Raw genomic sequence first — 56573 nt, 5'->3', positions numbered from 1 at the left:
CATGGCAATGCCGTCATCCACGGCAATGGTGTTGAACTCGCGGCCAATGCCACCGGCCTCGGCTATGGCCTCGCACACAAGCTGGCCCATGTCCTTGAGGTGGACATGGCCGGGTACGAACTGGGTAAAGGAGTTGGCGACGGCAATAATGGGTTTGCCAAAGTCGGAGTCTTTTACACCGGTTGCACGCCACAGGCTGCGGGCGCCTGCCATGTTGCGCCCGTGGGTGGTGGTGCGTGATCGGTAGCCGGCCATTATGGGGTCTCTTTGCTGTCATGCTTGGGGTCAAGCAGTATGTCATGGGGCATGTGCGGTGGTTCAACCGCCATGGAGCGGGGCCATATTACGCCACATTGTGCTGGCTGTCAGGGCTGGATTATGCAGAAATGCACAGGCAGGTACCCGCTTGCCGGGGGGCAAACATGCGCAGCGCCGGTCCGTTATTGGGCAATGTCCCTGATAACACTACAGTTTTGTGACAAAACTCCGTTTAAGGGGACTTTCATGGGGTCTCCGTGTTGCAGGAGCGGACGGCGTTCAGTATTTCTCGCCCCATCCGGCTGATAGTTCGGAACGGAGAGCAGATGGAAATTCCCGCACGGCAGTCCCTGCCCGCGATGAAAAAGGCCCCTTCCCAGCAGGGAGGGCAAAAGGGTGACCCCGCCTTCAGGCTTCTGGTTACGGCAACAGGTGTTGGCGTGCTGGTTGTGCTTGGCGCCATTATTGCCGTTATGGTGAGTGGTGGCTGGAAGGCGTTTTCAACCTTTGGTCCGGGCTTTCTGGTTTCCGCAGTGTGGAATCCGGTCACGCAACACTTTGGGGCGGCAGCCCCGGTTTTTGGCACCGTTATCAGCAGTGCGCTCGCATTGCTTGTTGCCGTGCCGCTGGCTTTTGGCACCGCCTTCTGGCTGACCGCCCTTGCACCGCCTTCGGCGGCGGCAGTCATTGGTATGGCCGTGCAGCTTCTGGCTGCCGTGCCATCCATTATTTTTGGCATGTGGGGCTTTTTTGTGGTGGTGCCGGTGGTGGCGCATTATGTGCAGCCCGCTGCCCGCCAGCTACTGGGCCACGTGCCCGGCCTGTCCGCCCTTGTGGCGGGGGCGCCCTTTGGTACGGGGCTGTTTACGGCCGCCCTTATTCTGGCGGTCATGATTACCCCCTCCATTACCGCAGTCATGCGCGATGTGTTCCTGTCCATGCCCACGGTGCTGCGTGAGAGCGGGTACGGCCTTGGCGCCACCCGGTGGGAGGTCATGCGCCATGTGGTGCTGCCGTGGTCACGTCAGGGGGTTGTGGGCGGCATTGTGCTGGGCATGGGCCGCGCTATGGGTGAGACCATGGCCGTGACCTTTGTCATCGGGGATAGCAACCACATTGGCTGGTCCTTGTTTGCACCGGCCAACACCATTGCCTCGCTGATCGCCCTTGAATTCCCCGAAAGCCCGGCAGGGAGCCTCAAGCTGGCGGCCCTTATGGCTCTGGGGGCCATTCTTATGGCCATATCCTTTGTAACACTCTGGTTCTCCCGCTGGCTGCTGGCCCGTGGCGAACAGGCAGCAGGACGTTAAGGATGAAGGCGAACAATACCCTCATGCGGGCGGACCGCTCCGCATCGCTCCTGTGGCGGCGGCATATCTGCGACAAGCTTGCCACCGGCCTGAGCTGGCTTGGTATGCTGATTGTGGTGTTCATGCTCGGCTCCATCCTGTGGACCCTGTTCAAAAACGGGCTGGCAGGCATGAGCGTGCACCTGTTCACCATGTCCATGGCTGCACCGGGGCAGCCCGGTGGTCTGGCCAACGCCATTGTGGGCAGCCTGATCCAGACCGGGCTTGCCATTCTCATTGGTGCGCCAGCAGGGCTGATGACCGGCATCTATCTGGCTGAATACGGCACCACCAGCCGCATGGCGCGCATTGTGCGCTTTGTGTCGGACATGCTGCTCTCGGCCCCGTCCATTCTGATCGGCCTGTTCATTTACATGATGCTGGTTGTCCCGTTCGGGCATTTTTCCGGTCTGTCGGGCGCTGTGGCGCTGGCCATTCTGGCCATGCCCATTGTGGTCCGCACGACCGAGGACATGCTGCGTCTGGTGCCGGTTGCCATGCGTGAGGCAGGCATTGCACTGGGTGCGCCCAAATGGCGGGTTATCCTGTTTATCTGCGTGCGTGCAGTGCGGGCCGGTATTATGACCGGCGTGCTGCTGGCCGTGGCCCGCGTAGCGGGTGAGACCGCACCGCTGCTGTTTACCTCGCTCGGCAACTCCGAATGGTCGCTGGACCTTGGCCGCCCCATGGCCAGCCTGCCCGTGGCCATCTACCAGTACGCAGGGTCTGCTTATCAGGACTGGATGCAGCAGGCATGGACCGGCGCGCTGCTGGTCACACTGGGTGTGCTTATCATTAATATTGTAGTGCGGGTCGGAACCCGCGGAGGACGGTCATGAGCATAGAGGTTCCCGTAAAGACGGCAGGCATGACCCAACCGGATAGTGCAGCCGCCCCCAAGGAGGCTCCACACCCCGTAGCCATGCAGGTCAAGGGGCTGAACTTCTATTACGGCACGTCCCATGCCCTGCATGACATCTCGCTCGATTTCCCCGAGCGTAGTGTTACAGGCATGATCGGCCCGTCAGGCTGTGGCAAATCCACGTTGCTGCGCGTGCTCAACCGGATGTATGACCTGTACCCCGGCCAGCGCGCCACGGGTGAGGTGATCTTTGACAAACAGAACATCCTCAACTCCGGGGTGGACCTGAACGTCCTGCGCTCGCGCATTGGCATGGTGTTCCAAAAGCCAACGCCTTTCCCCATGTCCATCTACGACAACATCGCCTTTGGCATCCGTTTGCATGAGCGTGTCTCCCGCTCCGAAATGGACGGACGGGTGGAAGACGCCCTGCGCCGTGTGGCCCTGTGGCCAGAGGTACAGGACCGGCTGAGTGCTTCTGCCACCGCTCTGTCGGGTGGTCAGCAGCAGCGCCTGTGCATTGCCCGTACCATTGCCGTGCGCCCGGAAGTGATTTTGCTCGACGAGCCGACAAGTGCGCTCGACCCGGTCTCCACCGCCCGGATCGAGGAGTTGCTCGACGAGCTTAAAACCGAGTTCACCATCGCCATTGTCACGCATAACATGCAGCAGGCGGCACGCTGTGCGGATCAGGTGGCGTTCTTCTACATGGGGCGGCTGATCGAGGTGGACAGCACCGCCCGCATGTTCACCACCCCGCGTGAACAGCAGACGCAGGATTACATCACAGGCCGGTTTGGCTGAGGCCAGCAGGGTAAGGCACGGAGGAAAGCGTTATGGGTAACGAACCCGCACATACCATTACCCGCTACGATCAGGAGCTTGATCGGCTGCGTGGCATTGTGGCGCGCATGGGTGGTCTGGTGGAGCGGCAGACCGCTCAGGCCATTACTGCCGTGGTGAACCAGAATGAAGAAGCGGCTCTGGAACCCCCCGAGCTGGACCCGGAAGTGGATGCGCTCGAGCGCGAGGCCGAAATGCTGGCCATCCGCATTCTGGCCCTGCGCGCACCCATGGCTGTGGACCTGCGCGTGATTGTGGCTGTGCTCAAAATGAGCGGCGACCTTGAGCGGATCGGGGATTACGCCTCCTCCATCGCACGGCGTGCCGGCAAGGTGGAGGTGCTCGATGGGGCCATCTCCTTCAGCGCACTGCGGGCCATGGCCCGTCTGGTGCAGGAAAACCTGCACATGGCCGTGGAATCCATGGTCGAGAACGACGCCGAGCGCGCGCAGGAAGTGTGGAAAGCCGACACGGCGGTGGACGAACTCTACACCACCATGTTCCGCGAACTGGTTACATACATGATGGAAGACCCCCGCAAGATCGGGCCGTGCATCCATCTGCTGTTCGTAGCCAAGAACCTTGAGCGGATCGGGGACCACGCAACCAACATTGCCGAGCGCGTATATTACGCGGTTACGGGGGAAATGCTGCCATCCGTGCGTCCGCGCGGTGGGGCTGCACGCACCAATATCGAACAGCCCGAATAAGCGTTTGCTTTCAGGCTGACCCGTGCGCCCTTTTGGGGGCACGGGCAAGAATAAGGCGGGCATTCTGGCGTAACAGCGCCGGGGTGCCCGTTTTTTGTTGGCCCGTGCGTGGGGCCGCGCCATTTCTGCCCGGTTGCGTGAGCACCTTGGTGATGAGCCCGGTGATTGGTTGCGGGGGCGCGGGTGCGGTGATGTGGTGGCCGTCAGCCGATGGTGCGCTCAGCCGGGGCTTACGCGCTGTGCGGGGGCTGGCCTGCGGCAAAAAACGTGTGGTGCAGCCCCTCTGCCAGCCCAATGGGCGCAACCCCCAGCATTGTGCGCATGGGGGTAATATCAAAATTCTTGTTTTCCAGCAGGCGGCGTATTTCGTCCGGGCCAATGCGGGGCAGGCCCGGTATGTGTGCCGCCACACGGGCTGCCAGCATCAGCAGCGCTGCGGGTACGGGCAGTGCCGGACGTGGCGCAAGCCCCGCCGCCTGCGCCACCATGGCAATAAACTGCCGGTAAGGTACGGCATCGGCTCCGGTAATAACCATGCTGTGCGGCCCGTCCCACGCACGGTTGAGTGCTGCCAGAATACTGGCGGTGACGTCGCCCTGCCAGATCGGCTGGACCAGTGCGCGCCCACCGCCGGGCAGGGGTGTAAAGGGGAGGTAACGCAGCAGGGCGGCCAGCCGCTGCACGTTGTTTTCGCCCTGTGCGCCATAAATCATGGTGGGGTGCAGAATAACGCCAGAACGCCCCGAGGCGAGCAGAGCCCGCTCCCCGAGCAGCACACCATTGCCGTGGGCATCTGGCCAGCGGGTAAACTTGCGGGTGCTGCCAAGGCAGACAAGCCGCGCCGTAGGGGGGGCTGCGGCCAGCAGGGCAGGAATGGTGCGGGCATGGGCTGTGCAGACAATCCGCGTGGCGTCGGCCAGTGCCGCACGCAGGGGGGCTGCCGGGCCGTTCAGGTCCGCCACACGCAGGTCTTTTAGGCCCTTGGCTTTGGCAGGGTTGCGGGCAATGGGCACGACCGGTGTGCCCAGCATGGCCAGTGCGCGGCACACAGCCTGCCCCGACCGGCCCGTAGCCCCAATAACATGCACAGGGTGTGCGTTGGTGGAGGAAGAACGCATGGTGCCTGCCTGCTGCCAGAGTGTCTGGTGCAAAAACTTAGTGCGCCTGCACTGAAAGCCCGATTTGCTTTGCCAGTTCCGGCATGGAGGCAAGGTTACCCAGTGTGGCCACCACCTGCATGAGCGGCATGGGCTGGTCGGGCTTTATGCCAATGCTCAGCGTCTGTTTGCCCGGATTGCCCAGCCACCGGAAGAATCCGGCATAGGCGGGGTTCTGCGCCGTGGCGGACTGGGACTGGACAAAGGCCACAAAAGCCTGCGGCGGCAGGCCACGGGCGGCGGCTATGGCCCCCAGCGCTCTGGGTACCAGACCGTGGTCAATGTAGGTCATGGTCATGGAGGTGACCTGCATATCCGCGTTATTGCCATTGAGCATGGAGGCAGAGGCCGCCTGCGTGAACTCCCCGTTAATGTGCAGCCGCCCCATGTTGGCGGAGTCGATGCTCAGGGTCTCCACGTGCAATGTGCCGGTTTTGGGGGTGTAGGTGTCATTGAGCACCACATTGCCCACAAAATGGTCATACCCGAGCGAGGGCAGCCAGCCCATGTTGGGCACGTCCGGCCGCAGCTCCAGCTCCTGTATGCTGGAGACTTCCTGCTCCGTGGCATCGGTGTGGGTGGCGTGGGAGAGCACACGCTTGGCCCGCATGAGCGGTGTGGCGCCGTCCATGCTCAGCCGGTCAATGGTAATGTCACGCGTCGTGCTGCTGATGTGGGCGCTGTAGGGCGCACCCGTGGTCAGGCTTGTATAAAGGTCGGCCAGTGCCACGCCGTCCACTACAATGGAGTCGGCATGGACATGCCGGGGCGGCGCTACATCGGTGGAGAGGCTCACGTTGCGGGCCTGAAGGTGTGAGGCCTCGTTGGCGCCAAAATTGTCCATGGCGGCGGTATCGGCCGCAATGTCCGATTGCAGGGCGCTGGCAAACCCGTGCAGCCCGGTGGCCTGCACGTGGCCAATGCTCAGGCTCTGCATGGTGGGGGCAGCGGGGTCCTCCGTGCGGGTGGGCAGGGCCAGATCGTCCATTTCGACCGTGGCAAGGTGCAGGCTGCCCGCAGGGTCGGCAAGCTGGAAGTTGCGGAAGCTCAGGTGGTGGATCCGCGTTACATCGGAATCCTGCGTGTCAGGCTTGCTCAGTTCCGCCTCGTCTGCGGTCATGGTTTCCGGCCCCTGGCGGAAGACCAGCCCGTAAAAGCGCACGCTGCGGCCCAGCAGGCCGGGTTTTGCCCGCGTATAGGTAAAGGAGACATCCGGCCCGAGCGCCTGCTTGAACCGCTCGATCCCTTTATCCACCATGACACGCTCCGCGTGGTGGGCGCCAAACCATGCGATCCCGCCAAGAATGGCAATGCCCGAGACCGTGACAAGAACGTTCTTCTTCACGCGTTGGAAATCCTGCTGTTTGCACCACAATCTTCTGCTTTAGTGCATGCGGGGGAGGCGGGCAAGCGGCGGCACGGTAACATGTTACCTAGAGAAAACTGCCTGAAAATACGGTCATTAAGTGCAAAAGCACTTGACGGTTGGATGCGCGCACATCATAAGGCGCCATCAATACGTAACTGTTCTCATATGGAATCAGTGTCATGAAGACCACCCTCTCGCTGAAGCCCGCGGAGGTGACGAAGAACTGGATCCTGATCGATGCCGAAGGTCTCGCTCTTGGTCGTCTCGCCGTCATCATCGCCACGCGCCTGCGCGGCAAGCACAAGCCTCAGTTCACCCCGCATGTAGATTGCGGCGACCACGTTGTTGTCATCAACGCCGAAAAAGTGGCGCTGACCGGCAACAAGGCGAGCCAGAAGCTTTTCCACTACCACACCGGCTATGCTGGCGGCATCAAGACCCGTACGGTCACGCAGCGCCTGACCGGCAAGCACCCCGGCCACCTGGTTGAAAAAGCCGTTGAACGCATGATTACGCGTGGTCCGCTCCAGCGTGAGCAGATGCGCAACCTGCATGTGTATGCTGGCGCTGAACACCCCCACGGTGGTCAGACCCCCCAGGTGCTTGACGTTGCGGGCATGAACCGCAAGAACGTCGTTAACGCTCAGAAGGGCTGAGACAATGTCTGAAACTCAGGAACGCACAGGCACGCTGGCCGATCTGAAGACCGTTGCACCGGTTCTGGCCGATTCCGCTCCGGTTTACGAAGCAAAGCGTGACGCACAGGGCCGCTCCTACGCCACTGGCCGTCGTAAGGACGCCGTGGCCCGCGTATGGATCAAGCCGGGTAAAGGTGAAGTCACCGTTAACGGCCGTCCGGTTGTTCAGTATTTCGCACGCCCCGTGCTGCGCATGCTGCTCAGCCAGCCCTTCCTCGTATCCGACCGTTACAACCAGTTTGACGTGGTCTGCACCGTAACCGGTGGTGGTCTGTCCGGTCAGGCTGGTGCGGTCCGTCACGGCATCAGCCGTGCGCTGACCCACTACGAACCCGAACTGCGCAGCATCCTTAAGGCTGCTGGCTTCCTGACCCGCGATTCGCGTCAGGTTGAACGTAAAAAGTACGGTCGCGCCAAAGCCCGTCGTTCCTTCCAGTTCAGCAAGCGCTGATCCGGTACGGACTTCGGTTTTTCGTTCGGCAGGCGGGCGGGGGGATTTTGGTCCCCCCGCCCGTTTTGCGTTTGGGGCGCGCCGCCTGAGCGGCGCATGTGGCGCTCAGGGGGCGAGAAAGGTGCGGACATCGCGCGCAAGGGCTGCGCGGCTGTCCGGGCGGGTGTAGAGCATGTGCCCGCCGGGGTATACATGCAGCCCAATCCGCCCATGCCCTACGGGAATATGCTCCGCCACCCAGCGGGATGAGGCATAGGGGCACACAAGGTCATACGCCCCGTTGGCAATGAACACCCGCAAGGTGGGGTTAATGGCCAGCAGGCGGCGTAGGGTGGGGATGGGCCGCACGATTGGGGCGTTGGTGTCGCGGTAGTCCCATGCCTGACTGATGGCGTAGTTGAGCAGGTTGTAGCTCAGCTCTGTCTGGTAGCGCAGTTCGGTTGCGGCATACTGCTCAAAGGCGGTGCCATAGGCGTGGCCAAACCCGTCCAGCGTGGGTTCGGGGCTTTGGGCGTTGTCCACCCCTTCGGGGAAGGGGTCGGCAATGGAGAGTGTGGCATCATACAGCGAGTACAGTCGCCCATCGCGGCTGCGAATGTCGTGTGCTTCGGGTCGGGGCATGCCGCGCTGTTTGGCAATAATGTCCTGCTCAATGCCGGTGTGGGTGGCTACGGCCTCGTAAAAATCATCTGCGGCATCGCCCGTAGGGGGTGTGCCTGCCAGCGTGCTCAGGTACGGCCCCACGGCGTACTGGTAGGCCTTGTCCAGATGCTGGCTCAGGTTCTCGGGGGTGAGCTTGTGCTGGAGTGCCAGATTGGCGGCCTCAAGCGAGGGCAGGACAAAGGCTTCGGCCAGAATGTCATTTTCCGTATCCAGCAGGGTCATATCCAGTGCCGGGGAGATCATGACAAGGCCGTTGAGCAGAAAGTTCTGGTCCTCGGCCAGTGCGTTGGCCACCTCTATGGCGCGCAGGCCGCCATAGCTTTCCCCCGCAAGGTAGCGGGGGGAGGTCAGGCGTTTGTTGGTGCTGGCCCAGAGCTGAATGGCCTTGGCAAAGGTTTTGGCATCCTGACGTACGCCATAAAACTGCTTGTCTGCCTGTTTGGGGTCGGTGGGGACTGACCAGCCTGTGCCCGGTGCATCCAAAAAGACTAGATCAGCCGCACCCAGCCAGCTTTCGGGGTTGGGTTTGATCTGGGCATTGGCCCCATCGGCAGGGTTACCGGTGGGGAAGTCGAGCATGACCGGCCCTGCCGCCCCAAGGTGCAGATAGGCGGTGGCAGCCCCCGGTCCCCCGTTAAAAAAATAGACGACCGGCCTGTGCGCAGGGTCCGCCCCGTCCCGCGTGTAGGCGGTGTAGAACATGCGCGCCGTGGGCTTGCCCGCATCATCACGCAGGGTCAGCGTGCCTGCGGTTGCGGTGTAGGTCATTTTTTGCCCACCAAAGGTGCCGTTGTGGTGGGTGATGGAATCCTTGGGCAGCAGGGCGGCGGCATCGTGGAACGTGTCCGTGCCATCGGGCGTCTGGCTGGCCTGTGCGGCTTCGGTTTTGGCGGGTGTGGTTGGGGGGGCGGCAAGGGCGGAGGTGGACAGGCACAAAGCCACGCAAAGGGGCAGACCGGCCCACAGGCCAGCGCGTATGGGGGTGCGGTGGTGGGGTCTTGGGTGTGTGGTCAAGATTTGGGTCTTCCTTTGTGGGCTTGCGGTCTGTAGCCATGCTGCGTGTGCAAACGTGTTCCTGCAAGGGTGGGGTGGACTATTTTTTGCCTCAATCGCATGTCTTACACATAACCGCATGTTCGCGCTGTGAGGGCGTGGAACACAGGAAAGGAATATTGATGTTCTCTATTCGGAAAATTGCGCTTCTGGGCCTGCCTCTGGTTGCCTTTGCGGGTGCCGCGTCTGTAGCGCATGCCGATCCGTGCCTGTCGCTGAGCGGGTGCATCCAGCAGGATGTCTCCAATCAGGTGAGTTCTGCCAAGGATTCCGCCAAGAACTCGGGCAACCAGCTGGTGAATGGCGTGCGCGATCAGGCCAAACAGCGCTGGAACAATGCGACCGAAGCCGAGCGTGAAAAACTGCTCGCCAAAGGGGGCGCGCTGACCAGCACGGGTGCAAACGCGACAGAAAAGCTGAACAATGCGGAAAAAACCGTAAAGGAACGCTGGAACAACGCGAGCACGGCTGAACGCCAGAAAATTCTGGCGCAGCGTGACAAGCTGACCAACGCAGGCAACAGCGTGAACAATGCTGAAAAAAATGTGCAGGACCGCGTGAAAAAAGCAACGACCCTGCCGTCCATTCCGTCCTTGCCCTCCCTGTAAGGTCGGGTAAGGCTGCGGGTTTAGGCCCGGAGCATAAAAAAAGGCTGCCCCCTTACCGGGAGCAGCCTTTTTTGTATCCCCACCCCTGACGGGTGGGGGGCGTGTTACTTGCGCTTGCGTGAGGATGCGCCGGTCTTGCCTGCAGGCGGGCCTTTGCGGTCAAAATTGGCGCGGCCTTTGGGCGGGCCACGGCGTTCGCCAAAGGGGCGGCCACCGCCACCTGCGCCGGGCGGGCCTTTGCGGGGGGCTGCTGCGGGTTCCACGGTCATTTCATCCGCATCGGCGGCAGCGGCGCAGGCGGCAAAGCGTTCAGCCTTGTCCTGTGCAATTTCCACCAGCGTATGGTCATTCACAATGCGGATTGCCCCGATGTCCTGCTTTTTAATGCCTCCAAGGCGGCACAGCACGGGCACCAGCCATTTGGGGTCTGCCCGGTCTGCCCGGCCAACGGACAGGCGGAACCAGCTCCCGTTCATCTCCGGTGCGCGTTCACGCGGCTCGCGCGGGGGGGCGTTTTCGTCGCGTGGGCCACGGGTGCGGGTGGCGTCTGGTGTAATCACGCGCAGCTGTGCGGGTTCGGGCAGGCTTTTGCGCCACATGCCCACAAGGGCGGTTGCAAGCTGCTCGGGTGTGTGCTCGGCCACAAGGCGGGCGGTCAGCGCCTGAATGTTCTCGTTCTCTGATGGGGGGAGCGAGAGGAAGTGCGCACCCAGCAGACGCTCTGCATCGGCCTCGGCAATGGCCTGTGGTGTGGGAGCACCACTCCATTCTGCCGTGACCTTGGCAGCCTGCAACAGGCGCTCGGCCAGACGACGGCGTGAGGGCGGGACCAGCAGGACGCAGGTACCCTTTTTGCCCGCGCGGCCCGTACGGCCCGAGCGGTGCAGCAGGGTAGCGGGGTTGGACGGTAGGCTTGCGTGGATAACCAGCCCAAGGTCGGGAATATCAATCCCGCGTGCGGCCACGTCGGTGGCCACGCACACACGGGCCTGCCCGTGGCGCAGGCTCTCAATGGCGCGGGTGCGCTCGTTCTGCCCCAGATCGCCCGAAATGGCGACAGAGGCAAAGCCACGTTCGGTCAGGATGCTCTGGAGCTGACGCACAGCCTCACGCGTGTGGCAGAACACAATGGCGGAGGGGGATTCGACCAGACGCAGCACGTTGACGACGGCGCGGGCCATATCGCCCTGGTCCACCAGCACGCCACGGTAGGTGATGTCGGTATGGGCGGCGTTGGGGCCAACCGTATCCACGCGCAGGGCGTCATGCTGGTAGCGCTTGGCAAGGCCTGCGATCTCACGCGCAATGGTGGCGGAGAACAGCAGCGTGCGGCGGTCCTTGGGGGTGGCGTCCAGCAGGGTTTCCAGCTCGTCACGGAACCCGAGGTCGAGCATTTCGTCCGCTTCGTCCAGCACGGCGGCCTTGAGCTGCGACAGGTCGAGGTTGCCGCGCTTGAGGTGGTCGCACAGGCGGCCGGGGGTGCCGACAACAATGTGGCAGCCAGCAGACAGGTGGCGGGCTTCCGTCCGGGGTTCCATGCCGCCAACGCAGGAGACAATGCGTGCGCCGGTCTTGGCGTACAGCCATTCCAGTTCGCTGCGGACCTGTAGGGCGAGTTCACGCGTGGGGGCAATGACCAGTGCGAGCGGTGCGCCGGAGGGGCCGCAGCGGTCTGCGCCGTTGAGCAGCGTGTCAGCAAGGGAAAGGCCGAAGGCTACCGTTTTGCCCGAACCCGTGCGGGCGGAAACAAGCAGGTCGCGGCCTTTTGCGTCATCGGCCAGAATGGCGGCCTGAACGGAGGTCGGGGCTTCAAACCCGCGCGCGGCCAGAGCCTGAGCGAGCGGGGCGGGAGCATTTTGAAAAGGCATATAAATGAGGTCCAGACAATGCAGGCAAGAGAGAGGGGAATAAAGCGTCCTGTCCGGAAAGACCTCTCTCTTGTGTCGGGGCTGTGTGCTGCGGACCCGCTGCACCCCGGCAACCTGTAAAAGACATCCTTACTGGAAGGGTAGGTAACGGAAATCCATAAAGACTTCGCTCAGGCTGGTGTCTGGCGCGCCGCCGTTGCCCTCCCACGCATGAATACGCGAGTAGGCAAGCTGCACACCACCTTCTACCGTGCCGTAACGACCTTTAAGGAAACGATACCACGCTCCGACTGTGGCTTCCATAACACTATGGATGTTACTGCCAGCGTCACAACTGCCCAATTCGGTATAGCACCCGGCGCTGTTATAGCCAGGATTGCCATAACCATAGGGGGTGCCACCTTCAGAGAAGTAGCTGCGACCGGCCTGTTGGTAGCCAAAATAGCCATACACGTCAATGAGCGGGTTGGGGTGGGCGATAATTCCTGCCGTTCCCTGCATGGAAAACAGCGGGGAGGGCGCACCGTTGGACTTGAGTGTTGCATCGGGCAGCAGCACGGAGCCGTAGCGGCCAATACCGTAGCCCGCAAGGCCCGCCAGCCGGACTTCCACCTTGTGCGGGACTACCGGCAGAATCATGGACCCGCCACCCCCGCCACCCACGGCGGTGTGGTTTTTGCCTGCCCCAAGGGTGGACACGCGGTCATGCGGGAAGTGGAGAATACCCTCCACCTCGTAATGGCCCCAGTGCGGGTCCCATGCGATCTTGCCAATCACATCGGGGGCGATCTCGTTGGGGAAGAGGGCGTTGTTGGTCAGGCCCGTACCAGCGGAGCCAACGGTGACCGTCTGCCCGCCGGGCATAATGACCTGCCCGTCCGTGGAGCCAGCGGCAAACCCGTTTGTGCTGTACAGCGTTGCCGAGTTTTCAATCGACAGGCCGGTCCACAGGCGGTGGTTGAGGAAGTCTTTTACAAAGCGGAACTGCAACTGCCGCGCCCATGTCTGCCCGACCAGCATGGAGGATTCTATGGTTTCGGGCAGGCTTTCCTGTCGGGGGATAATCCCTACACGTCCGGGGGTAAGCATGCTCCACGCCTGACCGGCAAGGAAGTGGAAGTTCTCCTTGCTGTTGTCATACGCAAGATAGGCCTGCCGCATACGAAAAGCGTAGCTGTTGCTCTCATACGCATCGGTGGTGGCGGCCCCTGCGCCAAAGTCCATTTCAAACACGCCGGAGATGGTGGAGTATTTGTCCACATTCCCGCGCGCCATGAGCGAGAGGCGGCTGTAGCGCGCGCTGCCGTCAAAATTGTCGGTGTGGTAGCGCGGTTCGTTCTTGAACGGGGTCGCCTGCCAGAAGTTGAAGGTGCCGCTGGCGGTGTGGCGGTTGCTCTCCACCGCTGATGCGTCAATGAACCCACCCAGAATAAGGGTGACGGGGCCAAGGTGGAACACCCCGTGGTCGCCCAGCGCACCGGCGGCCTGCGCGCCCGCTGTTTCGCGCGAGTGGGGGCCAACGCCGTTTTCCGCCACGCGGGAGATAATGTCTTCTGCGCGGTGGCCCACTACGGATTCCACAGTCGGGGTGTCTTCCGCCCCACCAAACACGGGCTGGGCGTCCGGCCCGCTGGCATGGAAGTGCCCGTTAGCGCCAAGGTGGTGGGGGGCGGGTTCTTCCTCATGCTCGGTGGAGGCTACGGCAATCCCTGCCTCGTGGTCGGCGGCGTCCACGCTGGCAAGCTGGTGGGCCGCCATGCCGTGGTGTGCGGCCGCATTGCCTGCGTGGGCCACGGTGCGGTGGGCGGCAATCTGCTTTTGCACACTGACAAGGGCTTTTTGCAGCGCGCGCTGTTCGGACTGAATGCGCGAGATCTGCTGTTCCAGCGCATCGAGCGATGCATCGTCCCCCGCTGCCATGGCGGGTGCGCCAAGGCAGAGCAGCAGCGGGCCGGAGGCCAGCACCGTGCCCATACACAGGCGTTTTTTCATGCAATGCGCCCAAGAGGCGTGCAGGGACTGAAAGATGCGCATGCTCTCTTCATTTTCTGGCAAGTGTTACGCGGGAACCTGCTCTGATCTGAACCATTTTTGTCTCCCCTTAGTAAAGAGCCGTCTGTTTAAAAAATAATTTCAGAACAAACGCGGCTGGCGCTAAAGAAGGCGCAATAGAGTTTGAAAAAACTGAGCATCGGGGAAAAGGAAGTCTAGCATGGCCAGAATGATCCACAGCATGTTGCGCGTACTGGATGAGCACAGGTCCACTGCGTTTTATGCCAATACGCTGGGACTTGCTCCTGTGGGGCGGTTTGAGTTTGATAGTTTTACACTGCTTTATCTGGCCAATGCCGAGCAGAGCTTTGAGCTGGAGCTGACCATCAACCACGGGCGGACCCAACCCTATGCGCTGGGGGATGGCTACGGCCATCTTGCGGTTTCGGTGGAGGATGTGCAGGCCGAGCATGCGCGGATCAGTGCGCTGGGGTATACGGTGACGGATGTTAAGACCCTGCAGCACAACGGCACGGTGGTCGGGCAGTTTTTCTTCCTGACCGACCCGGATGGGTATAAGATTGAAGTGCTGCAACGCGGCGCACCCGGCCGCTTTATCTGACCTGCCCGCCCATATGGGCCGGGACAGGGGCAGGCCCGCCATGGTATTGGCATAAGGGCCTGCCGTGCGCTCAGGCGTGTGGGTGGGGCATGGCATCCCGGTCCGAATTGGCATATAAGGCGCGCAATGCTGACCTCTTTTTACAAAATGCACGGTCTGGGGAATGACTTTGTCATCCTGGACGAGCGGACGGGTGACCTCTCGCTCACCCCGGCCCGTATTGCAGCCCTTGCGCACCGCCGCCGGGGTATTGGCTGTGACCAGCTTGTCACCCTGCGCGCGCCTGCTGCGGAGGGGGCGGACGTGTTTGTCCGCTTTTTCAACCCCGACGGGTCGGAGGCCGGGGCCTGCGGCAATGCCTCGCGCTGCGTGGCCGACCTTGTGTGGCGGCTCAGTGGTAACGCAACTCCCGTGCTGCAAACCCTTGCGGGCCTGCTGCCCACCCACCGCACACCCGACGGGCTGGTAACGGTGGACATGGGGGCACCCCGCACCGGGTGGGAGGACGTGCCGCTGGCCCGCGCCGTGGACACCCTGCACCTGCCCCTGCCGGGGGACCCGGCTGCGGCCTCCATGGGTAATCCGCATGCCACGTTCTTTGTGTCCGATTTTGCCATGCTGGCGCAGGGGCATGCGCTGGAGCATGACCCGCTTTTTCCCCAGCGTGCCAACATCGGCTTTGCCCGTATGGATACGCCAGAGCACATGCGCCTGAAGGTGCATGAGCGTGGCGCAGGCGTGACCGAGGCCTGTGGCTCCGGTGCCTGTGCCGCCGTGGTCAATGCCGTGCGGCGCGGGCTTGCTGCGCGCACCTGCACGGTGGAACTGGATGGCGGCACCCTGCACATTACATGGTCGGAGCAGACCAACCATGTGCTCATGACCGGCTCCGCCACCATGGCGTTTGAAGGGACGGTCGATCTGGCCGCCTATCCATCATGACCACCCGGCCAGAAATCCTGACCTTCGGCTGCCGCCTGAACACGTGGGAGAGCGAGGTCATGCGTGACCACGCGCAGGGCCTTGGCAACGTGATTATCGTCAACACCTGCGCGGTTACGGGCGAGGCGGAGCGGCAGGCGCGGCAGGCCATCCGCCGCGCACACCGCGAAAACCCCGATGCCCGCATTGTGGTGACCGGCTGTGCCGCCCAGATCCACCCGGAAAACTGGTCGTCCCTGCCCGGTGTGACCCGCGTGTTGGGGAATGAGGAAAAACTGAAGGCCGAGAGCTGGTCCCCCGCCGCTCTGGCCCAGCCGCTGGCTGTGTCCGACATTATGGCGGCAAGGGAGACCGCAGCCCATCTGGTTACCGATTTTGCAGGCCGCACCCGTGCGTTTGTGCAGGTGCAGCAGGGGTGTGACCACCGCTGCACCTTCTGCATCATCCCCTTCGGGCGCGGGCCTTCGCGCTCCGTGCCGGTGGGGGCGGTGGTGGAGCAGGTGCGCGCACTGGTGGGGGCTGGCTACCGCGAGGTGGTGCTGACCGGCGTGGACATGACATCATGGGGCGCAGACCTGCCGGGTAAGCCTGTGCTGGGTCAGTTGTGCCGCCGCGTGCTGCGGCTGGTGCCTGAGCTGGAGCGTTTGCGCCTGTCCTCGGTCGATCCGGTGGAAATAGACGAGGACATCTGGCAACTGCTGGAGGCCGAGCCCCGGTTCATGCCCTATCTGCATCTGTCCTTGCAGGCGGGGTCGGACCTTATTCTCAAACGCATGAAGCGCCGCCACCTTGTGGAGGACGCGGCCCATGTTGTGGCGCGCGCGCGCAGCCTGCGCCCCGATATTGGCATTGGCGCGGATATTATTGCGGGCTTCCCCACGGAAGATGACGCCCTGTTCGAGCAGACGCGCAGCTTTCTGGCGGATATGGGGCTGCCCTACCTGCATGTCTTCCCTTACAGCGAGCGGGAGGGCACGCCGGCGGCCCGTATGCGTGCGGTGCCTGTGCCCGAGCGCAAGGCGCGTGCAGCCAGCCTGCGGGCAGTGGGGGCCGCATCTGCCGCGCGCTATTACGCAAGCCTGCTGGGCCAGCCCCAGCGCGTGCTGATGGAAACCCCCACAACAGGACATAGCGAGCAGTTTGCACCAGTCCGCCTGAGTGGCGCCGAGGCTGCGGTGGGGGAAATTCTCTCCCTCCTGCCGGTCGCGGTGGAAGAGGGCGGTCTGGTGGCGGAAAGGATCTAGAATGGCGCTTGGTTTTTTCTCCCGTCTCAAGGAGGGGCTGTCGCGCTCCACCCAGAAGCTGGGTGGGGGGCTGACGGGTATTTTCACCCGCCGCAAGCTCGATGACGAGGCGCTCGAAGAGCTGGAAGACCTGCTGATTACCGCAGACCTAGGCCCCGGTGTGGCCCAGAAGGTGATCGAGTCCTTCCGCTCCTCCCGCTTTGGCACCGAGGTCACGGATGAGGAGATCCGGCAGGCTTTGGCGGAGGAAATTGCCAGTATTCTGGAGCCGGTTGCCGTACCATTTGCGCCCGACCCCACGCACAGCCCGCATGTGGTGCTGGTGGTGGGGGTCAACGGTGTGGGCAAGACCACGACCATTGGCAAGATGGCCCGCTTTTTTTCCGCACAGGGCAGCAAGGTCATGATGGTGGCGGGGGATACGTTCCGCGCCGCCGCCGTGGAGCAGCTCCAGATATGGGGCGAGCGCACGGGCTGCCCGGTTATTGCAGGCCCACCGGGGGCAGATGCCGCGGGCCTTGCGTACGAAGCGCTCAAGCGCGGCAAGGCCGAAGGGGCCGATCTGCTGTTTGTGGATACCGCAGGGCGGCTGCACAACAAGTCGGCCCTGATGGAGGAGCTGGCAAAAATTATTCGCGTCATGCGCAAGTTTGACGAGAGCGCGCCACACTCGGTCCTGCTGGTGCTGGATGCGACTACGGGGCAGAACGCGGTGGAGCAGGTCCGTGTTTTTCGCGAACTTGTGAATGTGAGCGGGCTGGTGGTGACCAAACTGGACGGCTCGGCCCGTGGCGGCATTGTGGTGGCGCTGGCCGATGGGTTCGGCCTGCCGGTGCATGCTGTGGGCGTGGGCGAACAGGTAGAAGATCTGCGGCCTTTTTCGGCTGTAGACTACGCGCGCGGGCTGGTTGGCCTGCCCGCAACGGAGTAACTGGCGGGGTGGCGCATATGCCGCGGGGCAATATTTTGGACCACAAGCCTGCTAAGGTTTCTTGACAGGATATGGTAGCCCCGTTAGCAAGCGCCTGCACCCCCTGTGGAGGTGCGAAGTATGGGCGAGGGAAAAGACGATTCCTTTAACGCCAGATTGCAGTCGGCAGAGCGCCGCTACGGTCTGGTCAAGGAGGAAAAACCACCGCTAGACGCCAGTGTGGAGGCCGACAGGTCGCTCGCGGCGATAGCGTTCAGAGCCGGGACAGAAATGCTCGCGGGGCTGATTGTGGGAGTTGCCATCGGGTGGGGGCTGGATCACTGGCTCCATACACGGGCGTTATTCCTTGTCATCTTTGCACTTTTGGGTGGTAGCGCCGGAATGCTGAATGTTTGGCGTCTGGTCAGGACGATGGACGTAAAGTAAGAAGCTGAGGCCCGACACGCGATTCGGGCAGGTCTAGGAGAGCGGTTGTGGCGGGCGGTTCCAGCATTAACGTACTTGAACAGTTTGAGCTCCACCCCGTTCTTGGCGGGCTGGGCGAGGCTCTGCGCTTCAGCCAGTCACCGCTGTACATGATCGCGGCTGTCTGCCTTGTTCTTGCGTTCCTGTACTTTGGCATGCGCCCCGCAGCGGTTGTGCCCGGTCGGCTTCAGGCCGCAGCCGAGGTCTGCTACGAATTCATTCACAACATGGCCGTGGATACGATCGGGCCGGAAGGTGCAGCCTTCTTCCCGTTCATTTTCACCCTGTTCTTCTTCATTCTGGCGGGGAACTACATCGGGCTTCTGCCGTTCTCCTTCACTTTCACCAGCCATATTGCTGTCACCTTCGCCATGGCGTTCATGGTGTTCCTGCTGACGGTTGTGGTCTCGCTCAAGGTGCAGGGTCTGCGGTTTTTCGCACACTTCATGCCAGATGGCGCCAGCCCCTTTCTGGCGCCGCTGCTGATCCCGATCGAGATTCTCTCGTTCCTCTCCCGCCCCGTGAGCCTGTCTATCCGACTGTTCGCCAACATGGTGGCCGGGCACGTCATGTTCGATATTTTCGCAAGCTTCGTTATCATGCTCGCCGGTTTTGGCGTGGTGGGTGACGTGTTTGCGATCGGGCCCATCGCCATTAACGTGGCGCTTATGGCTCTTGAGTTGCTTGTTGGGGTATTGCAGGCCTATGTGTTTGCCATCCTGACGTGCATCTACCTGCGGGAGGCCGTGGCTCACTGAGCTGCTTTGCCCGTTTCGTTTGAAACTGTCTTGAAACAAGGAAGTGACTGATATGGACATCGCTGCAGCCCGGGAAATCGGTGCAGGTATCGCCGTTATCGCCCTCGCCGGCGTTGGTATCGGCCTCGGCAACATCTTCTCCACGCTGGTCAGCAGCATTGCCCGTAACCCGGCGGCTCGCCCGCACGTGTTCGGTCTGGGCATGCTCGGCTTCGCACTGACAGAAGCTATCGCCCTGTTCGCGCTGCTGATCGCATTCCTGATCCTCTTCGTCTGAGATCGGGAAAAACAAGAGGAGACATTCCTGTGGGTGTGATTACGAAGACAGTTCGTGCCGGACTGCTTGCAACGGTCTGCGGCGTTTCTTTGCTGGCCGTTTCGGCACCTGGTGCATACGCCACGGGAATGCCTCAGCTTGACTTTGCCAACCCGCTGGTGACCGGTCAGGTCATGTGGGGGGCAATTATTTTCTTCGTCTTCTATCTTGTTCTCAGCAAGGCTATGCTGCCGGGTGTTGCCCGCGTTCTGCATGACCGTAGCCAGCGTATTACAGGTGACCTTGAGGTCGCCCGGTCCGCTAAACAGGATGCTGACAAGGCCGTAGCCGAACTCCAGCAGGCCCGCAAAGATGCCATGGCAGAAGCCCAGGCGCATCTTCAGAAGGTTCTGGACGAGGAACATCGTGCGGCTGACCAGCAGATGCAGGAAATTAACGCACGTCTGGCTTCCGAAATTGCGGATGCCGAAAAGAACGTTGCGGCAGAAAAAGCGCGGGCCTTGAGCGCGCTTAAAGAAATTGCGGCCGATACCACGCAGGCGCTGGTCCAGCGGCTGACGGGTGTTGTGCCAGACGCCCAGCTTGTTGCCCGGAATGTTGAAAGCGCATCAGCGCACCGCAGCATTATCTGATCCGTTCTCAGGGGAATTTTGGTCATGACTGACATTTTTCATGTGGCGGGTTTTTGGGTCGCTGTCTCGTTTGTCCTGTTCTTTGTGCTGGCAGGTAAAAAGCTGTGGGCGCCTATTGCGACCCTGCTGGACAACCGCGCCAACCTGATCCGTGAGGAACTGGACGAGGCAGCCCGCCTGCGCCGCGAAGCCGAGCAGATGCTCGAGGACGCAACGCGTGAGCGCGAACAGGCTCTGGCGGAAGCCAAGTCCCTTATCGAGCAGTCCCGCGTCAAGGCGGATGAGATGGCCAAACAGGCCCGTGCCGAAGCAGAGGCCGCCGTGCGCCGCCACGAGCAGATGGCGCGTGACCGGATTGCCGCTGTTGAGCGCGCTGCGGTCAAGGAAGTGCGCCAGCTTGCCATTGATGTGGCTGTTAACGCTGCGCACAGCATTATCCCCCAGACCATTGATGCACAAAAAGCCTCTGCTCTGGTTGATCAGGCTCTGGTTGACCTGCCTGCCGCTTTCTCCCGTCAGGCAGCCTAGTCTCATCTCCCTTCAGGGATCATATGTATGACACACACGGTGCAAACCTCTGTGTCGCAGGCAAACGATGTTCAGCCCGTGCTGAGCATCGTTATTGCTGTTCTGGACGAGCAGGATAACCTGCCACAGGTCTGCCGCGAACTGGCAGAAGCCTGCGCAAGCCTCCCTCCCTCCGAGGTGGTGTTTGTCAATGATGGTAGCCGGGACAACACGGTGGCCGTGCTGCGCCAGCTTAGGCAGGACTGCCTGCCCAACCTGCGTATTCTCTCCCATGATCGGTGCCTGGGTAAATCCGCAGGACTGCGGACCGGCATTACAGCCGCCAGAGGCCAGTGGGTCGCCACCATAGATGGTGATGGGCAGGATGACCCGCGTGAGCTGGTTGGCCTGCTTGCACTGGCGCGCTCGGCCAACGGTACGCCCCCGCTGGTGGTTGGGGTGCGCGCCAGACGCAAGGATGGCTGGTCGCGCCGTTTTGCCACGCGCTTTGCCAATGGCCTGCGCCAGCGGCTCCTGCAGGACCACTGCCCGGATACGGGTGCTCCGATCAAGATTTTCCGGCGTGAGGATTTTTTGCGCCTGCCGCAGTTTGAGGGGCTGCACCGGTTCCTGCCCGCCCTGTTTGCCTCTTATGGCGTGCCCTTGCTGTGCCACCCGGTTTCGCACCGTGCGCGGCTGCATGGGCAGTCCAAATACACCAACTTTAACCGCGCCGTGGTTGGGGTGCGGGACCTGCTGGGGGTCATGTGGCTGCGCAACCGCACCCGCCTGCCCAGAACGGTTGATGAATGCTAGGGACCAGTCGCGGCACCCGCACGCTGCCATGGCGTGTGCTGCTGCTGATTGCTCTGGCGGCTTTTGTGCTGTTCCTGCCCGGCCGTATGAGCACCCCCCCGTTTGACCGGGACGAACCGCGTTATATGGAAGCATCGGCCCAGATGCTGGAGACGCATAATTACATAGACGTGCGTTTTCAGGACAAGCCGCGCTACCTTCAGCCTGCGGGTATTTACTGGCTGGAGTCTCTGGCCGTTAAGGCCGTGGGCATGGAGCATGCCCGCACCGTGTGGCCGTACCGCATTCCCTCCCTGCTGGCCATGACAGCGGCCGTTGTGCTGACAGCCGTTATGGGGGCCAGCCTGTTTGGCCCCATGGCGGGGGTTGGGGCAGCGGTGCTGCTGATGGCCTCGGTGCTGGTGGCGGCGGAAAGCCGTATGGCCACCATAGATTCGTGCCTGCTGCTGAGCGTGCTGGTAGCCCAGTTTGCCCTCGTACGGGCGCTGACTGACCGCGAGGCGGGGCGGGTAACGCCTGCCAGCACGGCGCTCCTGTTCTGGGGGGCTGTGGGTTGCGGGCTTATGCTCAAAGGCCCGGTGGTGCTCATCCCCTCCCTCGCCACGCCGTTGGTGTTGGGCTGGGTGGAGCGCAACCTTGACCTGTGGCGCAGGCTGCGCCCGTCCTGGGGCTGGCTGGTGGCGGCCGCTGTGGTGCTGCCGTGGTGCATTGTCATTGGGGTGGTCAGCCACGGGGAGTTTTTTCGTCGCTCGGTGGGGGTGAATTTTCTGGGCAAGGTGGCATCCGGGCAGGAGGCGCACGGCCTGCCGCCGGGCTACCATCTGGTGGTGTTTGTGCTGGCCTTCTGGCCCGGCTCTTACTTTGCCGCCAGCGTGCTGCCACAGGTCTGGCGCGAGCGGCGCACCCTGCCGGTGCGCTACCTGCTGTGCTGGATTGTGCCGCACTGGGTGGTGTTTGAAAGCATTGCCACCAAGCTGCCCCATTACGTGCTGCCGACCTACCCGGCCATAGCCATGCTCACCGCAGGTCTGCTCGCGCAGAGTGGGGTGTTGTGGCGCAATGGCCCCCGGGTGCGCTGGGGGCGGGTGCTGCTGGGTGTGTATGCCATGCTGTGGGGTCTTGTAGGCTGTGCGCTGGCGGTTGCGGGGCCGGTGCTGTTGTGGCGGCTGGAGCACCAGTTCAGTATTCCTGCCGTGGTGCTGGCGGGCGGTGTGCTGCCGCTGGTTGGCCTTGCCATGTGGCAGATATGGCGGGCGGAGCTGTGTTACGCCGCCCTGAGCAGCGCTGTTGCGGCGGCATTGTTATATGTGGGGCTGTTTACGGTTGTGGTGCCGCGTTTGCAGAGCATATGGCTCGCACCCCGGCTGGTGGAACTGGTGCAGGCACACAAGCCCTGCGCACAGACACAGGTGTATTCCGTCTCTTTTTCCGAGCCTAGTCTGGTGTTCCTGATCGGGGGCAAGGTGGTGCTGCAAGGTGTGGCACAGGCGGCCCAAGCCATGCGCGAACACCCGGCCTGCACAGCCGCTCTGGTGGATGTGCGCGAGCGTAAGGCATTCATGGAGGCATTGGGGGCGGATGCGTCAAAGGCGCGCAGCCGTGGCACGGTCGCCGGGCTGAACTATTCCAACGGCCATGCCATGGCGATCAGCCTTTATACGCTCGACAGCCCGGTGGCGGATTCCGCACACTAAGGGCAGTGGGGCGCATCTGCCCCGCGCTCTGGCTGCAAAAAAATCTGCCGTATCCTGCCCCTATTGCCTGACGTGACACCCGTATGGCCCGGTACCATCGGTTGGAGCAGGGAGTGGCCACGCAGACAAATGGGCTGGACTAGGCAATGCGCCTATGGCGATGCAGTGCCGTAAAAATCATGACAATTTAGGGAAAAAAAGTGGTGCCCGCTGACGGATTCGAACCATCGGCCCCATCATTACGAATGATGTGCTCTACCAACTGAGCTAAGCGGGCACAGAGTGTGTGCGGAAGGCTGGTTATCATGATGCCTGCGGGCATGCAACACCCAATGCGGGGTAAAAGGCGCTTAACGCCGGTTGTAAGGTATTTTACAGGGCATTTTGGCACGGTTTTGCACAAGAATTGTGGAGCCGTGGGGGGCAGGCGGGGGGCTGGCCGCACTGGCCCGGGTGGTGTGCGTTGGGGGTGTGCCGGGTGTTATGCTTGGTCTGTGTGGGTGCATGTGGCGGGGGCCGGGCTACAAAGGCGCTGCACGCAGGTCTGTATGGCAGGGGTGGCATACTGTTTTTTCAGTTACAGTGCGGGCGGTTGGTATTAAGAACATAGGGTGATGAACGTAACGCAAGTCATGGCCCTGTTGCAGGAGGCCCTGTTCCCCGGACAGAATGTGCCTGTGGATGAGGAGCAACACGTCCGGCTTTTGCGCGGAGTGGTGGAGTGTCCGTGTTGCGGGCATTACCAGATTCTGCCCGAGCTTGCGCCGGGTACGCAGGCACGCTGCTGCCGGTGTAACCAGTTGCTGGACCGGCGCAACCGCACATCCCCCATTGCCACACCGCTGGCGTTCTGCATCAGCTCGGCGGCCCTTTATCTGGCCATGCTGGCCTCTACCCTTATGATGCTCGACCTGTATGGCCGCCAGCGTACGGTCAATATCCTGACCGGCCCGATCGAACTGCTGCATGAGGGCTGGGGCGAGGTAGGGGTACTGGTGGCCATTGCCACCATTATTGTGCCGGGGCTGGTTATCGGCATGATGCTGTCCATTCTGGTGGGGGCCTTGCAGCCTAGGCTGCCCTTCTGGGTGCCGCATCTGCTCAAATGGTACGAACGCCTGCGCCCGTGGTCCATGGTGGAGGTGTATATTCTGGGCGTGTTTGTGGCCTACACCAAACTGTCCGATCTGGCTTATGTGCAGATCGGGGCTGCGGTGTTTCTGGTCTCGGGGCTCATGCTCACCATGTCCGCCACCGATGCCACGCTGGATACGGAGCTGATCTGGGACCGCAGGCAGACTGACCACAGCCTGCGCCGCATGGATAACAGGCGCGTCCGCCTGACGTGCGAGAGTGTGGAGAGCACCGCCACCTTGCCCCCGCCCTCGCACATGGCCTCCTGCCTGTCCTGTGGTGTGGTGCTGGCGTTTGGGGAGGCCATGCCCGCGACTGATGCGCTGGGGTTCTGCCCCAGGTGTGGCCATGTGGTGCGCCGCCGCAAACCCAATGGCCGTATGCGCGCACTGGCTCTGCTTATTTCGGCCGTGGTGTTTTACCTGCCAGCCAATATCTACCCGGTCATGACCGTGATCCGGCTTGGGGGTGGCTCGGGGCACACTATTATAGAGGGCGCTGTAGAACTGTGGCAGGACGGTATGATCCCGCTCTCCCTGCTGGTGCTGTTTGCCAGTGTAACGGTGCCTGTGCTCAAAATTTTCGGGCTTTTGTTCATGCTGTTCACCACATGGCGGCACTCCGCACGCTGGCTGGTGGGCCGCACCAAGCTTTACCGCGTGATCGATGTGATTGGCCGGTGGTCCATGATTGATGTGTTCATGGTTTCCATTCTGGTGGCCATGGTCCGTTTTAACAGTATGGCCAGCATTACGGCCAACGGGGGCATGGTCTGCTTTGCCGCCGTTGTGGTGCTGACCATTTTTGCCGTGCATGCATTTGACCCCCGCGTCATGTGGGATGGGGTGGGGGATAATGACACACAGGATGATTGCGGCCTTGCCGGTGGGGGAGCGCTCCCCCCCGCGCAGCAGACCGCCGCGTATTTGAACAATATGGAGCCGGACAGGGCGTGAACGACAGGCACAAGTCTTCAGGGCATGGTGAACGTGACAACCAGGATGCGCTGGTGCGCAGGATCCGGTTTTCCATCATATGGGTTATTCCCATTGTTTCGGTACTGATTGCGGGCTTTCTGGTCTGGCGCAGTTTTTTGGATAACGGGCCGGAAATTACCGTTATTTTTGATACCGCCGATGGCCTGACCAGTGGGCAGACACAGGTCAAGAACAAATCCGTGGTGCTGGGGACGGTGGAGAACATCTCCCTCACCCCCGACCTGCGGCATGTGCGCGTGCAGATCCGCATGAACAAGGGCACCAACGACATGCTGACCGAGAAGGCCCGGTTCTGGGTGGTGCGCCCGCGCATTAACGGGGCCAGCATTACCGGGCTGGAAACGCTCATGTCGGGTGCGTATATCGCCTTTGATCCGGGGCTGGACGCCAGTGGCCAGACATCCGGCCAGCATGTGGACCGGTTCGAGGGGCTGGAAGCACCGCCGGGCATGCGCTCGGACCAGCCGGGGCAGACCTACACGCTGGTGGCCAACAACATTGGCTCCATCGGGCAGGGGGCTCCCGTATTCTTCCGCGATGTGGATGTGGGGGAAGTGCTGGGCTACACCATGCCGCCGGGCGGGCGCGGGCCGGTGCTGATCCAGATTTTTGTCAAGGAACCCTATGACCATTACCTGAGTGGCAGCACACGGTTCTGGAATGTTTCCGGCGTTAAGGTGGGGTTTGGCGCAGGTGGGCTTAAGGTGCAGTTGCAGTCGTTGCAGGCCCTGTTCTCTGGCGGGGTGGCGTTTGGCCTGCCCCCGCTGGAGGAAGGCAAAGCCCAGCGCGAGCCCCCGATGGCCGCCGCCAACACCGTGTTCAAACTCTATGACAGCGAGGAGGACGCCCAGAACGCGGGCTACCATGAGCGTGTGCCGCTGGCCACGTACATGACCTCCTCCGTCAAGGGGCTGGCGCCGGGTGCTGTTGTCAGCATGTTTGGCATTCAGGTCGGGAACGTGACGAGTGTGAAGCTGGACATGACCTCCACCCCCGGCCACCCGCGCGTGCGCATTGGCATGGAAATCCAGCCAGAGCGCGTCATTACCTCCAAGGAACTGTCGCATGAGGAGGTCACGGACATGCTGCGCACGCTGGTGGCCAACGGCCTGCGTGCCTCCACCGACAGCGCAAGCCTGCTGACGGGCGAGGGCCTGATCTCGCTCAACTTTGTCAAGAACGCGGGCAAGGCGACCATCAGCATGGAAGGCTCAACCCTTGTCATCCCCGGTCAGCCGGGGGGGATGTCGGGGATTATGGAGTCCGTTTCCACCCTGACCGACCGTCTGGCGGCCATGCCGTTTGAGCAGATTGGCACCAACGCCAACAGCCTGCTCGCCCATGCGGACGAGACGCTGAACAGCCCCGATGTCAAACAGGCGCTGGTCAGCCTGCGCGTGTCCATGCAGCATGTGCAGGCACTCACGCAGGACCTGCAGAAGGGCCTTGGCCCGCTCAGCCAGCGCCTGCCCGCCATGGCGGAGCAGCTGGACCAGATGCTCCACAACGCCAACCGCCTGCTGGCCAGCTATGGTGGCAACAGCGACTTCAAGCGCAATTTGCAGGCCATGGTCATCCAGCTTGGGCAGACCGCGCGCTCGCTGCGCTTTTTGTCCGATTTCCTGACCAACCACCCCTCTGCGCTCATCTCGGGACGATAAGATCATGGCTCGCGTTAAACCTTACGGACTGGCTGGGGCTGGTCTTTCCCGCCGCAATGTTCTGGCTGGTGGGGCCTCGCTTGGGCTTCTGGCGGTCACGCTTGCGGGCTGCGCCAACGCGGGGGCTGCGCTGTACACGCTGGCCGTTGTGCCGGGGCAGCCGCTGGCAGGGGGGCCACGTTATGTGGAGGTCCGCCTGCCCAGCATTGCCTCCGGCCTTGACCGCGACCGGATTGTCATAGCCGACAGCGGCTACCGGCTGAGTGTGTCCAGCGCGGATGCATGGAGCGATTCCCTTGCCGCCCAGATTGGCCACGCGCTGGCGGGTGATCTGGCCCAGCGCCTGCCCGGCACAGGCGTGTTTGTGGAAAATGACGCCGCCGCCGCCGACCCGCAGGCTTATGTGGAGCTTTCGGTCAGTCGCTTTTCCACCGGGCCTTCGGGCCATGTGGAGCTGGATGCCATGCTCTCTGTCCAGCCTGCTGCGGCAGGCGCACCCTACGGGCAGGGCACGCTCCAGCGTGTCAGCCTGAGTGGTGGCCCCGGTGGGAACACCATGGCCATGGTGCAGGGGCTGAGCCAGTTGCTTGGCCAGCTGGCAGATGTGGCGGCGGTGCAACTCCGCCTGCTCCCGCCTGATACACCCAGTGCCGCCACACCCCCAGTAGCACCGCAAGGTGGGGCAACCCCGGCACGGAGGCCGTAACAGGCCAGACGTGAGCGCGCTCTTTTGCACCAGCCCCTGCACATACGTGCGGGGGCTTTTTTTTGGTGATGGCTTTTTTTTGTTATTGCACTACGCTCGCCCCGTTTCTCATCACACGGGAGAGGTCCCATGGCGGATATTACAGGTAAGGTGGCGCTGGTTACGGGCGGTGGTCAGGGTATTGGCCGTGGCATTGCCCTGCGTCTGGCCAAGGATGGCGCGGACATAGCTCTGGTGGACATCCGTGAGGATCGTCTGGCCGGTGTTGTCAAGGAAGTGGAAGCACTGGGCCGCAAGGCCACCAGTTTTATAGCCGACATTGGCGACCGCGCGCAGGTGGCCGCCGCCATTGACCATGCGGAATCCACGCTGGGCAGTTTTGACATTATGGTCAACAACGCAGGCATTGCCCAGATCAAGCCGCTGGCGGATGTGACGCCGGAGGAAGTCCAGCGCATTTACCGTATTAACGTGGAAGGCACCCTGTGGGGCATCCAGCTTGCCGCTGCCAAGTTTATTGCGCGCAAAGGCCGGGGCAAGATTATTAACGCCTGCTCCATTGCCGGGCACGAGGGTTACGCCATGCTGGGGGTTTATTCCTCCACCAAGTTCGCAGTGCGCGGGCTGACGCAGGCCGCAGCCAAGGAATACGCCTGCCACGGCATTACCGTAAACGCCTACTGCCCCGGTGTTGTGGGGACGGATATGTGGGTGGAAATTGACAAGGAATTTGCCAAGCTGACGGGCGCTCCCGTGGGTGAGACCTACAAGAAGTTTGTGGACGGCATTGCCCTTGGCCGTGCGGAAACACCCGATGACGTGGCCAATCTTGTCTCGTGGTTTGCTGGCCCCGATTCCGACTACGTAACTGGCCAGTCGATCCTGATTGATGGCGGCATGGTGTACCGCTAAGGGCGGCCCATACGACCATGCGTATAAAAAACCCCGCCAGAGTGTGCCTCTGGCGGGGTTTTTCTGTTCATGGCCCTTAGGGGCACTATGGCTTAGGCGGCACCGGGGCCGTATTCGGCATCGTGGTCCACAAGAGCTATGGGGTACTCGCCGGTAAAGCAGGCATCGCAATAGGTGGAGCGGCTGGCGCTGCGGCTCTCATGCCCCATGGCGCGGTACAGCCCGTCGAGCGAGATAAAGGCCAGACTGTCCACACCAATCAGCTCGGCCATTTTTTTCAGGTCGTTCTGGGCGGCCAGCAGCTTGCTGCGTTCTGGTGTGTCGATCCCGTAGAAGCACGAATGCTTGGTGGGGGGGGAGGAGATGCGCATATGCACCTCCCGCGCCCCGGCCGCACGCACCATGTCCACGATCTTACGCGAGGTGGTGCCACGCACAATGGAGTCGTCCACCAGCACAACCCGCTTGCCGTCCAGAATGGGGCGGTTGGGCGAGTGCTTCATCTTCACGCCCAAGTGGCGGATCTGGTCGGTGGGTTCAATAAAGGTGCGGCCCACGTAGTGGTTGCGGATAATGCCCAACTCAAACGGAATGCCGCTGGCCTCCGCATAGCCAATGGCCGAGGGTACGCCCGAGTCGGGTACGGGCACGACCACATCGGCCTCGACCCCGCTTTCGTTTGCGAGTTCGCGCCCGATTTCCTTGCGCACGTTATAGACCGGCAGCCCTTCGAGCACCGAATCCGGGCGGGCGAAGTAGATGTATTCAAACACACAGAAGTGGGGCTTCGTGTCCCCGAACGGGCGCAGGGAGCGCACACCGCTGTCGTTGATGACAACAAGCTCGCCCGGCTCCACATCCCGCACGAATTCCGCGCCAATAATGTCCAGCCCACATGTTTCGGACGCCAGAACCCAGGACCCGTCCTTGCCGCCTTCACCGGGCAGCCTGCCCAGCACCAGCGGGCGCACGCCCATGGGGTCACGCACGCCGATCAGCGCATCTTGCGAGAGCACGACAAGCGAATACGCCCCCGTAACCCGCTTGAGCGCATCAATCAGCCGGTCTTCCACCGTGGCGTAGAGCGATATGGCAATCAGGTGCACGAACACTTCGGTGTCCGTGGTGGACTGGAACAGGCAGCCACGGCGGATCAGCTCGCGGCGCAGCGTGTCTGCGTTGGTCAGGTTGCCGTTATGGGCCACGGCCAGACCGCCAAAGGCGAACTCGGCAAACAGGGGCTGCACGTTGCGCAGCAGCGTGGCCCCGGTTGTGGCGTAGCGGTTGTGGCCAATGGCACGGGTGCCCTGCAATGTGGCCATCACGCGCGAGTCACTGAACACGTCGCCCACAAGCCCCAGCCCACGGTGGGAGTGGAAGCGGCTGTCCTGCGGGTCAAAGGAGACAATACCCGCTGCCTCCTGCCCACGGTGCTGGAGGGCGTGCAGGCCAAGGGTTGTCAGCGTTGCCGCGTCCTTGGCGTTCCATATGCCAAAGACGGCACATTCCTCTTGCAGGTGGTCCTCGTCCGCACGGACAGGATCGGGGAGGGAAACGGGCAACGTGGAATGGGGGTGCATAAGCGCGCAGGGCCTCCGCAAATGGCTGATACTGGCCGTATGGGGATTACAAGGTGGCGTCATGACCTGTTGGACGCTTTGGCGCAACCCCTTTTGAATCAAATTCCGCCAGATAAGGGTGGATATAGGTTGCGGCAGCCCGAATATAAGGGGTCAATCGTCCATTCGCCTCTATGGCCTCCATGTCCGAAGGCTCCAGCAGCCATTGCCCGGCCATAAACAGCAGCACAACCACACAGCCCCCGCGCACCAGCCCGAACAGCCCGCCCAGTGTGCGGTCCAGCCCGTCCAGCGGGGTGGCGCGCACCAGCCGCACCACAGCAGCCGCCAGCAGATACCCTGCGACCAGAAAAAACAGCAGAACCACGGCAAAGCTTGCCAGTTGCAGCACCGTGGGGGAGTGGATGAAGCGCGCCAGCCACGGCACAGGCACCGCATGGAAGCGAAAAGCGAGCACAAACGCCACAACCCAGCTCAGCAGGCCCAGCGCAAGCTGCGTAAACCCCCGCCACAGCCCATGCAGGGTGGACAGGGCCAGAATGGTCAGGGAAATTGCGTCTATGGCTGCCATGGGCGCAGGTTTACAGGCCCCGAGGGGGTGCGGAAAAGAGGGAAAAATACATAAGGGGCACCAGCTTGCGCGCCCTAGGGCAGTTTGCTGGTGGTAACGCGCCACGGCCGGTCGGGCCTGCCATTTTTTTTGCCGCGGTGGGGGGGCTGGTTCAGCTTGTGCAACAGGTCAGAGACCTCTACCCGGCGCAAAAGCTCGGTCCACACGTCTGCTTCCTCCACCCCGTCCTGTAGCCACATGCTGTGCAGGCTTTGCAGGAACAGCGCACTCTGGAGCACCAGCTCGTCCCGCTGGCCTGCAATAAAGGCCGTTGTGCAACTGGTCGCATGCTGGCCCACCTGCACGTATAGTTCCCTGCGTTGCAGGGTAAGGGGCGGAACCGGTTGCGGGCGGGAATAGACCATTATGGGATGATGCGCCGCACCATCCCAACAGGTCAATGCCTGCGCGCCTTAGATTGTGAAATATTTGGCATGCCTGTTCAGCACCACAAGGGCGGAGGTGGACTGCTCGGGGTGGAGCTGGTCCCCATCGGTCAGGGACACGCCAATACGCCCTGCATCCAGCAGGGAGAGGATGCTGCTCTGCTCCTCCAGCCGGGGGCAGGCGGGGTAGCCGAACGAATAGCGCGAGCCACGGTAGCCCTGCTGGAGCAGGTCCTCCATGTTGCGCGGGTCCTCGGCTGCAAAGCCCAGCTCCGCGCGGATGCGCTTGTGGGTGTATTCGGCCATGGCCTCGGCCATTTCTACCGACAGACCATGCAGGTAGAGGTAGTCCTGATAACGGTTTTCTTCAAACCAGTCGCGGGCAATGTCGGAGGCTTTCTGCCCCACGGTCACAACCTGAAGGCCCACAACGTCACGCTCGGGGTCGTTGATGTCGCGCACAAAGTCGGCAATGCACTCGCCATCCGCACGGGGCTGGCGGGGCAGGGCAAAGCGGGCGGCCTCGGTTATGCCGTCGGGTTCAAACAGCACCAGATCGTTGCCATCGCCTGCGGCCTTCCAGTAGCCGTAGCAGGCCTGTGGCTTGAGAATCTGCTCGTCTGCGGCAAGTTTGAGCATGCGGTGCAGAATGGGCCGCAGCTCCTGCCGCGCCCAGACCAGAAACTCGTCCAAAGAGCGGCCCTGCTTACGGAAACCCCACTGGAACTGGTAGAGCGCGCGCTCGTTAAGGAACGGCAGAACCGCCTCTGGCGTGGCTTCGAGCACCCGCGCACCCCAGAACGGGGGGCTAAGGCGGGGTTCACCCGCGTTGATCCGCGCACGGCGGGCGGCAACTTCGGCCTTGTCCACGGGGGCGTAGCCGCGTGTTTCCGCGCTTTCGGGGGTGCGGGCGTTCTTGCGGGTGGCCTTGCCCTCACGCCGCTTCTGTATGGCGGCCAGGTAGCCGTCAAAGCCTTTCTGGGCGATCTGGTCCATTAAGGTCAGGCCATCAAACGCATCCCGCGCATAGGCCACGCGCCCGCCATCCCCGTAGGCGGCTACGCAGTCTTCTTCCACGTAGTTGCGGGTCAGGGCGGCACCGCCGAGCAGGACGGGGGTATCCAGCCCCGCGCGGGCGATTTCCTCAAGGTTTTCGCGCATGATCACGGTGGATTTGACCAGCAGGCCCGACATGCCAATGGCGTCGGCTTTTTCCTTACGGGCGGCCTCGATCATGTCGGCCACAGGCACCTTGATGCCAAGGTTGACCACGCGGTAGCCGTTGTTGGTCAGGATAATGTCCACAAGGTTTTTGCCGATGTCGTGGACATCGCCCTTGACGGTGGCAAGCACGATTGTGCCGCGCTGCTGGCCCTCGGCCCGCTCCATGTGCGGCTCCAGCCACGCCACGGCGGCCTTCATGGTCTCAGCCGACTGCAACACAAAGGGAAGCTGCATTTTGCCTGCGCCAAACAGCTCGCCCACCACCTTCATGCCGTCAAGCAGTACGGTGTTGATGATGTCCAGCGGGGCCATGGTCTGCATGGCTTCGGCAAGGTCGGCTTCCAGCCCCTTGCGGTCACCATCGACAATGCGGTCCTTCAGGCGTTCTTCTGCTGTTTCGGCCTGCTTGCGCTTGACGGCCTCGGACGCCTTGCGGTCTGCAAACAGAGCGAGCAGGGCCTGCAGGGGGTCGTAGTCCTCTGTCCTGCGGTCAAAGATCAGGTCTTCGGCGACCTTCACCTCCTCCGGAGCGATCAGGTGCAGCGGGCGGATTTTGGAGACATGGACAATGGCCGCCGTCATGCCCGCCTTGACCGCAAGGTCAAGATAGACCGAGTTCAGCACCGCGCGGGCGGCGGGGTTCAGCCCGAAGGAGATGTTGGACAGGCCCAGCACGATCTGGATATCGGGGAAGGCATCGCGGATCATGCGAATACCCTCCAGCGTCCACTGGCCCAGCTTGCGGTCGTCCTCCGCTCCGGTGGCGATGGTGAACGTCAGCGGGTCGATCATCAGGTCCGACTGGGGCAGGCCGTATTTGGTGCACGCAAACTCCACCAGACGGGCGGCAATACGCAGCTTGTCCTCGGGCTTGCGGGCCATGCCCACTTCATCAATGGTCAGGGCGACAACGGCGGCGCCAAACTTGCGCGCCAGCACCATGCGGTCGGATGCCGGGCCTTCTCCATCTTCAAAGTTGATGGAGTTGATGATCGGCTTGCCGCCATGCAGCTTGAGGGCGGCCTCGATGACCGGGGTTTCGGTCGAGTCAATGACCAGCGGCGCATTGACCGAGGAGGTAAAGCGCCGGATGACCTCGTCCATTTCCGCCCGCTCGTTGCGGCCGACAAAGGCGGTGCAGACGTCCAGCGCGTTTGAGCCTTCACGCAGTTGGTCGCGCCCTACGGTTACGCAGCCGTCCCAGTCGTGTGCTTCCTGCAGTTCGCGCCATTTTTTGGAGCCGTTGGCGTTGCAGCGCTCGCCAATGGAAAAATACGCGTTTTCCTGCCGCAGTGGCACCTGCGAATACAGGCTGGCGACAGAGGGTACCCATACAGCCGTGCGGGCCACGGGGGCCGGGCGGTGGCGGCCTGTGGCCTCCGCACGGCGGCGCAGCATGGCGTCGAGGGCTGCAATATGGGGGGTGGAGGTGCCACAGCACCCGCCGGTCATGTTGATGCCGTCTTCTTGCACAAAGCGCTCGACCCATGTGGCCATATCCGCAGGGCTGAGCGGGTAGTGCGTCTTGCCGTCCACCAGCTCAGGCAGGCCCGCGTTGGGCAGGACGGAAATCAGGCGGGGCCAGTTTTCGGCCAGCCAGCGCACATGCTCTGCCATTTCCTGCGGGCCGGTGGCGCAGTTCAGGCCGATCAGGTCCACATCCAGCGCGTTAATGACCGTGGCGGCCGCCGCAATGTCCGGCCCGACCAGCAGCGTGCCGGTGGTTTCCACCGTGACCTGCACAAAAATGGGGAGTGTGACGCCCGCCTCGGCCCGGGCCAGTTTGACGCCGTTGACGGCGGCCTTGATCTGGAGCGTGTCCTGGCAGGTCTCAATCAGCACCGCGTCCACGCCGCCTTCAATCAGGCCGCGGGTCTGCTCGGCAAGGGCTGCCTCCAGACTGTCGTAGTCAATATTGCCCAGAGAGGGCAGCTTGGTGCCCGGCCCCATGGAGCCCAGCACGTAGCGGTGGCGGCCATCGGCAAAGCTGTCCGCAGCCTCACGCGCCAGTATGGCGGAGGCCCGGTTGATCTCACGCGTGCGGTCGGTCAGCCCGAATTCGCCCAGTGTAATGGGGGAGGCGCCAAAGGTGTTGGTCTCCACCATGTCGGCCCCGGCCTCAAAATACCCACGATGGATCTCGCGGATCAGTTCGGGGCGTGACAGGGTCAGCACTTCGGTGCAGTTTTCCTGTCCCCAGTAATCGCGCTGGACATCAAGGTCGAGCATCTGGATGCGGGACCCCATTCCTCCATCGCAGAGCAGAACCTGTTCACGCAGAGCATCAAGAAGCGGCAGACGAGAAGACATGACAGCACAGAACCGAAGTGGTGGGGAGGAGGGGTCTCAGCCGCGTGAGCGGGCCGAAACCACATCCTTATTCCAGACCGAGGCAGCACTGTCCACCTGCATGCGTGTTCCACCGCGCATACAGGGGGGGCGCGTGCCGCTTTTTGTACGCGCTCATCCGCCGCAGGGGCAGGTCTGGCGGGGCCGTGGCGGCGTGGTGTTTGCGGGCGTGACCCCTACGCCAGAGCAGGCTCAGGGCTGGGCCTGTGTGCTGGAGTGGCATGGGAGCAAGGAGCAGGCCAGCCACGGCGGGCATTGCCTGTGCTGTGTGGGCCGTGGGGGGCTGGACCAGTTTTTGCTGACACAGGCCCAGAACCGCGTGCGCGGTGTGGGCGACCCGCTGGAGGTGATGGTGGTGGTCTGCCCCCCCGAACTGGTGAAGGCCTATGCCACGCAGCTTAAAACCTCGATCTTCCTGTCGTCCTTTTACGCGCTGTATCCATAACAGAACAGCCTGCGGGCATGGGCCAGCAGGCTGTTCGGGCGTATAGCGCGCGTGTGGACGTGGCCTTTACAGATAGTTGGCCAGTGTCATGTCCTTCATATCCGCGATCAGAATGAACGAGGCCTTGAGGCTGGCCTGCACGTTGCTGCTCTGGATAGCCACCTGTGCAATATCGGTTGTGCGGGCATCTGACAGCTGGGTTTTGAGCGCAGTCGTGGTGTTGGTCAGCAGGCTTGCGCGCGCGGTCAGCGCGTTCTGCTGCGCGCCCACGGTCGTTTCCATGTTGATCAACTGGTTGGTCGTGTTGACCAGCGATGTATGGAGTTGGTTCACAAGGTCGGAATACCCTGTGCTGGTGGAGGACATGCCGCTCATGCCCGAAATCAGCATCATATCCCGCATCAGGTCCTTGATGGGGGAGCCGGTGGAGGTGCTGCTCACGTCCGATGTGCTGCCCTGCGTGGCCACAATGCCATAGGTGCTGGACGTGCTGTCCCCCGTAATGGTGCTGGTCTGCTGGGTCTGGGCCGTGTTGAGGGAGGCCGTGCCATCTGTGGAGGACGCGGTGGAAATGGTGCTCGAAAAAATCGAGCTGTCCGCGTTCATCAGCGTGGTGGCCTGCTGCAGAATGCTGTCCATGCTTGTGCCGGATGCAAGCTGGCTGAGTGTGCTGGCGATCTGTGTGCTTGTTGTGCCGCTGGCCACGTTGGACGGGTCGTTGACCGGGGCTTGGGTGGCGTTCTGCCCGGCAAACACATAGCCCGTACCGTTGGAGGCGTTGAGCACCGTGGCAATCTGGCTGAGCGTGCTCGAAGCTTCGGTCGAGACCGAGTTGACCGTGGATGTGCTGCTGCTGCCTGTAATGCTCAGCAGGTTGGTCGCCATGCTCTGCGCGAGCGAGACAATCTGCTTAAGGGACGTGGCGGTTACGCTCAGGCTGTTCTGGGCGTTGGTGATGTTGCTCTGCCATGCCGCGACCTGCGTGATCTTGGGGGTCAGCGAAAACACGGTGGAACGGGACGTGCCAAGACCCGCAAAGGTCTCGGAGATAATACCGTTGTTTGACGTCTGCCACGAAAGGGTGGTCTGGGCGTCGCTGAGTTCTTTGACACCGGCGGAAAGAACGAGGCTTGCCGCACTTGCGCCATACTGCCCGATAGAAGTGCTCATAGTAAAGTCTCTCCCTCTATGGGCTTAGTTGATGGCGTTAAGGAGCGCGCTGAACATGGTCTGCACGGAGGAAATGATCTTGGCGTTGGCCGTATAGGCGTTTTGCAGCGCCACAATCTTGGACATTTCGGTATTCACATCCACGCCCGACACACTGGTTACCTTTGCGCTCAGCGTTGTCTGCACCGCCGTGGCGTAGGTCAGGTTGGTGCTGGCCGTGCTGATGGTGGCGCCCTGATTGGATGTCAGGGAGGTTGCCAGCGCCACAAGCCCTTGCGTTGCACTGTACCCGGTGCTCAGGCTGCTGCCCGGCCCAAGGTCGGATGTCGGGGCATCCAGACTGACCACCGTGCCGTCCGACAGGGTGGTGGAGCCGCTCACATTGCTGCTGGAGGTGCCAAAGGTGGTGCTCAGCACGTTGGTAATGGTTGTGGTGCTGCCGCTGGGCGCCAGACTGGAGGGGGTGTCCGAGTACGTGGCGTTAACGGTAATGCCACTTGCCAGATTGGTCTGCTGGCTGCTCGCCCCGGTAGCGGTGGTGGAGATCACGCTGCTGCCCGAGGAACTGGTGAACAGGGACATGCCCGCAGCCGTAAAGCGGTTGATCAGCGTTGTGGAGAACGCGTTCAGCTGCGCCTGCATGGTGGGGTAGGTTGTGTCACGCAGGGTAATGTTGGCCCCCAGCGTGCCGCTGGTCAGGTGGGACGTAATATCCGTTGAGGAGGTGTTGGTCGTCCCATCCGCCACCGTAATGCCCGCAATGGGGGAATTGGTGGGGTCACCTGCCTTATAATACATGCTGTCGGTAATGGTGGTGCTGGCCGTACCCCCATTTGTAGCCGAGAGCGGCCATGTGTTGCTGGGCAGGGTCTGGGTGTTGTCGTTCAGGCCGATCTGGTCCGGGCGGGTCGGCAGCTTGGTGCCGTCCTCGGTAGTGACAACCATGTCGCCCTTTGACGTTTCGGTAAACTTGACCCCCACTTCGGAGGAGAGGTCGTTCATCACCTGAAGGCGGCTGTTTTCAAGGTCGGCGGTATCGGAGCCAACGGCCTTGAGCGCCATGATCTGCTTGGACAGCTGGCCGATCTGCGTCAGGTTCTGGTTGATGGTGGAGACCGTGGACACAATGGTGTCTTCCGCCGTCTGCCGCTGCTGTGTGTACGTGCTGGCCAGCGTGTGGATGGTGTCGGTCAGGGAGGTGGCAGCAGTAATGACAGCGGTCTGCGCCGAGCTTTCCAGCGGGGTGGATGTCAGCGATGTCAGCGCGGTCTGCACGTTGCCCAGCGCATCGGACAGGGTGTTGGTCGAACCCGAATCCGAGGAGGTGGACCCCTGAACGGAGGCAACGGCTGCCAGCGAGTTGGAGGATGTGGTCAGGCCCGAGACCTTGGCGTTCTGGGTGTACAGCGAGGATTGCAGGTAGGGGCTGACATTGACCACCGTATGGCCAATGCGCACGCCGGTCCCCTGATTGTTTGCAACAGCCGAGGTCACGCTAGCCGATTCGGAGGCATAGCCCGTGGTGGAGGAGTTGGCGACGTTCTGGGAGACAACGGAGTACTGGTATTCGATCCCGTTCAGCCCGCTCGAGGCTATTGATAGAGCTGATCCTAGGTCCATTGTTGTCCTCGTCCGTTGGTCACGGCGTGTTTTAAAAATCTGGCAATCAATAGCAGCCAACTGGCAGCAGTTAAAGAAGTCTTACGGCGCATTGGTTTGCAGAAGGTTAACGTAATGCGCAAAATGGCCCGTGCAAAGGCGTGTCAGCTGCTCGAATCCTGCGTGATCTTGTCAATCGCGTTGGTGCGGCGGGTGGATTCGGTCTGCACAAGCTGGAAGTTCAGGTCGTAATCACGCTGGATTTCCACCATGCGTGTGGTCTCGGCAATGGCGTTGACGTTGCTGCTCTCCAGCATACCCTGCCGGATCTCCTTGCGGGGGAGCACACGCGTCTGGGTCGTGGGTTTGAGCAGGTCATTACCCTCGGGCTGGAGGGTGTTCAGGTTGTCCACCGTCATCAGGTCAATGGTGCCTACCGCGCCATCCTGCGTGGAAATGGTGCCATCGGAGGAGACGGACAGCACATCGTCCTCACGGGGGATGATGATGGGGCGCTGGAAGCGGTTGAGAACGGGGTTGCCGTTAATATCCACAATGGTGCCATCGGAGCGGCGCTGGAACTGGCCGTTGCGCGTCAGCCGCACGCCCTGCGTGGTCTGCACGGCAAAAAACCCTTCGCCGTTAATGGCAAAGTCGGTCGGGTTGCCGGTCTGGCGGAGCTGGCCCTGCCCGTGGTTCTGGTAGGTAGCGCGGTCCTGCGTATAGGCTTCCGTCCGCTCACCGGGGATACCGTGAATGTCTTTTTGTTTGACAATATAGTCCGAGAACAACTCGCGGGAGGCCTTGAAGCCCGTTGTATTGGCGTTGGCCAGATTGTTGCTGCTGACTTCAAGGTCATGCGTCAGGGCATTGATGCGGGACAAGGCGATATAGGTCGTGTTGTCCATGGGTGTCTCACTCCGGCGGGTGGGGCGGGTGCGGCGCACTGGTGCGGGCCTGCCCCGAATCTTGCGGCCCGATAACGGTTTTATGTCTGCCAAATCTATTGGATTGCCTATAATACAGCAACACCGGATGTGTGTCATACACCACAAAAGCACGCTTGATGTAGAAGTGGTAAGGAATTGGCCAGACAAAACCTCTTGCAATGGCCATGCTGTCGTCTTACCTCTTGCTGGCAATACATGGTATGGCAGTTTGCGTACGGCCATGTAAGTTCCCACCCATGCCCCCGCCACCGCACCGTTGTTGGGGAGAGCATGGCGCAAGGCACACCCGGAGGCTTGTCATCCTATGATGCGTTCCCTTGATATCGCCGCTACGGGCATGCAGGCCCAGTCGACGAACGTCGAGACAATTTCCCACAACATCGCCAACATGACGACCACGGGCTACAAGCGGCGTCGGGCGGAGTTTCAGGACCTGATCTATCAGGACATGCGCCGCGCGGGGACCATGAGCTCGGATACGGGCGACCTTGTGCCCTCTGGCGCGCAGGTGGGTCTTGGTGTGCGCACCGCCGGTATTTACCGTATTAACGAGCAGGGCACGCTGGAGCAGACCGGCAACGCGCTGGATATGGCTATTGAAGGGCGCGGCTACTTCCGTGTGACCCTGCCATCGGGCGAATACGCCTACACGCGTGACGGCACGTTCTCGCTCTCCAACGACGGGACCATTGTTACGGCGGACGGCTACCCGCTCAGCCCTGACATTTCCCTGCCCAATAATGCCGAAAACATTACCGTCGATCAGAGCGGGCAGGTGCAGTACACCCTGTCCGGGCAGACTACGGCGCAGGTGGCCGGGCAGATCCAGCTTGTCACCTTCCAGAACGAAAACGGTCTGGCCGCCATGGGGCAGAACCTGTTCACCTCCACCACCTCCTCGGGCGACCCGGTTACGGGCACGCCGCAGAGCACGGGGTTCGGGGATATCCGGCAGGGCTTTTTGGAAGAATCCGCCGTGAACGTGGTGACCGAAATTACCGACCTGATTACCGCCCAGCGCGCGTATGAAATGAACAGTAAGGTCATTACCGCTTCTGATGAAATGCTTCAGACGCTCACGAACCTGAAATAACCATGTCCCTGCGGGCGGCCTTACTGCCGGTTCTGGCTGCGGTTTTTGTGGCGTTGCAGCCTGTGGCCAGCTTTGCGGCAACCCTGCGGACGGCCACCACGGTCACATCGGACACGGTGCGCCTGTCGGACCTGTTTATGGACCTGGAGCCGGGGCAGGACCGTGTTCTGGGGCCAGCGCCGTTGCCGGGCAGCAGTTTTGTGGTTGGGGGGCGGCAGTTGCTGGCCATTGCCGACCAGTATGGCGTGGACTGGCTGGACCAGTCCGCCACGGCGCAGGTAACCGTCACACGCGCAGGCCGCGTGCTGGACCGCGACTTTTTTATCCATCTGGTCAAACAGAGCCTGCCCGATCTGGGCGAAGGCCCGGTAACAATCGAGCTGGGTGACTTCCACCCCATGACCGTTGCCGCCGATGACCCCAAGCCCGTTGTCCTGTCCGATGTGGACTGGGACCAGAAGAGTGGCCGCTTTACCGCTACGGTGTACCGCACCCACCCGCTGGGCGATATTACGCAGGACTCGTTCCTGCTGACCGGCACGGTCCATGCGGCGCAGCGTGTGCTGGTGTACACGCATGCGCTTGCTGCCGGGTCGATCATCGGGGCAGGGGATGTGCGGGTGGACGAATCCTATACCGGCCATACCGGCGCGCGGGCCTACACGGGGGATACGGATGTTGCGGGCATGACCCTGCTGCACAGTGTGGTGGTGGACGAGCCGGTGCTGGAGCGGGACCTGCGGCGCACCATTGTCATGCACAAGGGTGACCCCATCATGCTCTCCTACACATCGCCCGGGCTGCACCTGTCCGCCACGGGCCGTGCGCTGGAGGATGGCGGGGCAGGCCAGTACGTGCATGCGCTCAACCTCGCCAGCAAAATGATTCTGACAGGCCGTGTCGTCAACGGGTCCGAAATGGAGGTGGACACCACTTCGGGTGCCGTGCCATCGGATGGCAATGCCCTGCGCCGCATCAGCGCGTCCTCCCGCTCCGGTGGGCAGGGCGGCGCATACCCCCGGTAGTAGCCTATGACTTGGAGAGACTTATTGACCCAACACCGTCTGTCTGGCGCCGTTCTGGTCGGATTGCTGGGCCTTGCCTCCTGCACGGGGCTGGCGGACCTCAGCGAGGTGGGGCACCCCCCGCGCATGACCCGCACGTCTGACCCGACGCAGACACCGGATTACCGGCCTGTGACCATGCCCATGCCCCCGCTTCAGGCGCCACCAACGGAGGTGGGGAGCCTGTGGCGGCCGGGGAGCCGGGCCTTCTTCAAGGACCAGCGTGCCTCTCAGGTCGGGGACCTGCTGACGATTAAGGTCGAGATCGCAGATAATGCGAACGTGGTGGATAATACCTCCGCCTCGTCCAGCGGGTCTGAGGATTTTGGTATTCCCAGCCTGTTTGGTCTCAAGGCGGGCGCGCTGACCAAGGCCGATGCGCTGAACACGAGCAGCGCGAGTGCCAATGCAGGTACGGGGACCATCCGGCGGACGGAGGCGGTCACGCTTACACTTGCGGGAACCATTACGCAGGTGCTGCCCAACGGCAACTTTGTGGTGGTGGCACGGCAGGAGGTGCGGGTTAACGGGGAGTTGCGCCAGCTTATGGTCAGCGGTGTGGTCAGGCCGCAGGATATTCTGGAAGACAACACCGTCACCCACGACCGTATTGCAGAAGCCCGCATTTCCTACGGTGGGCGTGGCCAGCTGACCAAGCAGCAGACTCCGCGCTACGGCCAGCAGATTATGGACAGTGTTCTGCCCTTCTAGGCGGTATGGCTCTGGGTTTGTGCTGTGTGTTGGGGGTGGGGCCAAAAAGGTTGGGCCATCACTAACGCATAACTTGACATAACGGTTCAGTTTCCCCCATTCAACAAGTTGTGCAATGCCTGTTTTCTGTGTGTTGCATGGCCATTGGCGCCGGTGCGGGGGTGAGTAGTCAGCAGGCTGGCGCTTACGCGGGCGCCCAGATCATGGCGATGCTGGCGCAATTGGCAGGTAACACCACGGGAGATAAGCATGACGAACGGTGACAACGCATTCGGCACCCTGGCCGAGCCTAACCAGACCATACTTGTACAGGGGCTGAATGTTGCCAGCCTGAAGTGCGAAACAGATGCCCCCATCGCCATCGGCGGCACGGTGCGCAGCGCGCAGTTGCAGGCCCCGATTGTGGATGTGCTGGAAAGTGGTGTGGTCTCGGGCGAGCTGGTTGCTGAAGAAGTGGTCATTCGTGGCACGGCCGAAAACGTGACGGTCCGCGCCAAGCGCTTTTTTGCCACCAGCACCGCCAAAATCCAGAACTGCACCCTTGTCCTTGAAGGGATGAGCGGGTGCAGCATCAACCCCGGTGCGGAACTGACGGGCGACTTCAAGATCAGCACGTCCTCCTTTGCTTCTGTTGCGGCACCTGCTCCTGTGGCTGCTGTGGCACCGGCTGCAACACCTGCTTTTGCAGCGGCTACGCCCGCCTCTGCTGCCAAGCCGGTCAAGGTTGAGATCAAACCCGCACCGACCACTCCGGCGGCTGGTGCGTCCTCCTCCTCCACGGCGTCCTCATCCTCCTCCGGTGCGTCCAAGTCCGCCACGGCGGATGCAGGCAAGTCCTCCGCTACGGGTGGCAGCTCGGTCTGGGGGAGTGTTGATCAGGCTGTCCGTTCCTCGGCGGAGACGGAAGATGGTCATGCCTCCCTTGTGGGAACGTCCGATACGCAGTCGTAAGTCTGTGTCTGGTCGTGGCATGGCTTTGGGGGGTGTGGCTGACGCGCTCCCCGGTGTGTGCAGTGTTGCCGCCATGCCCGTCCGTCAGAGTGTTTTTGTGAAGAGATGTCGTAGGTTGTGATGCTGATACCCCGTTTGTCGTTCGGGAAACTTGTGCATATTTCATCAAGCCTGATGACTCTTCTTCTGGCCATGAATATCCACACCATCGCCGGACACATGAAGGACGATAGTGCGGACACGGCTGCGCAGCCTCTTGTCTCCGTTGCCAGTGCGGCCGCGGCCGAGACCACGCCTGCCGCCGTGAATGAATCCAGCAGCAAGACCAAAAGCGACAAGGATGCGCTGGAGGGCTGGGTGTCCGTGCTCGATGCCAACGAGGCGGCGGAAATGTCTCCCGATGTGGGGGATTCCTCGGGCGGCGCCAAAAAGAAGACCGGCGTTGCGGCGGATGACTGCTCCAAGGGTATTTCCTGCGCGCAGGTCAAGACCGGCCTTGGGCCAGACCCGGACCCGGAGGTCAGCAAGGCTGAGGCCGATCTGGTCAAGGATATTCTGGCCCGCCAGTCCAGCATTGAGGGCGAACAGCAGCAGCTTGACCAGCAAAAGCATGTGCTCAATGCCGCACGCGCCGTGCTGGACCAGAAAATGAATACGCTTGACGCCTCCATGGCCACGCTGGAGCAGAAGCAGGCCGCCCACCGTGAGGTCATGGACGCCGAGACTGACCGGCTGGTCAAGATTTATGAGGACATGCCCCCCAAGGAGGCTGCGGCGGTCTTTAACATCATGGACATTCATGTGCTGATTGCCGTTGCCAGTAAAATGAACACCCGCAAGGTCTCGGCCATTATGGGGAACATGTCGCCCGAGCGGGTGAACCTGATCTCCCAGTTCATGGCGGGGGTCCGCAGCTTCCATGCCACGGGCGATGGGGCCGATGGTGGGGACCGGGTCGCGCAGAACGTAGGCACAGCCACATGGTGGGCCAAGCCTGCAACCCCGGTTGCCCCGGCAGCGGGTGTGCGCGGTGCCGGGTCGTCTGCACAGTAGCTGGCGGTTACGGTGCGGGTGCGCACGCTTTTTTTGGGTAAGGTGGGCTCTTGGCTCGCATTTACATGGGAACTGGCTTAAAATAACACGTCATCTGGCACAAATGGCCGCCTCTGGCGGGCTTGGCAGCATCTGGCACCTACGTCATAGCCAGTTCGGGCGCAGGGTGCATGTGGGCTTGAAGGACGGGAACAACAAGGCATGATAATCAGGCGCGCAGTGATGGTAAGCCTGCTTCTGGCAGTTGCGGGGTGTTCGGCCGACACGGTTGCCAGCAAGATAACCGGGCGTGAGTGCAATGCCGGTTATATTCAGGAAGGGGAGGACTGGTGTGCCCCCCCCGAGCGCCCGCCCGCGCCCCAGCCGTACTGCACACAGAGCTGGAATGGTGTGGACTGCTGGGCCAGACCTGACCTGATGCCCAACGTGGCGCGCGAGGTGGCGGAAGGCCCAACAGGGCTGACGCAGGACCAGAACGCGCAGCGGTTGAATATGTCGATCAAAAAGGCGCCACCAACAAACGCCTATTATCCATAAATCGGGGTGCGTCTGGCGCACCGGACCGGGGTACAATACAAGCTGGAGTGGGTCTGGTGGTGCAAGGCTGTTCTTTTACTGTGGCACAGGGTGCGCAACGTGTATTTATGGCCAACAGGCGCGCTGTTGTGCTTGACGGGCAGGACAGGGCAATGGCAAGGCCATGCTCTGGTGGCGCTGCGGAGTGTTTGGATGCTGAAACGTCTGGAGAGTTGTGTGGTTCCCCATTTTTCCTTCGTGACAGCGTAGCCGTTCCCGCATGAAAAACTTTCTCACAAGTCTCAAGGCTCTTGGCCGCACGCAGCAGATTGCGCTGGGCGTTGCCGGAGCGGCCCTGCTGGGTGCTCTGGCCTATTTTGCCTTTTATGCCGGGGTGGGTGCGAGCACGCTGCTCTATGGTGATCTGGACCTGACCGAGGCGGCCGAAATGGCCGATGACCTGGCCAAGGCCCACATCTCCTTTACCACCAGCTCCGATGGCACCCGCATTTTTGTGGCCAAGGACAAGGTTGCCAGTGCGCGCCTTCTGCTGGCCAAAAACGGCCTGCCAAGCGGTGGCGCCGTTGGCTACGAGCTGTTTGACAAGAGCGGCACCCTGACCAGCACACAGTTTGAACAGTCAATTAACGAGACCCGGGCCATGGAGGGGGAACTTGAGCGTTCCATCCGCCTGCTCAACGGGGTGCGCAACGTACGCGTGCATCTGGTGCTGCCACACCGTGACCTGTTCTCGACCGAGACCAATCCCTCGCAGGCCAGTGTGGTGCTGGATATTGGCCGTGCTGGCCGTATGGCGCCCGATGGCATTCAGGCGATCCAGAACCTTGTGGCCGCCGCCGTGCCGGGCCTGCGCCCGCAGAATATTTCCATCGTGGATACGCGCGGCGATGTGCTGGTCAAACCCGGTGACCCGGACAGCCTGGCCGGGCAGGAAACGCAGATGGAAAAAATCCGTCATGCGGAAGAACAGCGCCTTGCACAGGCGGTGGAGGACATGCTCATCCCCACATTGGGGGCGGGGCATGTACGCGCCCGTGCCGCAGTGACCATGGCCACCGAGGAAGTGCACGAAACGGACGAAAGCTACGATCCCAACCAGCAGGTCCTGCGCTCGCAGCAGACAAGCTCGGACAAGAGCGTCAACACCGAATCCAGTCCGAGCACAACGGTGGGCAACAACCTGCCCAACGCCAATGCCAATCAGGACAACAAGACCGGCTCGACCAACGACCGGGAAGAAGAGACCAATAATTACGAAATTGGCAAGCGTGTCCGGGTTGTAAACCAGTCGCGCCCGCGCATTGCCCGCGTAAGCATGGCGGTGCTGGTCGATGGCACCATGAGCAAGGACAAAAACGGCAAGGAAGTCTGGACCCCGCTGGATGATTCCGAGCTGGAGCGCATTACCACGCTGGCACAGACTGCCGTAGGGTTTGACAAGGTCCGTGGGGATGAGGTGCGCGTTGTTTCCATGCGGTTCATGCCCGATGGCGGGTTTGACTTTGCAGGTTCACGCACCGACTACTTCAGCCGCGAAATGCTTATTTACGTGGCGGAATGGGTTATTCCCATCCTGCTGGTTCTGGGCGCTCTGTTTATTGGCCTGCGTCCCATGCTGCGCCGCACCGGTCTGGTTACCCTTGTGTCCAAGGAACGGCACGGGCAGGAAGCGCTGCTCGCCGGGGCCGAAGGCGGCACGCTGGCCATGGGTGCCAATGGGCAGATGCTCCATTCCGGCGCGGCCGATGGAGGCAGTGGCGTGGATCTGGATGGTGTGCAGGGCAAGCTGCGGCAGGAAGCGCTGGATAGGGTTGCCGATCGCTTTGAAAACAACCTTGATGAAACCGTGCTGATTATCCGGAGCTGGCTGAACGCCCCGGAACCGAAGAAGGGGGCCTAGGCCATGTCCGAGACAGCAGCAGCGGCCGCCGCCCCCCCCGAAGCACGGCAGGAAGCGCCACCTTCGGTTGTGCATGATGAAACCCGGCACCTGAGCGGCAAACAGCGTGTTGCCATTCTGCTCCTTGCCGCCGGGCGTGAGCGCGCGGTCAAGGTGCTCAAGCAGTTGCAGGAGGACGAGGTCCGCGACGTGTCCGTGGCCATGGCGGGGCTGGGGCTTATCAGCGCGTCCGTGGTGGAGGAGGTGTGTGCGCAGTTCACCAAGAACTTCGAATCGTCCGAAGGGCTTGTGGGTACGTACGAAACCACCGAGGAACTGCTGCGCAAGGCCCTGTCGGGCGAGCAGGTCGACAAGATCATGGAAGAAATCCGTGGTCCGGCCGGGCGCACCATGTGGGACAAGCTGGGCAATGTGCAGGAGCTGGTGCTGGCCAACTACCTGCGCAACGAATACCCGCAGACTGCTGCCGTTATTCTCAGCCGTCTCCAGCCTGCCCATGCCGCACGGGTGCTGACCCTGCTGCCAGAGGATTACGCAACCGAGGTGATGATGCGCGTGCTGCACATGGAAACGGTGCAGCGCGAAGTGCTCGACAGCGTGGAGGCCACCTTGCGCTCGGAATTCATTTCCTCCCTTGGTCGTTCGGCCAAGCGCGACAGTTACGAACTGCTGGCCGAAGTGTTCAACAACTTCGACCGCAAGACAGAAACGCGCCTTATGGCGTCCATGGACAAGCGCAACCACGACGATATGGAAAAGGTGAAAGCGCTTATGTTCACCTTCGAAGATATCAAACGTCTGCCGCACGAGGCCCTTATGCGCATTGTGGCGCAGGTGGACCGCGAAAAGCTGCCCCTCGCGCTCAAAGGCGCGTCCGAGACGGTGCGCAAGATGTTCTTGCAGTGCATGTCCAAGCGTGCGGGCAGTATTCTGCTCGAGGAAATTTCCGCCCTTGGCCCTGTGCGCGTGAAGGACGCAGACGCCGCACAGGTCGATATCGTGACCATTATCAAAAATATGGCCAATGCGGGTGAGATTGACCTGACCGAAAACGGCGGCAACGACGAGATCATTCCATAATGCTGCCAAAGGGGTCCTTTAGCTCCGGTGTTTGCGTTTTTGCTGCGGATGGTGCGTCCTCTGCGGCGGATGCGCCTGCGCGCGCCTATCCGCGCATGATCGATCTGGAGGACTTTGGCGCCCCCCCCGAACCAGTTGCCGATGAGGACTCCAAGGAGGAGGAAGAGCACCCGCCAGAGCCTCCTCCCCCCGACCCCAACCTGCTCAGCATCACGCGGGACGAGCTGGCCGCCCTGCAGGAGCAGGCGCACAGGGACGGGCAGGCCCAAGGTGCCGCGCAGAAGGATGCGGAGCTACAGACGTTCTATACCGGGTGCATAGCCGAACTGACCGCAGCATTTGCAGCCGAAAACGCACGGCGTGACCAGGAAGTGGCCCGTGCCGCGCAGGTGTTTGTGGGGACGGTGGTTGAGATTGTGCGCAGCCTGACCGCCCTTGACGGTGCGGTGTTGCAGGGCATGCAGCGCGACCTGCTGGCCGATGCCGCAAGCTTTGCGCGTGAGTGCGAGGGGGATGTGACAGTACAGTGCAGCCCCACGGACCTGCCGCGTCTTCAGGCGGCCTTGCAAAATAACGGCGGCGTGCAGGTCATGCCCGTGTCGGATATGGAGCAGGGCATTATACGGATTTCCACAGCAGCCAACACTATTGTCATTGACCCAGTGCAGTGGCGCAAAAGCATGGCTGAGAAAATAGTTGCCAGTGTAACAGCCCTTGCGCGCCAGCGCATGCAGCAGAATACTGAGCAGGCATAAGCAGGCGGAGACGACCATGACAACAGAGAACACCGACATCGGGCTTGAGGATTTCGCCACCAGTGTGCCGGCGCCGGATGCCTCCGCAACACCAGCCCCCGGCACGGCCCCCGATGGCAAGGATGTGGATGACGCCCAGAAAGAGGCGGTCTATGACATTCCGGTTAAAATTACGGCGGTTATCGGCACGGCCACCATGCCGGTTAACCAGTTGCTGCGCCTTGGGCGCGGGGCCGTGGTCGAGCTGGACCGCAAGCTGGGCGAAGCCGTGGATATTTACGCCAACAACCGCCTGATCGCCCGTGGCGAAGTGGTGGTGGTCGATGACAACCATATTGGCGTGACCATGACGGAAATCCTGTCCTCCTCCGCAACAAACAACGGTTAAGGGCCTTGGCCGGAGCAGCCGCTGTTGTGGCCACCCCACCCGTAGCCACGGGCCTTGGGGCGGGGTCGTTTGTTGCGCCGGTCATAACCTGCATTGTCGCGTTTGCGGTGGTGATCGGGCTTATTTTTCTGTCCCGTTATGGGCTGAAGTTTGTTGAGCCGTATCTGCTCAAAGGACGGCAGGCCCGTGATCTGGCGGTGATGGAGAGTGTGGCCGTGGACCAGCGCAGGCGGGTCAGTGTGATTCGTTACGGGCAGAAAAAAGGGCTGATCCTGACCGGCGGCGGCAATGATGTGTTCATGGGCTGGGTGGACGAGGGGCCAACGCCCCCCCGCCCCGATACCCCACAGACGGACCCGCAGGCCCCGCCCTTGCCCGACCTGCCAAAGCGGAGTCCCCAGCCATGAGAGTGCCTGCCGTGACAAGACGTGGCCTGTGGTTTGCAAGTCTGGGGCTGTGCGCTCTGGCGGTTGGCGTGCTGGCGGGCCTGCCGGTTGTGGCGCATGCCCAGTCCATTGCCCTTGATCTGGGCAAGGGGGGCGATGCAGGCACCACAAGCCGCCTTATCCAGCTTACGGCGCTGATCACCATCCTGTCCCTCGCGCCCAGCCTGCTGGTTATGGTGACGGCGTTTACGCGGATTATTGTTGTGCTCTCGCTCCTGCGTGGGGCTATTGGCGCGCAGGGCACACCGCCCAATACGGTGCTGATCGGGCTTGGCCTGTTCCTGACCTTTTTTGTCATGCAGCCCACCTTCCAGCAGTCGTGGGATCAGGGCATTTCCCCCATGATTGAAGGGCAGGTGGAGGAAATGGAGGGGCTCAAGGCCGCAGCCGAGCCTTTTCGCACGTTCATGCTCTCGCATGTGCGCTCGGCTGATCTGGCAACGTTTGAGCGTCTGGCCAATGTGCCCGCAGCCGCCACCCCGGCCGAAACACCGTGGCGCGTGCTCATGCCCGCTTTTATGGTGGGCGAACTCAGCCGTGGGTTTGAGATGGGGTTCCTGCTCTACCTGCCGTTTCTGGTAATTGATATTGTCACATCCAGCGTGCTGATGAGCCTTGGGATGATGATGTTGCCACCCGCGACCATCTCCTTGCCGTTCAAGCTGATTTTCTTTGTGCTGGTAGATGGGTGGCAGATGGTGGCGGGTGGGCTTGTCCGCAGCTTTGGTGGTTAGGCGCGTTTGCTTGCCGGCACTGTGATGGCGTTGGGCGCATTGATTGCAAAATGGCAATAAATATCCGCCAGTAGTGCGTCTGCTCTGTTATATATTGCAAGGTTTTTAGAAAAAGCAGCAGGGGGGCAGTCTTGCCCATTGCTACAAAAAAGCTATCATTTGCACCAAGGCGACCACCCAGCCGGACCCGCCGGGCGGGCTGGTGGGTACGTTTTGGGTTTTACTGTATTGTTTTAACGCAATTTTATTATTGGGAGAAAAAGCAGACCGTCAATGGTCCAGACAATCTTCTGTAAAGACATCCAGTCACGAACGCGGTATGAAGGCCTAGCTTGTCTGGTCCCTGTGTCTGGATGAGAACAGATTATCTGCTTTTTATCTCAAGGGGCGTCGTCTGGCGTTTCCTGCTTTTTGTAATGTGCAAGGGGGCCCATTAGGCCACATGACTGGCTGGTGTCTGTTCCGCGCGACAGCGGAGCGGCCAGTAGTTGCCACGCAAGGCGCCCCGACAATATGAAGGAAGTTGCACGGATATGCTGCAATGGCTGAACAAAGACGCTCCGTTCCGTGATAAAATCCGGGTTGTGATGCTCTGTCTGGAAGCATATTTTGTCTTACAGATTATTGTGGAGACGGTTGGCTTTTTCTGGCATGCGCCAGCCCATTACACGTATATCATCAACATGGCGGCTCTGGTGTTCGGCCAGCTTGTTGTTCTTCAGATATGGAGATGGTTTACAAGCCTGATTACCGAGCCGGTGGAAAAACTCGCCACCATGGGCGAGGAACTGGGCAACGGTGTCAGCCACAGCAACATTCCCTTCCTTAAAAACAAAGACTGCGTTGGCCGTCTGGCCCGGATTATGGCGCGCTTCTCACGCATGGTGGAAGAGCAGGCAACCGCGCGCCAGCGGCAGGAAAACATGGCGTCCGAAATTCAGGACGCACTGACGGGCAGCCAGGAACGCGACAAGCACACCCATCTGGTTATCGAGCGTCTGGGGCAGGCTCTGGCCGACATGGCGCAAGGCGACCTGCGCGCGCGCATTGAAGACCCGATTTTTGATGGCGAGTTTGCCCCCCTGCGTGATGCGTTCAACCACTCCGCCTCCCGCCTGAACGAGGCGCTGAGTGCTGTTGCCTCCAACTCGGACCTGATCTCCACCGGTGCTGCCGAAATTTCCACCGCATCGGACGATCTGGCCAAGCGGACAGAAAAGCAGGCCGCAAACCTTGGGCAGGCTGCCTCCTCCGTGCGGACCATTACCGAAGGTGTGCAAAGCAACGCCAAAGCCTGCGCCGATGCCAACGCGGAAAGCCAGCAGGCGCTGGAAAAGGTGAAGGCGGCAACCTCCGTCATGACCGAAACCACCAAGGCCATGGACGGGATCAAAACCTCCTCCGATGCGATTGGCGAAATTATTTCGGTCATCGACGGCATTGCCTTCCAGACCAATGTGCTGGCCCTGAACGCAGGGGTGGAAGCCGCCCGTGCGGGCGAGGCCGGGCGTGGGTTTGCCGTGGTCGCGCAGGAAGTGCGCTCGCTTGCCGAGCAGTCTGCAACTTCGGCCAGCGAGATCAAACGCCTGATTTCCGTTGCCGCCGAGCAGGTGACCAAGGGCGTGGACCTGGTGCAGCAGACGGGCCGCTACCTGAGCGATTTTGCAGGCAGCACCCAGAATATTGCGACCCGTGTGGAAGAAATTTCCTCCTCCACGCAGGATCAGGCCCAGCGCCTGTCCGAGGTCACGGCCTCTATTGGTGGCATGGATCAGGTCACGCAGCAGAACGCCGCCATGGTGGAAGAAACCACAGCTGCCAGCCACAACCTGACCGCCGAAACACGGACCCTTGCCGCAACCCTGAGCCGCTTTAAAATGGATAACTCGGGTGTGCGCAGCAGCCGTGCAGCACGTCCCGCACTGGCGGCCCCGCGTGCTGCCCCCCGGTCCCGCCCGTCCAGCCCGGCCCGTGTTGCTGCCCCCGCGCCGCAGGCGCCCGCAGCGCCCGCGCTGTCCATGCCCACCACATCCTCCGATGCCGGATGGGAAGAATTTTAATGGCTTTTATTCCAGCATGGCAGGGGGCGCAGGCTCCCTGTCTGCACGGCTGATCAGGGGAGCGGATTGTGGCGAGTGTGACTTTACCAGAACGTCTGGACACTTCTGCGGCGTTTGCCCTGAAGAGCGCAATAGAACAGGCAGTTAACAGTGCCGGAGGGGAGCAGGTCGTTCTGGACGCCTCCGGTGTGACGTACCTTGGAGGACTGTGCTTGCAGGTTCTCCTTGCCAGCAGATGCCCCCTTGCGGCGCCATCGGAGCCAGTCGTGGAGGCTTACGCCCTGTTTGGCGTGAGCGCGTGTCTGACCGAGCCGCTGGCGCCAATCAAGGAGTAATAAGGACTATGGTGGAAAAAGTGGGCATACGCGTGCTGACGGTTGATGACTCCCGCACCATGCAGGGTATGCTGCGCAAGGCTCTGGAAGGGGCCGGGTATGACGTGATTCAGGGTGGAGACGGGGTGGAAGGGCTGGAAGTGCTTCAGGCCGCGGACCCCGTGCCCAATGCAATTATCACGGATATTAACATGCCGCGCATGGATGGTTTCGAGTTTATCGAGGCGGTCCGGGCACTGGAGCAGTACAAACATCTGCCCATGATCGTTCTGACAACCGAAAGCGACCCCGAGAAAAAAGCCCGCGCCCGCGCGGTCGGGGCTACGGGGTGGATTGTCAAGCCGTTCAGCACCGATAGCCTTGTGGCGGCGATCCGCCGGGTAACTGCCTGAAGGAAAGAGAACCGGAATGAGTGGTGACATGGACGATATCCTTCTGGTTTTTTTCCAGGAGTGTGAAGAGCAGCTACAGGAACTCGAGCGCGGCCTGTCCGCCCTCTCGGATGGGGAATCCGGGAAGGAGACAATCAACGCCGTTTTTCGGGCCGTGCATTCGGTCAAGGGTGGGGCCGCCTCGTTCGGTCTGGAAAACCTTGTCCGCTTTGCGCATGTGTTCGAAAGCTCGCTGGACGGTCTGCGCTCCGGCCGTGTCGCCCCAACGCCAGAGATCGTCAAAACCTTTCTCAAGGCCATGGATGTTCTGAGCGATCTGGTGGCCGAGGCTCAGGGTGGCGCCACGGTTGATACCGGTCGTATAGAGGAAAGCCGGGCCGAACTTCAGGCCATTATCGGCGAAGGCAGCGGTGGCGCACAGCCACAGCAGGACGATACGGTCCCGGCCGACTTTACGCCCGTGCCCGTTGATTTTGAGCCGGTCATGGCCGATTTTGACTTCGGCGATTTCGGGTTTGATGAGGAGGAAGCCCCGGCTGCGGCCTCCCTTGTGGTGACGTTCAGCCCCCACACCGCCATGTATGACCGCGGGGATGATGCGCGCAACCTGCTGATCGGTCTGGCCGATGTGGCCGTGGCCCACGGCGGGACCAGCACGGTCACGTGCGAGACCGCAGCCCTGCCCGCACTGGCGGCCATGGAAACCGAAAAATCCTACCTCTCATGGCGTGTGGTGCTGCCCGCCGCCGTGCCGGAGGAGAGCGTGCACGCGGTCTTTGACTGGGTGAGCGATGTGTGTGACGTGACCATCACGCGTGATGGTGGCTCCGGCCCCAGTGGGGGGGAAAGCGCGCCCGAGGCTGCGGCCGCCCCCGCAACACCCGAACCTCCTGTGCCCGAGCCATCCGCCCCTGTGGCCGCCCCGCTGGAGGCCACACCGGTTGCGGCCAGCCCCGAGCCGCAAAAGCCTGCCGCCCCGCCCAGCATTGCGGACAAGATCATGGCGGAACTCCCGCCCGCCCCCACACCTGCGGCCACAGCCCCAATTGCCGCAGGCAATACCACTGCCCGCCGCCCCGTGGAGCAGGCCACCATTCGCGTGGACCTGCACCGTGTGGATGACCTGATGGACCTTGTGGGCGAACTGGTGATTGCACAGGCAGCCCTTGAATCCATTGGCCAGCGTGAAGACGGCGGCCAGCAGGAAATGATCAAGCGCATTGCCAGCATGAAAACCCTGACGCGCGACATTCAGGACGCCGTCATGGCCGTGCGCGCCCAGCCCGTGCGCAGTGTGTTCCAGCGTATGCAGCGCGTTGTGCGCGAGGCGTGCTCCATGACCAGCAAGGACGTGGTGCTCACGCTTGAGGGCGAGGACACGGAAGTGGACCGCACGCTGGTGGAAAAACTGTCCGACCCGCTGACCCACATGCTGCGTAACGCCGTGGACCACGGGATAGAAAGTGCAGAGGCCCGGATTGCGGCTGGCAAGTCCCCCACCGGGCAGATTCTGCTGTCCGCTGGCCACCGCTCGGGGCGTATCCTTATCACCATCAAGGATGATGGGGGCGGGATCAACCGTGAGCGCGTGCTGGCAACGGCCATCAAGCGCGGCATTATCGCCCCCGATGCGGTGCTGACGGATGATGAGATCAATAACCTGATCTTTGCTCCCGGCTTTTCCACCGCCGCCACCGTGTCCGATCTTTCGGGCCGTGGGGTGGGTATGGACGTGGTCAAGCAGGCCATTCTGGGCCTTGGCGGGCGCGTGACCATCAGCAGTGTGGAAGGGCAGGGCACAACCTTCTGCCTCTCCCTGCCGCTGACGCTGGCCGTGCTCGATGGCATGCTGATTGTGGCTGCTGGTTCCACCATGGTGGTTCCGGTCTCCTCCGTGGTGGAAACCATGATGGTCAACCACAAGGACATTTACATGCTGCCCGATGGCGCCAATGTGGTGTCCATCCGTGGGGCGTGTATGCCGCTTATTCCGCTGGCATCCGAGCTTGGGCTTGGCGGCTACGGCTCTGGCGGCCTGTCCGAAGAGGACGTGATTCTGGTTGTGGAGAACGAATCAGGTGCCCGCGCGGCCCTGATTGTAGAAGACATCCGCGATCAGGCGCAGGTGGTCATCAAAAGTATTGAGAAAAACTACCGGCAGATGTCCGGCGTGTCCGCCGCCACCATTCTGGGGGATGGCAGCGTCTCCCTTATTCTGGACGTACCCGCGCTGGTTGCCAACGCCCTTGGGCGGATAGACACAAGGCCATCGGATGTGCGTACCGGGCTTGCGGCATAAGAGAACACCACATCAGACGATCTGTATTTGAGTAGGAAAATGGACATGACGGACGAAGCCGGGGCCGACGCCAAACTTGTAAAAATGATCGTGTTTGCAGTGGGGGAGCAGGAATATTGTATTCCTATCCTGAGTGTGCGCGAAATTCGCGGGTTTGAAAAAACAACAGCCCTGCCTTTTGCGCCGCATTATGTGTGCGGCGCCATCAACCTGCGCGGCATTATCCTGACCGTGATCGACCTTGCGGTGTACCTGAACGTGCAGCCACAGGCCGATAACCCGCGCCGGGTGGTGATTATTGTGGAATCGCGCAATGGCACGGTCTGCGGCCTGCTGGTGGACCGGGTGATTGACATGGCAGATGTCAACCTGTCCGAAATTCAGGCCGTGGCGGAAGAAGACAGCAGCCTGAGCGGTCTGGTCATGATTGCGGACCGTATGATTGGCGTGCTCCGCCTTGAAGTTGTGGTGGGCCAGTTGGTGGGCGGGATGATCTCCTGATGGTCGATACGCGGTCTACTGCCGACCCGGAGTATACGGACGCCGATTTTCAGATGGTCCGGCGGATTGCCAAGCAGGAAGCGGGTATTTTTATCCCCGATTCCAAAAGTACGCTGGTATATTCGCGTGTTTCGCGCCGTGTGCGTGAAAGCGGGATGGACAGTTTCCACGCCTATCTCAACTTCGTGCAAAGCCCACCCGGCCGCGCGGAAATGGAAAAGCTGGTCTGTGCGCTCACAACCAATGTGACCAGCTTTTTCCGCGAGCGGCCGCATTTTGTGCATATGGAACAGAATGTGCTGCCAGCCCTTGCCGCGCGTCTGCGCACGGGCGGGCGCGGGCGCATCTGGTCGGCTGCGTGTTCCACCGGGCAGGAGCCGTGGAGCATTGCCATGTCCGTTCTGTCGGTTCTGCCCGAGGCTGCATCTTATGACATGCGGATTCTGGCAACCGACATCAACTCCAACGTGGTGGCGCAGGCTGCGGCTGGCACCTATGTTGCCAGCGAGACCGACGGCATTTCCAGCGCGCAGAAAAGCCAGTTCATGCAGGCCGATAACCGGGGCAACCTGAGCTTTGTTGGCAATATCCGCACGCTACCGGCCTTTAAGGTGCTCAACCTGAACGCCGACTGGCCCATGCGCGGGCAGTTCTCGGTTATTTTCTGCCGCAATGTCGTGATTTATTTTGATGAACCCACGCGCGAGCGCCTGTGGGGCCGTCTGGCCGATAAGCTGGAAAAAGGTGGGTTTCTCTACGTTGGTCATTCCGAAAAAGTGGCCAACCCCCGCCAGTGCGGCCTGGAGCAGGTGGCTCCGACCATTTACCGGAAAGCGAGCTGATTGATGGCCCAGCCTGTAAGAGTTCTGATTGTTGATGATTCGCGCACAATCAGGGCGCTCATCAAACGCTCCTTTGCACAGAACCCGGATATTGAAGTGTGCGGTGAAGCAGCAAACCCGCTGGAAGCACGCGACCTGATTATCAAGGACCAGCCCGACGTCATTACCCTTGACGTGGAAATGCCGGGGATGAACGGCCTGCAGTTCCTTGAAAAAATCATGCGGATGCGCCCCATCCCCGTTGTTATGGTGTCCAGCCTGACAGCCAAGGGGGCGGATACGGCCATTACCGCGTTGCAGATGGGCGCGTTTGACTGCTACCCCAAGCACAATGTGGCTCCGGGGGAGGACGCGTTTGCGGGCCTTGGCAGGCTGGTGGTGCTTGCGGCGCGCTCGCAGCCCGTCTCACGCATACAGCGGCGCACGCCTACGGCCCCTGTTGCCCATGCACAGACCACATGGGGCAACTCGGTCGATCTGGTGGCCATTGGCTCGTCCACAGGTGGGGTGGAAGCACTGGAGGAGGTCCTCTCCGGTTTTCCGCAAAAAAGCCCGCCGGTGGTTATTTGCCAGCATATGCCGCCGCTGTTTACGGCCAGCTTTGCCAACCGGCTCAACCAGTCCATGCCTGCCCTCTCCATTGCCGAGGCGCGCGATGGGGAGGTGCTGCAACCCGGCATGGTCCGGATTGCACCCGGTGGGGACAGGCACCTTGTGGTGGACAATGGTGGTGGCAAATACATCACACGGCTGATCGGTGGTGCGCCGGTAAGCGGGCATTGCCCATCGGTGGATGTGTTGTTCAAATCCGTTGCCAAACACGCGGGGCGCAACGCGCTGGGCATTATCCTGACCGGCATGGGGCGCGACGGGGCGGAGGGGCTGCTGGCCATGCGGCAGGCCGGGGCGTTTACAATCGCGCAGGACAAAACATCTGCG

The 56573-nt window shown here is 61.7% G+C and carries 55 protein-coding genes and 1 tRNA gene (2 of these 56 cut by a window edge); 42 read left to right on the top strand and 14 right to left on the bottom strand.

The features are described 5' to 3' along the window. Window positions 1-255: the start of a dihydroxy-acid dehydratase gene (ilvD, locus tag HK26_RS09060; protein WP_086639477.1), read on the bottom strand. 1614 nt of this gene lie to the left of the window's left edge; the window shows 255 of its 1869 coding nt (coding positions 1-255); its start codon is at window positions 253-255; the stop codon falls past the left edge of the window. Window positions 256-584: 329 nt separating this feature from the next. Here ilvD and pstC point away from each other — a divergent pair, with 329 nt between their 5' ends. From pstC to phoU, 4 genes are read left to right on the top strand one after another with little or no spacing between them, the layout of a single operon-like run. Further along, window positions 585-1568: a phosphate ABC transporter permease subunit PstC gene (gene pstC / locus HK26_RS09055; protein ID WP_086639476.1), complete on the top strand. Its 984-nt coding sequence runs from the start codon at window positions 585-587 to the stop codon at window positions 1566-1568. A gap of 2 nt (window positions 1569-1570) precedes the next feature. Continuing rightward, a complete protein-coding gene (gene pstA, locus HK26_RS09050) occupies window positions 1571-2446 on the top strand; it encodes a phosphate ABC transporter permease PstA (RefSeq protein ID WP_025828696.1) in 876 nt (291 codons plus the stop codon). Next, complete coding sequence (gene pstB / locus HK26_RS09045) at window positions 2443-3273, top strand: phosphate ABC transporter ATP-binding protein PstB (protein WP_086639475.1); 831 nt, start codon at window positions 2443-2445, stop codon at window positions 3271-3273. The genes pstA and pstB overlap by 4 nt, the downstream gene beginning before the upstream one ends. A gap of 32 nt (window positions 3274-3305) precedes the next feature. Beyond that, complete coding sequence (phoU, locus tag HK26_RS09040) at window positions 3306-4022, top strand: phosphate signaling complex protein PhoU (protein ID WP_025828699.1); 717 nt, start codon at window positions 3306-3308, stop codon at window positions 4020-4022. A gap of 230 nt (window positions 4023-4252) precedes the next feature. On the opposite strand, the gene HK26_RS09030 is transcribed toward phoU, so the two are convergent. Together HK26_RS09030 and HK26_RS09025 are read right to left on the bottom strand one after the other, a co-directional pair. Beyond that, a complete protein-coding gene (locus HK26_RS09030) occupies window positions 4253-5140 on the bottom strand; it encodes an SDR family oxidoreductase (RefSeq protein WP_086639537.1) in 888 nt (295 codons plus the stop codon). A gap of 37 nt (window positions 5141-5177) precedes the next feature. Further along, the gene (locus HK26_RS09025; RefSeq protein WP_086639473.1) at window positions 5178-6524 is read right to left on the bottom strand and encodes a hypothetical protein; all 1347 of its coding nucleotides are present in this window, start codon (window positions 6522-6524) and stop codon (window positions 5178-5180) included. A 203-nt stretch (window positions 6525-6727) separates the two neighbouring features. Between HK26_RS09025 and rplM the strand changes: the two genes are divergently transcribed. Both rplM and rpsI read left to right on the top strand, forming a co-directional pair. Continuing rightward, a complete protein-coding gene (gene rplM, locus HK26_RS09020; RefSeq protein ID WP_025828702.1) occupies window positions 6728-7204 on the top strand; it encodes a 50S ribosomal protein L13 in 477 nt (158 codons plus the stop codon). A gap of 4 nt (window positions 7205-7208) precedes the next feature. Then, window positions 7209-7697: a 30S ribosomal protein S9 gene (gene rpsI / locus HK26_RS09015; RefSeq protein ID WP_025828704.1), complete on the top strand. Its 489-nt coding sequence runs from the start codon at window positions 7209-7211 to the stop codon at window positions 7695-7697. Between the two features lie 105 nt (window positions 7698-7802). Here rpsI and HK26_RS09010 read toward each other — a convergent pair whose 3' ends face one another. After that, the gene (locus HK26_RS09010; protein ID WP_374188236.1) at window positions 7803-9338 is read right to left on the bottom strand and encodes a S10 family peptidase; all 1536 of its coding nucleotides are present in this window, start codon (window positions 9336-9338) and stop codon (window positions 7803-7805) included. A gap of 197 nt (window positions 9339-9535) precedes the next feature. Here HK26_RS09010 and HK26_RS09005 point away from each other — a divergent pair, with 197 nt between their 5' ends. Further along, entirely contained in the window at window positions 9536-10021 is a 486-nt protein-coding gene (locus HK26_RS09005; protein WP_086639471.1) for a hypothetical protein, read from the top strand. A gap of 104 nt (window positions 10022-10125) precedes the next feature. Here HK26_RS09005 and HK26_RS09000 read toward each other — a convergent pair whose 3' ends face one another. Then, complete coding sequence (locus HK26_RS09000) at window positions 10126-11889, bottom strand: DEAD/DEAH box helicase (protein ID WP_086639470.1); 1764 nt, start codon at window positions 11887-11889, stop codon at window positions 10126-10128. Between the two features lie 129 nt (window positions 11890-12018). Continuing rightward, window positions 12019-13881, bottom strand: a complete 1863-nt coding sequence (locus HK26_RS08995) for a hypothetical protein (protein WP_257640945.1) — start codon at window positions 13879-13881, stop codon at window positions 12019-12021. Between the two features lie 220 nt (window positions 13882-14101). On the opposite strand from HK26_RS08995, the gene HK26_RS08990 reads away from it, so the two are divergent. The 11 genes from HK26_RS08990 (at window position 14102) to HK26_RS08940 (ending at window position 22769) form a co-directional block, all read left to right on the top strand. Beyond that, window positions 14102-14503 carry a VOC family protein gene (locus HK26_RS08990; protein WP_086639469.1) on the top strand — a complete coding sequence of 134 codons (402 nt, stop codon included), beginning with the start codon at window positions 14102-14104 and terminating at the stop codon, window positions 14501-14503. 126 nt (window positions 14504-14629) lie between these two features. After that, window positions 14630-15445 (top strand): diaminopimelate epimerase, encoded by an 816-nt coding sequence (gene dapF, locus HK26_RS08985; RefSeq protein WP_086639468.1) that lies wholly within the window; start codon window positions 14630-14632, stop codon window positions 15443-15445. Further along, window positions 15442-16689: a tRNA (N(6)-L-threonylcarbamoyladenosine(37)-C(2))-methylthiotransferase MtaB gene (mtaB, locus tag HK26_RS08980; RefSeq protein ID WP_086639467.1), complete on the top strand. Its 1248-nt coding sequence runs from the start codon at window positions 15442-15444 to the stop codon at window positions 16687-16689. The genes dapF and mtaB overlap by 4 nt, the downstream gene beginning before the upstream one ends. 1 nt (window position 16690) lies before the next feature. After that, on the top strand, window positions 16691-17620 hold the full coding sequence (ftsY, locus tag HK26_RS08975) for a signal recognition particle-docking protein FtsY (RefSeq protein ID WP_025828686.1): 930 nt from the start codon (window positions 16691-16693) through the stop codon (window positions 17618-17620). A gap of 120 nt (window positions 17621-17740) precedes the next feature. Beyond that, window positions 17741-18046 carry an AtpZ/AtpI family protein gene (locus HK26_RS08970; protein WP_025828685.1) on the top strand — a complete coding sequence of 102 codons (306 nt, stop codon included), beginning with the start codon at window positions 17741-17743 and terminating at the stop codon, window positions 18044-18046. A gap of 47 nt (window positions 18047-18093) precedes the next feature. Further along, on the top strand, window positions 18094-18843 hold the full coding sequence (locus tag HK26_RS08965) for a F0F1 ATP synthase subunit A (RefSeq protein ID WP_025828683.1): 750 nt from the start codon (window positions 18094-18096) through the stop codon (window positions 18841-18843). 52 nt (window positions 18844-18895) lie between these two features. Then, window positions 18896-19120 carry an ATP synthase subunit C family protein gene (locus tag HK26_RS08960; protein WP_025828682.1) on the top strand — a complete coding sequence of 75 codons (225 nt, stop codon included), beginning with the start codon at window positions 18896-18898 and terminating at the stop codon, window positions 19118-19120. 29 nt (window positions 19121-19149) lie between these two features. Then, window positions 19150-19752, top strand: a complete 603-nt coding sequence (locus HK26_RS08955; RefSeq protein WP_086639466.1) for a F0F1 ATP synthase subunit B family protein — start codon at window positions 19150-19152, stop codon at window positions 19750-19752. 33 nt (window positions 19753-19785) lie between these two features. After that, on the top strand, window positions 19786-20280 hold the full coding sequence (gene atpF, locus HK26_RS08950; RefSeq protein ID WP_374188235.1) for a F0F1 ATP synthase subunit B: 495 nt from the start codon (window positions 19786-19788) through the stop codon (window positions 20278-20280). A gap of 27 nt (window positions 20281-20307) precedes the next feature. After that, on the top strand, window positions 20308-21075 hold the full coding sequence (locus HK26_RS08945; protein ID WP_086639464.1) for a glycosyltransferase family 2 protein: 768 nt from the start codon (window positions 20308-20310) through the stop codon (window positions 21073-21075). Further along, entirely contained in the window at window positions 21069-22769 is a 1701-nt protein-coding gene (locus HK26_RS08940) for an ArnT family glycosyltransferase (RefSeq protein ID WP_086639463.1), read from the top strand. Before HK26_RS08945 ends, HK26_RS08940 begins: the two co-directional genes overlap by 7 nt. Before the next feature lie 201 nt (window positions 22770-22970). Here HK26_RS08940 and HK26_RS08935 read toward each other — a convergent pair. Beyond that, window positions 22971-23046, bottom strand: a tRNA-Thr gene (locus HK26_RS08935). Window positions 23047-23401: 355 nt separating this feature from the next. Here HK26_RS08935 and HK26_RS08925 point away from each other — a divergent pair. The 4 genes from HK26_RS08925 to HK26_RS08910 all read left to right on the top strand — a co-directional run bounded on the left by HK26_RS08925 (window position 23402) and on the right by HK26_RS08910 (window position 28180). Beyond that, entirely contained in the window at window positions 23402-24859 is a 1458-nt protein-coding gene (locus HK26_RS08925; RefSeq protein ID WP_475638870.1) for a paraquat-inducible protein A, read from the top strand. Continuing rightward, entirely contained in the window at window positions 24856-26562 is a 1707-nt protein-coding gene (locus tag HK26_RS08920; protein ID WP_086639460.1) for a PqiB family protein, read from the top strand. Before HK26_RS08925 ends, HK26_RS08920 begins: the two co-directional genes overlap by 4 nt. 4 nt (window positions 26563-26566) lie before the next feature. Beyond that, window positions 26567-27268: a PqiC family protein gene (locus tag HK26_RS08915; protein WP_086639459.1), complete on the top strand. Its 702-nt coding sequence runs from the start codon at window positions 26567-26569 to the stop codon at window positions 27266-27268. Window positions 27269-27397: 129 nt separating this feature from the next. After that, a complete protein-coding gene (locus HK26_RS08910; protein ID WP_086639458.1) occupies window positions 27398-28180 on the top strand; it encodes an acetoin reductase in 783 nt (260 codons plus the stop codon). Window positions 28181-28272: 92 nt separating this feature from the next. Here the strand turns inward: HK26_RS08910 and purF are convergent, their stop codons facing one another. From purF to metH, 4 genes are all read right to left on the bottom strand, one after another. Then, window positions 28273-29760: an amidophosphoribosyltransferase gene (purF, locus tag HK26_RS08905; protein WP_086639457.1), complete on the bottom strand. Its 1488-nt coding sequence runs from the start codon at window positions 29758-29760 to the stop codon at window positions 28273-28275. A gap of 46 nt (window positions 29761-29806) precedes the next feature. After that, the gene (locus HK26_RS08900) at window positions 29807-30331 is read right to left on the bottom strand and encodes a CvpA family protein (RefSeq protein WP_086639456.1); all 525 of its coding nucleotides are present in this window, start codon (window positions 30329-30331) and stop codon (window positions 29807-29809) included. Window positions 30332-30405: 74 nt separating this feature from the next. Next, window positions 30406-30735: a phosphoribosyl-ATP pyrophosphatase gene (locus HK26_RS08895; RefSeq protein WP_086639455.1), complete on the bottom strand. Its 330-nt coding sequence runs from the start codon at window positions 30733-30735 to the stop codon at window positions 30406-30408. Window positions 30736-30783: 48 nt separating this feature from the next. Then, entirely contained in the window at window positions 30784-34290 is a 3507-nt protein-coding gene (gene metH / locus HK26_RS08890; RefSeq protein WP_086639454.1) for a methionine synthase, read from the bottom strand. Here metH and HK26_RS08885 point away from each other — a divergent pair. Then, a complete protein-coding gene (locus tag HK26_RS08885) occupies window positions 34289-34774 on the top strand; it encodes a hypothetical protein (protein WP_086639453.1) in 486 nt (161 codons plus the stop codon). The genes metH and HK26_RS08885 overlap by 2 nt on opposite strands. 66 nt (window positions 34775-34840) lie before the next feature. Here HK26_RS08885 and HK26_RS08880 read toward each other — a convergent pair whose 3' ends face one another. The 3 genes from HK26_RS08880 to flgF form a co-directional block, all read right to left on the bottom strand. Further along, window positions 34841-35944 carry a flagellin gene (locus HK26_RS08880; protein ID WP_086639452.1) on the bottom strand — a complete coding sequence of 368 codons (1104 nt, stop codon included), beginning with the start codon at window positions 35942-35944 and terminating at the stop codon, window positions 34841-34843. Between the two features lie 24 nt (window positions 35945-35968). Continuing rightward, window positions 35969-37564: a flagellar hook-associated protein FlgK gene (flgK, locus tag HK26_RS08875; protein ID WP_086639451.1), complete on the bottom strand. Its 1596-nt coding sequence runs from the start codon at window positions 37562-37564 to the stop codon at window positions 35969-35971. A 143-nt stretch (window positions 37565-37707) separates the two neighbouring features. After that, entirely contained in the window at window positions 37708-38544 is an 837-nt protein-coding gene (gene flgF / locus HK26_RS08870; protein WP_257640943.1) for a flagellar basal-body rod protein FlgF, read from the bottom strand. A 253-nt stretch (window positions 38545-38797) separates the two neighbouring features. Here flgF and flgG point away from each other — a divergent pair, with 253 nt between their 5' ends. The 19 genes from flgG to HK26_RS08770 form a co-directional block, all read left to right on the top strand. After that, window positions 38798-39586 (top strand): flagellar basal-body rod protein FlgG, encoded by a 789-nt coding sequence (gene flgG / locus HK26_RS08860; protein ID WP_086639449.1) that lies wholly within the window; start codon window positions 38798-38800, stop codon window positions 39584-39586. Window positions 39587-39588: 2 nt separating this feature from the next. After that, window positions 39589-40611, top strand: a complete 1023-nt coding sequence (gene flgA, locus HK26_RS08855; RefSeq protein WP_086639448.1) for a flagellar basal body P-ring formation chaperone FlgA — start codon at window positions 39589-39591, stop codon at window positions 40609-40611. 24 nt (window positions 40612-40635) lie between these two features. After that, window positions 40636-41361, top strand: a complete 726-nt coding sequence (gene flgH, locus HK26_RS08850) for a flagellar basal body L-ring protein FlgH (RefSeq protein WP_257640942.1) — start codon at window positions 40636-40638, stop codon at window positions 41359-41361. Window positions 41362-41610: 249 nt separating this feature from the next. After that, window positions 41611-42312, top strand: coding sequence for a hypothetical protein (locus HK26_RS08845; protein WP_086639446.1), 702 nt, complete (start codon window positions 41611-41613; stop codon window positions 42310-42312). Window positions 42313-42486: 174 nt separating this feature from the next. After that, on the top strand, window positions 42487-43365 hold the full coding sequence (locus HK26_RS08840) for a MotE family protein (RefSeq protein WP_086639445.1): 879 nt from the start codon (window positions 42487-42489) through the stop codon (window positions 43363-43365). Window positions 43366-43566: 201 nt separating this feature from the next. Then, window positions 43567-43902, top strand: coding sequence for a hypothetical protein (locus HK26_RS08835; protein ID WP_025828608.1), 336 nt, complete (start codon window positions 43567-43569; stop codon window positions 43900-43902). A 259-nt stretch (window positions 43903-44161) separates the two neighbouring features. After that, complete coding sequence (fliF, locus tag HK26_RS08830; RefSeq protein ID WP_086639444.1) at window positions 44162-45802, top strand: flagellar basal-body MS-ring/collar protein FliF; 1641 nt, start codon at window positions 44162-44164, stop codon at window positions 45800-45802. A gap of 3 nt (window positions 45803-45805) precedes the next feature. Beyond that, on the top strand, window positions 45806-46882 hold the full coding sequence (fliG, locus tag HK26_RS08825) for a flagellar motor switch protein FliG (protein ID WP_086639443.1): 1077 nt from the start codon (window positions 45806-45808) through the stop codon (window positions 46880-46882). Then, window positions 46882-47637, top strand: coding sequence for a FliH/SctL family protein (locus HK26_RS08820; protein ID WP_257640941.1), 756 nt, complete (start codon window positions 46882-46884; stop codon window positions 47635-47637). Before fliG ends, HK26_RS08820 begins: the two co-directional genes overlap by 1 nt. Window positions 47638-47653: 16 nt before the next feature. After that, window positions 47654-48025, top strand: a complete 372-nt coding sequence (gene fliN, locus HK26_RS08815; RefSeq protein WP_086639442.1) for a flagellar motor switch protein FliN — start codon at window positions 47654-47656, stop codon at window positions 48023-48025. A gap of 5 nt (window positions 48026-48030) precedes the next feature. After that, a complete protein-coding gene (locus HK26_RS08810) occupies window positions 48031-48432 on the top strand; it encodes a flagellar biosynthetic protein FliO (protein WP_086639441.1) in 402 nt (133 codons plus the stop codon). Then, window positions 48429-49205, top strand: a complete 777-nt coding sequence (fliP, locus tag HK26_RS08805) for a flagellar type III secretion system pore protein FliP (protein ID WP_025828616.1) — start codon at window positions 48429-48431, stop codon at window positions 49203-49205. The genes HK26_RS08810 and fliP overlap by 4 nt, the downstream gene beginning before the upstream one ends. Before the next feature lie 533 nt (window positions 49206-49738). Then, complete coding sequence (locus HK26_RS08800) at window positions 49739-51265, top strand: methyl-accepting chemotaxis protein (RefSeq protein WP_086639440.1); 1527 nt, start codon at window positions 49739-49741, stop codon at window positions 51263-51265. A gap of 77 nt (window positions 51266-51342) precedes the next feature. Further along, on the top strand, window positions 51343-51600 hold the full coding sequence (locus tag HK26_RS08795) for an STAS domain-containing protein (protein WP_257640940.1): 258 nt from the start codon (window positions 51343-51345) through the stop codon (window positions 51598-51600). A gap of 8 nt (window positions 51601-51608) precedes the next feature. Beyond that, window positions 51609-51992, top strand: coding sequence for a response regulator (locus HK26_RS08790; protein ID WP_086639438.1), 384 nt, complete (start codon window positions 51609-51611; stop codon window positions 51990-51992). 28 nt (window positions 51993-52020) lie between these two features. After that, window positions 52021-54291, top strand: a complete 2271-nt coding sequence (locus HK26_RS08785) for a chemotaxis protein CheA (protein WP_257640939.1) — start codon at window positions 52021-52023, stop codon at window positions 54289-54291. A 45-nt stretch (window positions 54292-54336) separates the two neighbouring features. Continuing rightward, entirely contained in the window at window positions 54337-54792 is a 456-nt protein-coding gene (locus HK26_RS08780; RefSeq protein ID WP_025828772.1) for a chemotaxis protein CheW, read from the top strand. Then, window positions 54792-55634 (top strand): CheR family methyltransferase, encoded by an 843-nt coding sequence (locus HK26_RS08775; RefSeq protein ID WP_086639436.1) that lies wholly within the window; start codon window positions 54792-54794, stop codon window positions 55632-55634. Before HK26_RS08780 ends, HK26_RS08775 begins: the two co-directional genes overlap by 1 nt. A 3-nt stretch (window positions 55635-55637) precedes the next feature. Then, on the top strand, window positions 55638-56573 hold the 5' portion of the coding sequence (locus HK26_RS08770; protein ID WP_086639435.1) for a protein-glutamate methylesterase/protein-glutamine glutaminase. 105 nt of this gene lie beyond the right edge of the window; only the first 936 of its 1041 coding nucleotides appear in the window; the start codon lies at window positions 55638-55640; the stop codon falls past the right edge of the window.

This window comes from Acetobacter okinawensis, from assembly GCF_002153655.1.
Classification (GTDB): Bacteria; Pseudomonadota; Alphaproteobacteria; order Acetobacterales; family Acetobacteraceae; genus Acetobacter; species Acetobacter okinawensis_A.
Note: the sequence above shows the minus strand (reverse complement) of the source record. Positions and strands in the feature narration are given on the sequence as shown.

Excerpts from the sequence above, each read along its gene's own strand:
- pstC (WP_086639476.1), top strand. The coding sequence starts at position 585 with ATGGAAATTCCCGCACGGCAGTCCCTGCCCGCGATGAAAAAGGCCCCT.
- pstA (WP_025828696.1), top strand. The coding sequence starts at position 1,571 with ATGAAGGCGAACAATACCCTCATGCGGGCGGACCGCTCCGCATCGCTC.
- pstB (WP_086639475.1), top strand. The coding sequence starts at position 2,443 with ATGAGCATAGAGGTTCCCGTAAAGACGGCAGGCATGACCCAACCGGAT.
- phoU (WP_025828699.1), top strand. The coding sequence starts at position 3,306 with ATGGGTAACGAACCCGCACATACCATTACCCGCTACGATCAGGAGCTT.
- HK26_RS09030 (WP_086639537.1), bottom strand. The coding sequence starts at position 5,140 with ATGCGTTCTTCCTCCACCAACGCACACCCTGTGCATGTTATTGGGGCT.
- rplM (WP_025828702.1), top strand. The coding sequence starts at position 6,728 with ATGAAGACCACCCTCTCGCTGAAGCCCGCGGAGGTGACGAAGAACTGG.
- rpsI (WP_025828704.1), top strand. The coding sequence starts at position 7,209 with ATGTCTGAAACTCAGGAACGCACAGGCACGCTGGCCGATCTGAAGACC.
- HK26_RS09005 (WP_086639471.1), top strand. The coding sequence starts at position 9,536 with ATGTTCTCTATTCGGAAAATTGCGCTTCTGGGCCTGCCTCTGGTTGCC.
- HK26_RS09000 (WP_086639470.1), bottom strand. The coding sequence starts at position 11,889 with ATGCCTTTTCAAAATGCTCCCGCCCCGCTCGCTCAGGCTCTGGCCGCG.
- HK26_RS08995 (WP_257640945.1), bottom strand. The coding sequence starts at position 13,881 with ATGAAAAAACGCCTGTGTATGGGCACGGTGCTGGCCTCCGGCCCGCTG.
- HK26_RS08990 (WP_086639469.1), top strand. The coding sequence starts at position 14,102 with ATGGCCAGAATGATCCACAGCATGTTGCGCGTACTGGATGAGCACAGG.
- dapF (WP_086639468.1), top strand. The coding sequence starts at position 14,630 with ATGCTGACCTCTTTTTACAAAATGCACGGTCTGGGGAATGACTTTGTC.
- mtaB (WP_086639467.1), top strand. The coding sequence starts at position 15,442 with ATGACCACCCGGCCAGAAATCCTGACCTTCGGCTGCCGCCTGAACACG.
- ftsY (WP_025828686.1), top strand. The coding sequence starts at position 16,691 with ATGGCGCTTGGTTTTTTCTCCCGTCTCAAGGAGGGGCTGTCGCGCTCC.
- HK26_RS08970 (WP_025828685.1), top strand. The coding sequence starts at position 17,741 with ATGGGCGAGGGAAAAGACGATTCCTTTAACGCCAGATTGCAGTCGGCA.
- HK26_RS08960 (WP_025828682.1), top strand. The coding sequence starts at position 18,896 with ATGGACATCGCTGCAGCCCGGGAAATCGGTGCAGGTATCGCCGTTATC.
- HK26_RS08945 (WP_086639464.1), top strand. The coding sequence starts at position 20,308 with ATGACACACACGGTGCAAACCTCTGTGTCGCAGGCAAACGATGTTCAG.
- HK26_RS08940 (WP_086639463.1), top strand. The coding sequence starts at position 21,069 with ATGCTAGGGACCAGTCGCGGCACCCGCACGCTGCCATGGCGTGTGCTG.
- HK26_RS08925 (WP_475638870.1), top strand. The coding sequence starts at position 23,402 with ATGGCCCTGTTGCAGGAGGCCCTGTTCCCCGGACAGAATGTGCCTGTG.
- HK26_RS08915 (WP_086639459.1), top strand. The coding sequence starts at position 26,567 with ATGGCTCGCGTTAAACCTTACGGACTGGCTGGGGCTGGTCTTTCCCGC.
- HK26_RS08910 (WP_086639458.1), top strand. The coding sequence starts at position 27,398 with ATGGCGGATATTACAGGTAAGGTGGCGCTGGTTACGGGCGGTGGTCAG.
- purF (WP_086639457.1), bottom strand. The coding sequence starts at position 29,760 with ATGCACCCCCATTCCACGTTGCCCGTTTCCCTCCCCGATCCTGTCCGT.
- HK26_RS08900 (WP_086639456.1), bottom strand. The coding sequence starts at position 30,331 with ATGGCAGCCATAGACGCAATTTCCCTGACCATTCTGGCCCTGTCCACC.
- HK26_RS08895 (WP_086639455.1), bottom strand. The coding sequence starts at position 30,735 with ATGGTCTATTCCCGCCCGCAACCGGTTCCGCCCCTTACCCTGCAACGC.
- HK26_RS08885 (WP_086639453.1), top strand. The coding sequence starts at position 34,289 with ATGACAGCACAGAACCGAAGTGGTGGGGAGGAGGGGTCTCAGCCGCGT.
- metH (WP_086639454.1), bottom strand. The coding sequence starts at position 34,290 with ATGTCTTCTCGTCTGCCGCTTCTTGATGCTCTGCGTGAACAGGTTCTG.
- HK26_RS08880 (WP_086639452.1), bottom strand. The coding sequence starts at position 35,944 with ATGAGCACTTCTATCGGGCAGTATGGCGCAAGTGCGGCAAGCCTCGTT.
- flgK (WP_086639451.1), bottom strand. The coding sequence starts at position 37,564 with ATGGACCTAGGATCAGCTCTATCAATAGCCTCGAGCGGGCTGAACGGG.
- flgG (WP_086639449.1), top strand. The coding sequence starts at position 38,798 with ATGATGCGTTCCCTTGATATCGCCGCTACGGGCATGCAGGCCCAGTCG.
- flgA (WP_086639448.1), top strand. The coding sequence starts at position 39,589 with ATGTCCCTGCGGGCGGCCTTACTGCCGGTTCTGGCTGCGGTTTTTGTG.
- HK26_RS08845 (WP_086639446.1), top strand. The coding sequence starts at position 41,611 with ATGACGAACGGTGACAACGCATTCGGCACCCTGGCCGAGCCTAACCAG.
- HK26_RS08840 (WP_086639445.1), top strand. The coding sequence starts at position 42,487 with ATGACTCTTCTTCTGGCCATGAATATCCACACCATCGCCGGACACATG.
- HK26_RS08835 (WP_025828608.1), top strand. The coding sequence starts at position 43,567 with ATGATAATCAGGCGCGCAGTGATGGTAAGCCTGCTTCTGGCAGTTGCG.
- fliF (WP_086639444.1), top strand. The coding sequence starts at position 44,162 with ATGAAAAACTTTCTCACAAGTCTCAAGGCTCTTGGCCGCACGCAGCAG.
- fliG (WP_086639443.1), top strand. The coding sequence starts at position 45,806 with ATGTCCGAGACAGCAGCAGCGGCCGCCGCCCCCCCCGAAGCACGGCAG.
- HK26_RS08820 (WP_257640941.1), top strand. The coding sequence starts at position 46,882 with ATGCTGCCAAAGGGGTCCTTTAGCTCCGGTGTTTGCGTTTTTGCTGCG.
- fliN (WP_086639442.1), top strand. The coding sequence starts at position 47,654 with ATGACAACAGAGAACACCGACATCGGGCTTGAGGATTTCGCCACCAGT.
- fliP (WP_025828616.1), top strand. The coding sequence starts at position 48,429 with ATGAGAGTGCCTGCCGTGACAAGACGTGGCCTGTGGTTTGCAAGTCTG.
- HK26_RS08800 (WP_086639440.1), top strand. The coding sequence starts at position 49,739 with ATGCTGCAATGGCTGAACAAAGACGCTCCGTTCCGTGATAAAATCCGG.
- HK26_RS08790 (WP_086639438.1), top strand. The coding sequence starts at position 51,609 with ATGGTGGAAAAAGTGGGCATACGCGTGCTGACGGTTGATGACTCCCGC.
- HK26_RS08785 (WP_257640939.1), top strand. The coding sequence starts at position 52,021 with ATGGACGATATCCTTCTGGTTTTTTTCCAGGAGTGTGAAGAGCAGCTA.
- HK26_RS08780 (WP_025828772.1), top strand. The coding sequence starts at position 54,337 with ATGACGGACGAAGCCGGGGCCGACGCCAAACTTGTAAAAATGATCGTG.
- HK26_RS08775 (WP_086639436.1), top strand. The coding sequence starts at position 54,792 with ATGGTCGATACGCGGTCTACTGCCGACCCGGAGTATACGGACGCCGAT.